General features: G+C 59.2%; 56 protein-coding genes and 1 other RNA gene (2 of these 57 running past the window's edge). 20 read left to right on the plus strand and 37 right to left on the minus strand.

Going from position 1 to position 57,357, the window contains the following annotated elements; translation table 11 throughout:
- Window positions 1–1,055, minus strand: the 5' portion of a protein-coding gene (gene argJ / locus KSP9073_RS15290) for a bifunctional glutamate N-acetyltransferase/amino-acid acetyltransferase ArgJ (protein WP_108843815.1). Its footprint begins 154 nt before the window's first position; only the first 1,055 of its 1,209 coding nucleotides appear in the window; its start codon is at window positions 1,053–1,055; its stop codon lies off the left edge, out of view.
- A 75-nt stretch (window positions 1,056–1,130) separates the two neighbouring features.
- Complete coding sequence (gene secA, locus KSP9073_RS15295; protein WP_108843816.1) at window positions 1,131–3,878, minus strand: preprotein translocase subunit SecA; 2,748 nt, start codon at window positions 3,876–3,878, stop codon at window positions 1,131–1,133.
- Between the two features lie 81 nt (window positions 3,879–3,959).
- On the opposite strand from secA, the gene KSP9073_RS17645 reads away from it, so the two are divergent.
- Window positions 3,960–4,340 (plus strand): hypothetical protein, encoded by a 381-nt coding sequence (locus tag KSP9073_RS17645; RefSeq protein ID WP_165814275.1) that lies wholly within the window; start codon window positions 3,960–3,962, stop codon window positions 4,338–4,340.
- Between the two features lie 19 nt (window positions 4,341–4,359).
- Entirely contained in the window at window positions 4,360–4,788 is a 429-nt protein-coding gene (locus tag KSP9073_RS15305) for a DUF721 domain-containing protein (protein WP_341476569.1), read from the plus strand.
- A gap of 100 nt (window positions 4,789–4,888) precedes the next feature.
- Here the strand turns inward: KSP9073_RS15305 and lpxC are convergent, their stop codons facing one another.
- The 16 genes from lpxC to rsmI form a co-directional block, all read right to left on the minus strand.
- Window positions 4,889–5,800, minus strand: a complete 912-nt coding sequence (lpxC, locus tag KSP9073_RS15310; RefSeq protein ID WP_108843819.1) for a UDP-3-O-acyl-N-acetylglucosamine deacetylase — start codon at window positions 5,798–5,800, stop codon at window positions 4,889–4,891.
- Window positions 5,801–5,952: 152 nt separating this feature from the next.
- Window positions 5,953–7,146, minus strand: coding sequence for a cell division protein FtsZ (gene ftsZ / locus KSP9073_RS15315; protein ID WP_108843820.1), 1,194 nt, complete (start codon window positions 7,144–7,146; stop codon window positions 5,953–5,955).
- A gap of 33 nt (window positions 7,147–7,179) precedes the next feature.
- Window positions 7,180–8,463: a cell division protein FtsA gene (gene ftsA / locus KSP9073_RS15320; RefSeq protein WP_108843821.1), complete on the minus strand. Its 1,284-nt coding sequence runs from the start codon at window positions 8,461–8,463 to the stop codon at window positions 7,180–7,182.
- Window positions 8,464–8,660: 197 nt separating this feature from the next.
- Window positions 8,661–9,386: a cell division protein FtsQ/DivIB gene (locus KSP9073_RS15325; RefSeq protein WP_108843822.1), complete on the minus strand. Its 726-nt coding sequence runs from the start codon at window positions 9,384–9,386 to the stop codon at window positions 8,661–8,663.
- Window positions 9,387–9,429: 43 nt separating this feature from the next.
- The gene (murC, locus tag KSP9073_RS15330) at window positions 9,430–10,851 is read right to left on the minus strand and encodes a UDP-N-acetylmuramate--L-alanine ligase (protein WP_243409267.1); all 1,422 of its coding nucleotides are present in this window, start codon (window positions 10,849–10,851) and stop codon (window positions 9,430–9,432) included.
- Between the two features lie 22 nt (window positions 10,852–10,873).
- Window positions 10,874–11,962: an undecaprenyldiphospho-muramoylpentapeptide beta-N-acetylglucosaminyltransferase gene (gene murG / locus KSP9073_RS15335; RefSeq protein WP_108843824.1), complete on the minus strand. Its 1,089-nt coding sequence runs from the start codon at window positions 11,960–11,962 to the stop codon at window positions 10,874–10,876.
- Window positions 11,959–13,137, minus strand: coding sequence for a putative lipid II flippase FtsW (ftsW, locus tag KSP9073_RS15340; RefSeq protein WP_108843825.1), 1,179 nt, complete (start codon window positions 13,135–13,137; stop codon window positions 11,959–11,961). The genes murG and ftsW overlap by 4 nt, the downstream gene beginning before the upstream one ends.
- Window positions 13,134–14,516 (minus strand): UDP-N-acetylmuramoyl-L-alanine--D-glutamate ligase, encoded by a 1,383-nt coding sequence (murD, locus tag KSP9073_RS15345; protein WP_108843826.1) that lies wholly within the window; start codon window positions 14,514–14,516, stop codon window positions 13,134–13,136. Before murD ends, ftsW begins: the two co-directional genes overlap by 4 nt.
- Before the next feature lies 1 nt (window position 14,517).
- Complete coding sequence (mraY, locus tag KSP9073_RS15350; RefSeq protein ID WP_108843827.1) at window positions 14,518–15,600, minus strand: phospho-N-acetylmuramoyl-pentapeptide-transferase; 1,083 nt, start codon at window positions 15,598–15,600, stop codon at window positions 14,518–14,520.
- Window positions 15,600–16,985 carry a UDP-N-acetylmuramoyl-tripeptide--D-alanyl-D-alanine ligase gene (locus KSP9073_RS15355; protein ID WP_108843828.1) on the minus strand — a complete coding sequence of 462 codons (1,386 nt, stop codon included), beginning with the start codon at window positions 16,983–16,985 and terminating at the stop codon, window positions 15,600–15,602. The genes mraY and KSP9073_RS15355 overlap by 1 nt, the downstream gene beginning before the upstream one ends.
- The gene (locus KSP9073_RS15360; RefSeq protein ID WP_243409268.1) at window positions 16,978–18,387 is read right to left on the minus strand and encodes a UDP-N-acetylmuramoyl-L-alanyl-D-glutamate--2,6-diaminopimelate ligase; all 1,410 of its coding nucleotides are present in this window, start codon (window positions 18,385–18,387) and stop codon (window positions 16,978–16,980) included. Before KSP9073_RS15360 ends, KSP9073_RS15355 begins: the two co-directional genes overlap by 8 nt.
- Before the next feature lie 55 nt (window positions 18,388–18,442).
- Window positions 18,443–20,188 (minus strand): peptidoglycan D,D-transpeptidase FtsI family protein, encoded by a 1,746-nt coding sequence (locus tag KSP9073_RS15365; RefSeq protein ID WP_108843830.1) that lies wholly within the window; start codon window positions 20,186–20,188, stop codon window positions 18,443–18,445.
- Window positions 20,185–20,517, minus strand: coding sequence for a cell division protein FtsL (ftsL, locus tag KSP9073_RS15370; protein WP_108843831.1), 333 nt, complete (start codon window positions 20,515–20,517; stop codon window positions 20,185–20,187). The genes KSP9073_RS15365 and ftsL overlap by 4 nt, the downstream gene beginning before the upstream one ends.
- Window positions 20,518–20,522: 5 nt before the next feature.
- Window positions 20,523–21,482, minus strand: coding sequence for a 16S rRNA (cytosine(1402)-N(4))-methyltransferase RsmH (gene rsmH / locus KSP9073_RS15375; RefSeq protein WP_108843832.1), 960 nt, complete (start codon window positions 21,480–21,482; stop codon window positions 20,523–20,525).
- Window positions 21,483–21,514: 32 nt separating this feature from the next.
- Window positions 21,515–21,880: RNase P RNA component class A (rnpB, locus tag KSP9073_RS15380), an RNA gene on the minus strand.
- A 128-nt stretch (window positions 21,881–22,008) separates the two neighbouring features.
- Entirely contained in the window at window positions 22,009–22,872 is an 864-nt protein-coding gene (gene rsmI / locus KSP9073_RS15385) for a 16S rRNA (cytidine(1402)-2'-O)-methyltransferase (protein ID WP_108843833.1), read from the minus strand.
- Between the two features lie 166 nt (window positions 22,873–23,038).
- On the opposite strand from rsmI, the gene KSP9073_RS15390 reads away from it, so the two are divergent.
- Genes KSP9073_RS15390 through KSP9073_RS15405 form a run of 4 tightly spaced genes read left to right on the plus strand, consistent with a single transcriptional unit; the run spans window position 23,039 to window position 26,356 of the window.
- Entirely contained in the window at window positions 23,039–24,769 is a 1,731-nt protein-coding gene (locus KSP9073_RS15390) for a penicillin-binding protein activator (protein WP_108843834.1), read from the plus strand.
- A gap of 6 nt (window positions 24,770–24,775) precedes the next feature.
- Window positions 24,776–25,150: a YraN family protein gene (locus tag KSP9073_RS15395; RefSeq protein ID WP_108843835.1), complete on the plus strand. Its 375-nt coding sequence runs from the start codon at window positions 24,776–24,778 to the stop codon at window positions 25,148–25,150.
- 53 nt (window positions 25,151–25,203) lie between these two features.
- Window positions 25,204–25,797 (plus strand): phosphoheptose isomerase, encoded by a 594-nt coding sequence (locus KSP9073_RS15400; protein WP_108843995.1) that lies wholly within the window; start codon window positions 25,204–25,206, stop codon window positions 25,795–25,797.
- Window positions 25,798–25,840: 43 nt separating this feature from the next.
- The gene (locus tag KSP9073_RS15405; protein WP_165814276.1) at window positions 25,841–26,356 is read left to right on the plus strand and encodes a BON domain-containing protein; all 516 of its coding nucleotides are present in this window, start codon (window positions 25,841–25,843) and stop codon (window positions 26,354–26,356) included.
- Window positions 26,357–26,460: 104 nt separating this feature from the next.
- Here the strand turns inward: KSP9073_RS15405 and KSP9073_RS15410 are convergent, their stop codons facing one another.
- The 5 genes from KSP9073_RS15410 to zapE all read right to left on the minus strand — a co-directional run bounded on the left by KSP9073_RS15410 (window position 26,461) and on the right by zapE (window position 29,975).
- Window positions 26,461–26,946: a ClpXP protease specificity-enhancing factor gene (locus KSP9073_RS15410; protein WP_108843837.1), complete on the minus strand. Its 486-nt coding sequence runs from the start codon at window positions 26,944–26,946 to the stop codon at window positions 26,461–26,463.
- Between the two features lie 96 nt (window positions 26,947–27,042).
- Window positions 27,043–27,672 (minus strand): stringent starvation protein SspA, encoded by a 630-nt coding sequence (gene sspA, locus KSP9073_RS15415; RefSeq protein ID WP_108843838.1) that lies wholly within the window; start codon window positions 27,670–27,672, stop codon window positions 27,043–27,045.
- 166 nt (window positions 27,673–27,838) lie between these two features.
- A complete protein-coding gene (gene rpsI, locus KSP9073_RS15420) occupies window positions 27,839–28,231 on the minus strand; it encodes a 30S ribosomal protein S9 (RefSeq protein ID WP_108843839.1) in 393 nt (130 codons plus the stop codon).
- Between the two features lie 12 nt (window positions 28,232–28,243).
- A complete protein-coding gene (gene rplM / locus KSP9073_RS15425; protein ID WP_108843840.1) occupies window positions 28,244–28,672 on the minus strand; it encodes a 50S ribosomal protein L13 in 429 nt (142 codons plus the stop codon).
- 151 nt (window positions 28,673–28,823) lie between these two features.
- Complete coding sequence (zapE, locus tag KSP9073_RS15430; protein WP_108843841.1) at window positions 28,824–29,975, minus strand: cell division protein ZapE; 1,152 nt, start codon at window positions 29,973–29,975, stop codon at window positions 28,824–28,826.
- A 209-nt stretch (window positions 29,976–30,184) separates the two neighbouring features.
- On the opposite strand from zapE, the gene KSP9073_RS15435 reads away from it, so the two are divergent.
- Entirely contained in the window at window positions 30,185–30,634 is a 450-nt protein-coding gene (locus KSP9073_RS15435; protein ID WP_165814277.1) for a Z-ring associated ZapG family protein, read from the plus strand.
- Between the two features lie 32 nt (window positions 30,635–30,666).
- Here KSP9073_RS15435 and KSP9073_RS15440 read toward each other — a convergent pair whose 3' ends face one another.
- Entirely contained in the window at window positions 30,667–31,422 is a 756-nt protein-coding gene (locus tag KSP9073_RS15440; RefSeq protein ID WP_108843843.1) for a Nif3-like dinuclear metal center hexameric protein, read from the minus strand.
- A gap of 197 nt (window positions 31,423–31,619) precedes the next feature.
- On the opposite strand from KSP9073_RS15440, the gene KSP9073_RS15445 reads away from it, so the two are divergent.
- Window positions 31,620–32,858, plus strand: coding sequence for a Do family serine endopeptidase (locus tag KSP9073_RS15445; RefSeq protein ID WP_108843844.1), 1,239 nt, complete (start codon window positions 31,620–31,622; stop codon window positions 32,856–32,858).
- A gap of 30 nt (window positions 32,859–32,888) precedes the next feature.
- On the opposite strand, the gene hisD is transcribed toward KSP9073_RS15445, so the two are convergent.
- From hisD to KSP9073_RS15490, 9 genes are all read right to left on the minus strand, one after another.
- Window positions 32,889–34,241: a histidinol dehydrogenase gene (gene hisD, locus KSP9073_RS15450; RefSeq protein WP_108843845.1), complete on the minus strand. Its 1,353-nt coding sequence runs from the start codon at window positions 34,239–34,241 to the stop codon at window positions 32,889–32,891.
- A gap of 105 nt (window positions 34,242–34,346) precedes the next feature.
- Window positions 34,347–35,003 carry an ATP phosphoribosyltransferase gene (gene hisG / locus KSP9073_RS15455; protein WP_108843846.1) on the minus strand — a complete coding sequence of 219 codons (657 nt, stop codon included), beginning with the start codon at window positions 35,001–35,003 and terminating at the stop codon, window positions 34,347–34,349.
- A gap of 56 nt (window positions 35,004–35,059) precedes the next feature.
- Window positions 35,060–36,319 carry a UDP-N-acetylglucosamine 1-carboxyvinyltransferase gene (gene murA / locus KSP9073_RS15460; protein WP_108843847.1) on the minus strand — a complete coding sequence of 420 codons (1,260 nt, stop codon included), beginning with the start codon at window positions 36,317–36,319 and terminating at the stop codon, window positions 35,060–35,062.
- Window positions 36,320–36,339: 20 nt separating this feature from the next.
- Complete coding sequence (locus KSP9073_RS15465) at window positions 36,340–36,597, minus strand: BolA family protein (RefSeq protein ID WP_108843848.1); 258 nt, start codon at window positions 36,595–36,597, stop codon at window positions 36,340–36,342.
- A gap of 128 nt (window positions 36,598–36,725) precedes the next feature.
- On the minus strand, window positions 36,726–37,079 hold the full coding sequence (locus KSP9073_RS15470; protein WP_108843849.1) for an STAS domain-containing protein: 354 nt from the start codon (window positions 37,077–37,079) through the stop codon (window positions 36,726–36,728).
- Entirely contained in the window at window positions 37,079–37,735 is a 657-nt protein-coding gene (locus KSP9073_RS15475; protein ID WP_108843850.1) for an MlaC/ttg2D family ABC transporter substrate-binding protein, read from the minus strand. Before KSP9073_RS15475 ends, KSP9073_RS15470 begins: the two co-directional genes overlap by 1 nt.
- Before the next feature lie 72 nt (window positions 37,736–37,807).
- Window positions 37,808–38,269: an outer membrane lipid asymmetry maintenance protein MlaD gene (mlaD, locus tag KSP9073_RS15480; protein WP_108843851.1), complete on the minus strand. Its 462-nt coding sequence runs from the start codon at window positions 38,267–38,269 to the stop codon at window positions 37,808–37,810.
- Window positions 38,269–39,045, minus strand: a complete 777-nt coding sequence (gene mlaE, locus KSP9073_RS15485) for a lipid asymmetry maintenance ABC transporter permease subunit MlaE (RefSeq protein WP_108843852.1) — start codon at window positions 39,043–39,045, stop codon at window positions 38,269–38,271. The genes mlaD and mlaE overlap by 1 nt, the downstream gene beginning before the upstream one ends.
- Entirely contained in the window at window positions 39,045–39,857 is an 813-nt protein-coding gene (locus tag KSP9073_RS15490; RefSeq protein ID WP_108843853.1) for an ABC transporter ATP-binding protein, read from the minus strand. The genes mlaE and KSP9073_RS15490 overlap by 1 nt, the downstream gene beginning before the upstream one ends.
- Before the next feature lie 219 nt (window positions 39,858–40,076).
- Here KSP9073_RS15490 and KSP9073_RS15495 point away from each other — a divergent pair, with 219 nt between their 5' ends.
- From KSP9073_RS15495 to mgtE, 11 genes are all read left to right on the plus strand, one after another.
- Window positions 40,077–41,060 carry a KpsF/GutQ family sugar-phosphate isomerase gene (locus tag KSP9073_RS15495; protein ID WP_108843854.1) on the plus strand — a complete coding sequence of 328 codons (984 nt, stop codon included), beginning with the start codon at window positions 40,077–40,079 and terminating at the stop codon, window positions 41,058–41,060.
- A gap of 101 nt (window positions 41,061–41,161) precedes the next feature.
- Window positions 41,162–41,731, plus strand: a complete 570-nt coding sequence (locus KSP9073_RS15500; RefSeq protein WP_207771498.1) for a KdsC family phosphatase — start codon at window positions 41,162–41,164, stop codon at window positions 41,729–41,731.
- Window positions 41,732–41,762: 31 nt separating this feature from the next.
- Window positions 41,763–42,353 carry an LPS export ABC transporter periplasmic protein LptC gene (gene lptC / locus KSP9073_RS15505; protein WP_108843997.1) on the plus strand — a complete coding sequence of 197 codons (591 nt, stop codon included), beginning with the start codon at window positions 41,763–41,765 and terminating at the stop codon, window positions 42,351–42,353.
- Window positions 42,354–42,412: 59 nt separating this feature from the next.
- Entirely contained in the window at window positions 42,413–42,970 is a 558-nt protein-coding gene (gene lptA, locus KSP9073_RS15510; RefSeq protein ID WP_108843855.1) for a lipopolysaccharide transport periplasmic protein LptA, read from the plus strand.
- Window positions 42,967–43,692, plus strand: coding sequence for an LPS export ABC transporter ATP-binding protein (gene lptB / locus KSP9073_RS15515; protein ID WP_108843856.1), 726 nt, complete (start codon window positions 42,967–42,969; stop codon window positions 43,690–43,692). The genes lptA and lptB overlap by 4 nt, the downstream gene beginning before the upstream one ends.
- Before the next feature lie 119 nt (window positions 43,693–43,811).
- Entirely contained in the window at window positions 43,812–45,230 is a 1,419-nt protein-coding gene (locus KSP9073_RS15520; RefSeq protein WP_108843857.1) for an RNA polymerase factor sigma-54, read from the plus strand.
- Window positions 45,231–45,397: 167 nt separating this feature from the next.
- Window positions 45,398–45,709, plus strand: a complete 312-nt coding sequence (hpf, locus tag KSP9073_RS15525) for a ribosome hibernation-promoting factor, HPF/YfiA family (RefSeq protein ID WP_090135316.1) — start codon at window positions 45,398–45,400, stop codon at window positions 45,707–45,709.
- 3 nt (window positions 45,710–45,712) lie between these two features.
- On the plus strand, window positions 45,713–46,186 hold the full coding sequence (gene ptsN / locus KSP9073_RS15530) for a PTS IIA-like nitrogen regulatory protein PtsN (RefSeq protein WP_086623137.1): 474 nt from the start codon (window positions 45,713–45,715) through the stop codon (window positions 46,184–46,186).
- A gap of 11 nt (window positions 46,187–46,197) precedes the next feature.
- The gene (gene rapZ / locus KSP9073_RS15535; protein ID WP_108843998.1) at window positions 46,198–47,094 is read left to right on the plus strand and encodes an RNase adapter RapZ; all 897 of its coding nucleotides are present in this window, start codon (window positions 46,198–46,200) and stop codon (window positions 47,092–47,094) included.
- Window positions 47,081–47,350, plus strand: a complete 270-nt coding sequence (locus KSP9073_RS15540) for an HPr family phosphocarrier protein (RefSeq protein ID WP_108843858.1) — start codon at window positions 47,081–47,083, stop codon at window positions 47,348–47,350. Before rapZ ends, KSP9073_RS15540 begins: the two co-directional genes overlap by 14 nt.
- A gap of 82 nt (window positions 47,351–47,432) precedes the next feature.
- The gene (gene mgtE / locus KSP9073_RS15545) at window positions 47,433–48,785 is read left to right on the plus strand and encodes a magnesium transporter (protein WP_108843859.1); all 1,353 of its coding nucleotides are present in this window, start codon (window positions 47,433–47,435) and stop codon (window positions 48,783–48,785) included.
- Between the two features lie 55 nt (window positions 48,786–48,840).
- Here mgtE and pmbA read toward each other — a convergent pair whose 3' ends face one another.
- Window positions 48,841–50,178 carry a metalloprotease PmbA gene (gene pmbA, locus KSP9073_RS15550; RefSeq protein WP_108843860.1) on the minus strand — a complete coding sequence of 446 codons (1,338 nt, stop codon included), beginning with the start codon at window positions 50,176–50,178 and terminating at the stop codon, window positions 48,841–48,843.
- Window positions 50,179–50,266: 88 nt separating this feature from the next.
- On the opposite strand from pmbA, the gene yjgA reads away from it, so the two are divergent.
- Window positions 50,267–50,833: a ribosome biogenesis factor YjgA gene (gene yjgA, locus KSP9073_RS15555; RefSeq protein ID WP_108843861.1), complete on the plus strand. Its 567-nt coding sequence runs from the start codon at window positions 50,267–50,269 to the stop codon at window positions 50,831–50,833.
- A 21-nt stretch (window positions 50,834–50,854) separates the two neighbouring features.
- Here yjgA and tldD read toward each other — a convergent pair whose 3' ends face one another.
- The 3 genes in view from tldD to rng are tightly spaced (at most 2 nt apart) and all read right to left on the minus strand, a layout consistent with a single transcriptional unit that may run on beyond the window.
- Window positions 50,855–52,318, minus strand: a complete 1,464-nt coding sequence (gene tldD / locus KSP9073_RS15560; protein WP_108843862.1) for a metalloprotease TldD — start codon at window positions 52,316–52,318, stop codon at window positions 50,855–50,857.
- Complete coding sequence (locus tag KSP9073_RS15565) at window positions 52,318–56,193, minus strand: YhdP family phospholipid transporter (protein ID WP_108843863.1); 3,876 nt, start codon at window positions 56,191–56,193, stop codon at window positions 52,318–52,320. The genes tldD and KSP9073_RS15565 overlap by 1 nt, the downstream gene beginning before the upstream one ends.
- Window positions 56,194–56,195: 2 nt before the next feature.
- Window positions 56,196–57,357 carry the 3' portion of a ribonuclease G gene (gene rng, locus KSP9073_RS15570; protein ID WP_108843864.1) on the minus strand. Its footprint extends 299 nt past the window's final position, so only the last 1,162 of its 1,461 coding nucleotides appear in the window; the start codon falls outside the window, past its right edge; it ends in the stop codon at window positions 56,196–56,198.

Consider the following 57,357-nt stretch of genomic DNA (forward strand, 5'->3'; position numbering starts at 1 on the left):
GCGCGGCCCCCCTGACGTGCAATGGTGACACCGTTAATCTCGATCGAGACCTGGCTGACATCAAAGTCCTCAATGGGCACCTTGCCGACCGCCATTAACAAACGCCCCCAGTTGGCATCGCTGGCATAGAGCGCGGTCTTGACCAGTGGCGAATGCGCCACGCTGAAAGCAACCGCCAGAGCCTCTTCGCCACCGGCCGCCTCTTCAATGGTGACCGTGACAAACTTGGTGGCGCCTTCGCCATCACGCACGATGGCCTGAGCCAGTGTCAGCAACACATCGTCAAGCGCATGGGCAAACTGCTCCAGCGCCTCATCGCCATCAATCGTCACCCCATGCCCCGTTGCGACCATGGTGCAGGCATCGTTGGTCGAGGTATCGGAGTCGATGGTGATGCGATTGAAGCTTTTATTGACGCTTTCGCGCAGCAGGGTCTGCAGCGTGTCGTGAGCAATGGCGGCATCGGTCGCCACAAAGGCCAGCATGGTGGCCATGTTGGGGCAGATCATGCCGGCCCCCTTGGAGATGCCGTTAATGGTGACCGGCTGCCCCTTGATCATGATCGTGCGCGTAGCCCCCTTGGGGCGCGTATCGGTGGTCATGATGCCTTCGGCCGCGGCCTGCCACTGCTCGGCATCCAGCGATGCCAGAGCGGCATCCAGACCATTGCAAATCCGCTCGACCGGCAACGGCTCTCCGATCACCCCTGTGGAAAAGGGCAGAACCTGTTCCGGCAGCTGACCGGTGCGCTCGGCGAGTGCAGCGCAGCAGGACAGCGCATCCTGCATGCCCGACTCGCCGGTGCCGGCATTGGCATTGCCGGTATTGATCAACAGATAACGCGGTGCACCGTCTGCCAGATGGCGCCGCGCCACATGTACCGGTGCCGCGCAAAAGGCGTTGCGTGTGAAGGTAGCGGCCACATGACTGCCTTCAGCCAGTTCAAAAATGACCAGATCACGACGATCTGCCTTCTTGATGCCGGCCCGGGCAGTGCCCAGTCGCAGCCCTTCGATGCGAGGCATATCGGGAAAATGCGCTTTACCTACGGCCATGACCACTCCCCTGTGCTGTTTTTGTGGCCTGCCCGGCACCTGTACGGCCGCCGGGCAGTGCGGGTACATCAATGATTATTGATCGAGGCTGCCGTGACAGTGCTTGTACTTCTTGCCGGATCCACACGGACAAAGGTCATTACGACCAACCTTCGGCTCGTCACGACGCACGGTCGGGTTTTGCACGGCTTCAGCCGCAGCAACCGCCTCTTCGCTGATCTCGGGCGCCGGCACATCCTCATGAGCGACATCGGTGCGTGTCATCTCGCTGGCCTGCTGTTCACGCTGTAGATGTTCACGGCGCTCATGCTCGAGCATTTCCGGATCCGCCTGCTGACGAATTTGAACATGGCTGAGGATGCGCACGACATCGGATTTGATGTTGTGCAAAAGCGTCTGGAACAGCTCGAAGGATTCGCGCTTGTACTCCTGCTTGGGGTTTTTCTGGGCGTAACCCCGCAGGTGAATGCCGCGACGAAGATGGTCCATCGACTGCAGATGTTCCTTCCAGCGGGTATCGAGCACCTGAAGCATGACCTGCTTTTCAAAGCGGCGCATGGTCTCGTCACCCACGGACGCTTCCTTCGCTTCCCAGGCTTGGCGAAGCTGCTCGTGCAGTCGCTCGCGCAGCATCTCTTCGTGGAAGCCTTCATCGTCATGCGCCCAGGCAACGACCGGGGCATCAAGATTGAATTCCTGACGCAGATGCTCTTCAAGTCCGGGCAGATCCCACTGCTCGGCCAGGCTCTGAGGTGGCACATAGCTTGAGATGGCGTAATCGAGCATCTCGACACGCAGGCCCTGAACGTTGTCGGAAACATCGTCGGAGGCCAGGATTTCGTCTCGCTGGTCATAGACAACGCGACGCTGGTCGTTGGCCACATCATCGTATTCCAGCAGCTGCTTTCGCATGTCGAAGTTGCGCCCTTCCACCTTGCGCTGAGCACGCTCGACGGCATTGCTGACCATCTTGTGCTCGATGGCCTCGCCCTTCTCGAGACCCAGAACGCCCATCATTTTCTGGACGCGCTCGGAGCCAAACAGACGCATCAGGTTATCTTCCAGCGACAGGAAAAACCGGGTTGAACCCGGGTCGCCCTGGCGGCCGGAACGCCCGCGCAGCTGATTATCGATACGGCGCGACTCGTGACGCTCGGTGCCGATGACATGCAGACCGCCGGCCTCGATAACCGCATCGTGGCGCTTTTTCCATTCCGCCTTGACCGCTTCGATGGCAGCATCGCTCGGGTTATCCAGCGCGGCGACCTCGGACTCCCAGTTACCGCCCAGCATGATGTCGGTACCGCGACCGGCCATGTTGGTGGCAATGGTGACCGCTGCCGGGCGCCCGGCCTGCGCAATGATTTCCGCTTCACGATCATGCTGCTTGGCATTGAGAACGTTGTGGGCAAGCTGCTGCTTGCGCATCATCTCGGAGAGCACTTCGGAGCTTTCGATCGATGCTGTACCGACCAGCACCGGCCGTCCTTCGGCCTGCTTCACCTTGATGTCTTCGATGATGGCCTCGAACTTCTCATGAGTCGTCATGAAGACCAGATCGTTGAGATCCTTTCGCGCCCTTGGTTTGTTGGTCGGTATCACCAGAACGTCGAGATCGTAAATCTCACGAAACTCGAAGGCTTCGGTATCGGCCGTGCCGGTCATCCCCGAAAGCTTGTCGTAGAGACGGAAATAGTTCTGAAAGGTGGTAGAGGCCAGGGTCTGGCTTTCCTTCTGGACTTCCACGTTCTCCTTGGCTTCAACCGCCTGATGTAGACCTTCCGACCAGCGACGACCATGCATGGTACGACCGGTATGCTCATCGACGATGATGACCTCACCCTTGGCCACCACGTAGTCCACATCGCGATGGAAAAGATGCTTGGCCCTCAGCGCGGCCCCTACGTGATGCAAAAGTCCCAGGTTGTGCGCGGCGTACAGGGAGTCTTCATCCGGCAGGAGACTGGCCTGGCGCAGAAGGTTTTCGATCTCGTTGTGCCCGCGCTCGGTCAGCTCGATCTGCTTTTGCTTTTCATCGATGACAAAATCGCCGGTTTCAGGATCTTCCGGATCCTCGCTGGGGACCAGCGGCGCGACCAGCTGATGGATGGTGCGATAGATATCGACGTCTTCGTCCACCGGGCCTGAAATGATCAGCGGTGTGCGTGCCTCATCGATCAGGATCGAATCCACTTCGTCGATAATGGCGTAATTGAGCCTGCGCTGGACCTTGTCAGCCTGAGAGAAGGCCATATTGTCGCGCAGGTAGTCAAAGCCGTATTCGTTATTGGTGCCGTAGGTAATATCGCAGGCATAGGCGTTGCGCTTGTCGCGCGGCTGCTGACCGGCATAAATGACGCCCACGGATAGCCCCAGAAATTCATACAGCGGGCGCATCCAGTCCGCATCACGGCGCGCCAGATAATCGTTGACCGTGACCACATGAACGCCAAGCCCCGGCAGCGCATTGAGGTAAACGGCAAGCGTTGCCACCAGCGTCTTGCCCTCGCCGGTTTTCATTTCGGCAATCCGGCCTTCATTGAGGGCCATGCCGCCAATCATCTGGACATCGAACTGACGCATGCCCATCACACGTTTAGTGGCCTCGCGAACGGTGGCAAAGGCTTCAGGCAACAGTTTTTCAAGCGTCTCGCCGTTGGCAAGCCGCTCGCGCAACACGATGGTCTGCTGCTGGAGCGCGCTGTCATCAAGGGCGCTGATGGACTCTTCCAGCGCATTGATCCGGGTAACGGCCTTGCGCAGGCGTCTGACTTCACGGTCGTTCTTGCTGCCGACCATTTTACGTAACAGCGTATTCAGCATCTCTTTATCCTGTGTCGTCGTGTCATGTCGTTAAAAAGGGCAATGACACGTCGAAGGCGGACCTCGTCGCGATAGCACATCATGGCCTGTCGGCATGCCAAGCCAGGGCCGCACAGGCAATACCGCACGCACAACATCAAACAGCGTTACCGGCAGACACCAGACGCGCAGCACCAGACGCCTGAGACGATAACGGCGACGCGACTCGGCGCGAATATGTTCTGGCGAATGGAAACAGATCCGGATCAGCTGGGCAGCCGTGCCATCAAGGCGAGCATCGGCCATACCGATCGGCAAAAGGCAGCCAATCAGAATGCCGGCCAGCCACCATCGAGTCCTGAAGCCCCGTGGCAGGCGGAATGTGCGAGCGGGATGGGTCATGCTGTCAATCTGAGGATCAGCCGTGATAAATTGGCGCTATCCTTAATGATCGCGCGGCAGGGCCATGAGTATAAAGGGTAAAGGAGTACGCGCCCAGCCCGTGGGGCAATTGTTACGCACCCGAGGCGCTCTGGCACCCCTGATTCATACTGCAGGCGTGCTTCTTGAAGCGCAGGAGCATCTGCTTGCAACGCTGCCCGACGAGCTGAAGGATCATGTCCGTGTTGGTGGCTATCATGATGGTCATCTGACACTGATGACAGATCGTGCCGTATGGCTGACCTGGCTGCGCTTTGAGCGCCAGCGTCTTTTAACCCTGTTGCGACAGCTTCCCGCCTTTCAAGAGCTTGAAGGCCTGACCTTCAAGGTGCGCCCCATTCGGCCCACCTATATGCCGCATGAAAGAGCCCGCGAGCTTCCTGAAGCTGCAGCCGATCAGCTTCGCGAATGCGCTCGTGACACTACCAGCCCTCGCCTTAAAAAATCACTGGAGCGACTGGCCTCGCATGCCGGTCACGACAGCAAATAGCGTTTACTGATTCAGTCATGGCACTGCCAACAAAAAAGGCACCGATCTATGATCGGTGCCTTTTTATACTGTTGATGTTCCTGCCGATGCACCTCGGAGGCTACATGGCCATCGCTGGCTCGGAGTAGGAAATTGGTGAGGCTTCACGATCTTCGAAGGTCACGATTTCAAAAGCTTCCTGATGCTGAAGCAGCGCGCGTACCAGCTGATTATTAAGCCCGTGCCCGGACTTGTAGCCGCGGAACTCGCCGATCAGGCTGTAGCCAAGCTGGTAAAGATCGCCGATGGCATCGAGCACCTTGTGACGCACGAACTCGTCTTCGTAACGCAGACCATCCTCGTTCAGGATACGGTACTCGTCGACGACGATCGCGTTATCGAGGCTGCCGCCCAGCGCCAGATTCTGTGAACGCAGGAACTCGATATCGCGCATGAAACCAAAGGTACGAGCGCGGCTGACTTCCTTCACAAACGACGTCGTGGAGAAATCAACGCTTGTCGTCTGCTTCTGATTGGCAAAAACAGGATGATCAAAATCAATGGCGAAGCTGACCTTGAAGCCGTCATGCGGCAGGAAGGTGGCATACTTGTCGCCGTCCTTGACCGTCAGCTCCTGCTTGATACGGATAAACTTCTTGGCCGCTTCCTGCTCGGCGATACCTGCCGATTGGATCAGGAAAACGAACGGGCCGGCGCTGCCATCCATGATGGGCACTTCCGGCTCGCTGAGATCAACAAAGGCATTGTCGATGCCCAGGCCTGCAAAGGCTGACATCAGGTGCTCGACCGTAGAGACACGCACATCGCCAACAGCGACGGCTGTGCACATGGTCGTAAAGTGGACATTTTCCGGGTGGGCCGGGATACGAACGACCGGGTCAAGATCGGTACGTACAAACACGATCCCGGTATTGGCCGGCGCCGGACGCAGTGTCAGGTAAACCTTTTTACCCGAATGCAGACCAACGCCTGTCGCGCGAATGGTGTTCTGTAGTGTTCTTTGACGGATCATAGTCTGGGCTACCAGGCAGGAAACATTCAAACAGTTGTTTATATGGTAACAGTTCCCTTGGGGCTCGACAACGAACAGTGTTCGATTAGTCGATTTTTATATTGTTATTACCATCATAAAATTCGGCGGCCCCGAAGGGCCGCCCAATCAAGTCAGTCTGCCTGGCGGCGCAAAAACGCCGGAATATCCAGATAGTCGTCCATTTCCTGCGACTTTTGACGACGCTCACGAGATTCACGAGACGCCTTTTGCTGTTCCTTTTCCTTCTCTTTTTCACGGGCAGACGCTGCCTGCTGGCGTGAAACGGCCGGCTGACGTGCCATGCGACGGTAGTCAGCCTGATCACTGCGAGACGTTTGCGTCTGACGCGGTGTTGCCTTTTCCACACGACCATCAAGGCCTGCTGCCACAACAGTCACGCGCAGGTCGTCGGTCATTTCCATATCGATGGCAGTACCTACCACAATGGTGGCGTCCTGGGAAGCAAACTCCTGGACCGTGGCACCGACATCGTTGAACTCACCAATGGAAAGATCCGGGCCAGCCGTAATATTGACCAGAATGCCGCGTGCGCCGTTGAGATCGATATCTTCCAGAAGCGGGCTGCGGATAGCCTTCTCGGCCGCTTCACGAGCACGATTTTCGCCCATCGCCGTGCCGGTACCCATCATGGCCATGCCCATTTCGGACATCACCGTGCGAACGTCTGCAAAGTCGACGTTGATGATACCGGGGCTGGTGATCAGCTCCGCGATGCCCTGTACGGCACCCAGAAGCACATCATTGGCAGCACTGAAGGCCGTCAGCAGGCTGGCATTCTTGCCCAGAACCGTCAGCAGCTTTTCGTTCGGAATGGTGATCAGGGAGTCGACATGCTCGGAAAGCTCTTTCATCCCCTCTTCGGCCGCACGCTGACGCTTGGGACCTTCGAACGGGAACGGGCGGGTGACCACGGCCACGGTCAGAATGCCCAGCTCCTTGGCCACCTGTGCCACGACTGGTGCACCGCCGGTGCCTGTACCACCACCCATACCGGCAGTGATGAACACCATGTCAGCACCCTGCAAAAGCTCGGCAATGCGCTCACGGTCTTCCATGGCGGCCTGACGACCGACTTCCGGGTTTGCCCCGGCACCCAATCCCTTGGTAATTTCACTGCCCAGTTGCAAAACGGTCTTGGCAGCAACTCTCTTTAGCGCCTGCGCATCGGTATTCGCGCAGATGAATTCAACGCCTTCGATATTGCTTTCGACCATGTGATTGACCGCGTTGCCGCCGCCACCACCTACGCCGATTACCTTGATTACCGCGCTGCTGGATGGCGCATTGTCTACAAGCTCAAACATAACCCCGTCTCCTGGACCGCCAAGGCAGTCCTGTCAGAAATTTCCTTTTAACCAGCCCTTGATCCGCGTAATGGTTGAGGAGAGCCGCTCGTTGTCCTGGCGCTCGGACTGGTAACGTCTTGGCTGCTCATCCCGGCGGGGTTGGGCCGTAGATCGCGAGTAGCGAGAATTCTTCATGCCGTAGAGTAACAAACCAACGCCGGTCGAATAAATTGGATTACGCACGACATCTGCCAGCCCTCGCACATTCTGCGGACAGGCAATGCGTACCGGCATATGGAATATTTCTTCTGCCAGCTCCCCCACCCCTTCCATTCTTGAGGTGCCGCCTGTCAATACGATACCGGCGGCCACCAGATCTTCATACCCACTGCGCCGAAGTTCCTCACGCACGAGGGTAAAAAGCTCTTCATAGCGAGGCTCTACCACCTCGGCCAGATGTTGTCTGGAAAGATCACGTGCCGGCCGATCGCCGACACTGGGCACCTTGATCATTTCGTCGCTGGATGCCAGCTGTGTCAGCGCGCAGGCATACTTGACCTTGATATCCTCGGCATACTGGGTCGGCGTACGCAGTGCCATGGCAATGTCATTGGTGACCTGATCGCCGGCAATGGGAATGACCGCAGTATGACGTATGGCGCCTTCGGTAAAGACGGCAATATCGGTCGTGCCGCCGCCGATATCCACCATGCAGACCCCCAGCTCACGCTCATCCTCGGTCAGGACGGCATAGCTTGAAGCCAGCTGTTCCAAAATGATGTCATCGACCTCCAGACCGCAGCGACGCACACACTTTTCGATATTCTGAACGGCGTTGAGTGCCGCTGTCACCAGATGGACCCGCGCTTCAAGACGCACTCCCGACATGCCCAGCGGCTCACGGATACCTTCCTGGGTATCGATGGCATATTCCTGCGGCAATACGTGCAGAATTCGCTGACCTTCGGAAATGGCACGTGCCCGGGCGGAATCAATGACACGATCGATATCGGACGGCGCCACTTCACGTTCCTTGATGGCCACAACCCCATCGGAATTCATGGAGCTGATATGGCTACCGGCAATACCGACATAGACAGAATGTATGTCACATCCTGCCATGAGTTCGGCTTCTTCCACAGCGCGTTGAATAGACTGCACCGTGGATTCAATATTAATGACCACCCCTTTTTTCATGCCATGCGAGGGGTGAGAGCCAATGCCGGCAATCTCTATGCCGCCGTCATCGGTGGGTTGCCCAACAATGGCCACAACCTTGGATGTTCCGATATCCAGCCCGACTACCATATTGGAAGCGTTGGTTTCTCCTGCCATAGGTCGGGCCTACTCCCTGATCAACCTGTTAATACGCACAATTATCTCAATCGCATTCAATTAAAAAAGAAACTGGCGTAATTACGCATTAATAATACTAAAAAGACTTACCGAGAATACGGTGATTTTAAAGCGAAAGAAATACCCATTTCCCCTCAGGAGCCGTGTTTTTACGCAACTTAACGAGAACGCTCCATTTATCCATCCGAATTATCATTTTCGGGGTCATTTTCGCCGTGCCATGCCACCGAAACCCCGTTTGGATAACGCAAATCAATATAACGAATATCGTCACGGCTTGCGGAAAGTCCACGCTGCCATGCGGTAATAAAACGCTCAAGTCGCATGTCCAGATCCGTTCGCCCGAGCATGATCCAGAAATTATTATCGAGCTGTACACGCCAGGCACCACGAGGTTCAAGTCGCAACTGGGTAATGGTCATGTTCAAACGCGCAAACTGCTTTTTCAGGGCATCATAGTAGGCAAGCACTTCGGGACCACTGCCCTGCGGGCCTGCCAGCCATGGTTTGGTGCCAACATTCTTGATGGGGCCGGCGGCAAAGGGCTCACCCTGGGCGTTGAGCAATGAACCATCGTTCCACCAGGCCACGGGGCGCTGTTCGTAGAGCTCAAACGTCAGCGCGTTCGGCCATCGCCTTGAAAGACGAACATCTTTGAGCCAGGGCACCTGTAGCGCTTCGTTGCGCAGCTGGCCGATATCCACGGACAGCCAGCTTTCTCCGGCAATCAATGGCGAGAGCTGGTCCTGCAGATAGGCGGCGTTGACATATTCCAGATCACCTCTGATGGACACATGCTCAATGGGCTTGTCCAGCCATATCCAGAGCGTGCGACCACCTGCCACCAGCAGCGCCACGATGAGAATCAGCCCCAGCAGGCGATTGGAAGTTGCCGTTGTCATTGCACGCCCTGCCCCAGATAACAGGCTTTGAAAACCCCGGTCATTACAGGGCAACTCCATCGAGTCTGAGTTCACTATGGGCCAGCGCAATGCTGATACCACCAATATCGCCGGCACCCTGCGTAATCAGAATGTCGTTGTCATCGAGCACGTTGCTCAATATGTCCGCGAGGGCTTCACGACTTTCGACAAAGAGCGGCGAGGTCTGCCCGCGCTGACGAATGGACCCTGCCAGCGCACGCGAGTCAGCTCCTGTAATGGGCGCTTCACCCGCACTGTAAACATCCAGAAGCAGAAGCTGATCGACCCCTGACAGCACCCGCACGAAATCCTCATAAAGGTCGTGGGTTCTGGAATAGCGATGCGGCTGATAGACCATGACCAGCCGTCGATCCGGCCAGCCTTCGCGAACTGCACGAATGACCATCTCCACTTCGCGCGGGTGATGGCCATAGTCGTCCACCAGCATGACCGGCAGGCCATTGTCACCACTGTCAGGCAGTCGGTAGTGGCCCTGAACCTGAAAGCGACGCCCGACGCCTGCAAACCCTGCCAGCGCCTGGACAATCGAGGCGTCGCTTACGCCGGCGTCCGTGGCAACTGCAATGGCGGCCATGGCATTAAGCGCATTATGCCGACCGGGCATGGCGAGTCGAACGTTGATGGCGTCATGTGGCGCAGGTCGACACGCTACAAAGGAGACGGTATCGCCCTTTTGAGAGAAATCGGTAATCCGGTAGTCGGCTTCCTCGTCGAAGCCGTAGGTGACGAACTGACGCTGAATTCTGGGCAACAGCTCACGCACGACCGGATCATCAAGGCAGACAATGGCCAGACCGTAAAAGGGCAGGTTATGCAGGAATTCGATAAAGGTATCCTGCAAACGCCCGAAGTCCCCTTCGTAGGTCGCCATGTGATCGGCATCAATATTGGTCACAATGGACGTCATGGGTTGAAGGTGCAGAAAGGAAGCATCGGACTCGTCCGCTTCGGCCACCAGATACTCGCCCTCCCCCAGTTTGGCGTTGCTGCCGGCACTAGTCAGGCGACCGCCGATCACGAATGTGGGATCAAGACCGCCTTCGGCCAGCAGTGTTGCCGTAAGACTGGTGGTGGTGGTCTTGCCATGAGTGCCTGCCACGGCAATGCCGTGACGAAAGCGCATCAGCTCGGCCAGCATCTCGGCGCGGCGCACCACCGGCACCCGATGTTCGCGCGCGGTCATGACTTCAGGGTTGGTCGGGTCCACGGCACTGGAGACCACCACCACGTCAGCGTCACGCACATTATCGCCATGATGGCCTATGGCCACGCGAATACCGCACTGGCGCAGATGCGCCACCACCTGTGACTCGCGCAGGTCACTGCCGCTGACGCAAAACCCCTGATTGGCCAGCACTTCGGCAATACCGCACATGCCGGAGCCGCCAATGCCCACAAAATGAATACAACGGATACGCCGCATACCGCTGCGTGCCTGCACCTGATTACTCAAAACCTGTCTCCATACAGCCCTGGGCCATGATGTCGGTCGCCTCCAGCTGCGCCACGCTTCTGGCACACCGCCCCATTTCCAGCAGCCGATGCGCATCCAGCAATTCGGCAAGCGTATCGCTCAATGTCTGCACGCTCATCTGCGTCTGGGGAATCAACTGCGCCGCACCGGCCTTGACCAGATAGTTTGCATTGATGGTCTGGTGATCATCCACGGCATGTGGAAACGGCACCAGAAGCGATGCCCTGCCCGCTGCGGCCAGCTCGGTCACCGTCAGCGCACCGCTGCGACAGACCACCAGATCCGCCCATTTATAGGCCTGTGCCATGTCACCAATAAAATCGGAAACGTTTGCCTCGACACCGGCCGCCTGGTAGGCAGCCACTGTCGCGACATCCTTGTTTTTCCCGGCCTGATGGCGCACCTCGGGTCGGGCCTCGGCTGCCATCAGGCCCAGCGCTGCGGGAACCCGCTCATTGAGCACCTGCGCCCCCAGTGACCCGCCAACGACCAGCAATCTGAGCGGACGTCCCGTCAGCATTTCTGCCTCACGAGGCGCCGCGCCGATATCGGCAATCTCCTGACGTACGGGATTGCCGATCACGATCGGATGGCGCGCCTCGTCAAAGGCGCCCGGAAAGGCGGCATAAACGCGACGAGCCAACCGGGCCAGCGCCTTGTTGGTCATCCCCGGCAGCGCATTCTGCTCGTGAATGACCAGCGGCCTTTTCATTAGCCAGGCGGCCAGCCCGCCAGGACCGCTTGCAAAACCGCCCAGCCCGACCACCAGCGAGACATCCAGTGATCTGATGATCCGACGCGCCTGGGCGACAGCCTTCCACAGTCGCCAGGGCGCCTTGAACCAGCCCAGCATCCCATTACCGCGCAGCCCGACGATCGACACATGATGCAGCGGGATACCGGCTTCGGGCACCAGCGTGTTTTCAATACCACGCGGTGTGCCCAGCCAATGTATCTCGACGCCTTGTGCCTGCAGCGCACGCGCCAGAGAGAGCGCGGGTACGACGTGACCGCCGGTGCCCCCGGCCATGATCAGTGCCCTTTTGGGCCGCGCGGTCATGCCGGCACCTCCGCAGCTTCACTGCGAGAACGCTTGCGGGCAGCGCGACGACGGCCCCGTGTTTCACCATCGACCCGCAACAGCACGCCGACCATGGCACCACTGACCATCAGACTCGAGCCACCATAGCTCAAAAGCGGCAGGGTCAAACCCTTGGTGGGCAAGAGTCCGGCATTGACCGCCACATTAATAAAGGACTGCGACGCAAAAATGATGCCTATTCCGTAGCAGACATAGGCCGCAAAAAGATGACCGCTTTCCTCGGCATTACGACCAATGCGAAAACAGCGATACACCAGAATGGCAAAAAGTGCGACCGCGCCCACGGCGCCCAGCATGCCCAGCTCTTCTGCCAGCACTGAAAATACGAAATCGGTATGCGCCTCGGGCAAATAAAAGAGTTTCTGGACGCTATTACCAAGCCCCAGCCCGCTCCAGCCACCGCGCCCGAAAGCGATCAGGGCCTGGGTCAGCTGATACCCCGACCCATACTGATTGGCCCATGGATCAAGAAAGCTGGAGATACGGGCAAGGCGATAGGGTTCCGAGATGGCGACAAAGGCGCCAAGGGTCACCACACCGCCAGCCAGCAGTATAAAACGCCAAAGCGATGCCCCTGCCAGCAGCAAAACACCCATGGTGGCTGCCAGCATCACGACCGCGGCACCATAGTCCGGCTCCAGAATCAGCAGGATGCTCAGTGAAAAGGTCAGCATCAGTGGGGCCATGAAGCCCCACCAGCTACGCCTCAACCGCGTCAGATGACGTTCGGTATAACCCGCGACATAGATAATCAGACAGAACTTGGCGACCTCCGAGGCCTGAAGGTTGATGGGGCCAAGATGAATCCAGCGGCGACTGCCGTTGACCTCTCGACCCACGATCAATACGGCAGCCAGCAGGATGGCTGCGATAAGCAACAGTGTGGGGCCATTGGCGCGCCACCACACCGACGGGATCCGCATGACCAGAAGCGCAATGCTCATGGAGGCCAGAACAAAAATTCCATGGCGAATACTGTAATACCAGGGGTTGCCGGTCTGGCTACTGGCGACTTCCGTTGATGCGGACGTCACCATGATCCAGCCAATAACCATCAGCGTAATGGCGGAAAGAACCAGCCAGCCATCGATGGCATGGCGCTCGGTGGAAAAACGTTCTGCCAGAGGTTTCATGAGTGAGGCTGCCACTGTTTAAGCCACGCACAGAAGACGTCTCCGCGCGCTTCGAAGTTATCGAACTGATCAAGACTGGCGCAGGCAGGAGACAACAGTACAGCGTCATCCGGCTGCGCCATGTCCATCGCATGTTGCATGGCCTGCTCGAGCGTGTCCACGACCACGACCGGCAACGTGCCTTCCAGAGCGCGCGCCAGCCGAGCCCGATCGCGCCCATACACCACGGCAGCCCGGCCGTAACGCCCAAGTGGCTCGGCCAGTGGCGTAAAGTCGGCGCCCTTCCCCACACCGCCAGCCAGCAGAATCAATTGCCCGGCCAGGGTCACGCCGATGCCCTCGATGGCCGCCAGTGTGGCCCCCACGTTGGTGCCCTTGGAATCGTTGATCCAGGTCACCCCATGAAGGTCGGCAACCCGCTGCGCCCGATGTGGCAGACCCGCAAAATGCGCCACGGTCTCGATCATGATGTCGCATGACCAGCCGGCTTCATGGCCGACCGCCAGCGCTGCCAGAACGTTAAGCAGGTTGTGCTGTCCGGGCATCATCACATCGTGCGCGGCCATGACCGCCTGCTCGCCTCTCATGAGCCAGACATCGTTATCGCGGCGCCCAAGCCCCCAGTCACTTTCGCGGCCTGGCAGATCACTACCAAAGGAAAGTGTGCGGCCGGGCCTGATCGTGTCACAAGGGGTGGTGGCGGGATCATCACGATTGACGATACCGGCGCCGGCACCCTTGAAGATCTGCTGTTTGGCGTGGGCATAGCCGGCCATACCGTCATGTCGGTCCAGATGATCACTGCTGAGATTAAGATGAACGGCAATATCAGCGCCCAGCTGCGGCGTCGTTTCCAGCTGAAAGGACGAAAGCTCCAGCACGAAGCATGCCGCCTCCGGCCGCTGCGCCAGAAGGGTCAGCGCCGGCGTCCCCAGATTACCGCCCACCGCCACATCAATACCGCAGGCGCGCGCCATGTCACCGACAAGTGTCGTGACCGTTGACTTGGCGTTGGAGCCGGTAATGGCAATCAGCATTGGCCGCTGCGCCCGCTCGCCCAACGCCTCTACAAAAAGAGCCGTCTCGCCCACGATCTCGGGGCCGGACCGTGGCAGACCGGGCGTACGGACATCCACTCCGGGGCTCAGGATGATTCTTCCGGCGTTTTGAAGTTCCAGCTCGCCAAGATCACCGCAGTGCACCTCGATGTCCGGATAAAGACGCTGAAACTCGACAAGTCCGGACGGTTGCGTACGGGTGTCCGCCATGACGAAGGGCTCGCCACGACGGGTCAGATGCTCTGCAATGGCAAGCCCCGAACGGCCCAGTCCGACAACAACGGTTTGGTGAGATCCGATCAACACGTCAGGCGCGGCCATGTCAGCGAATTTTCAGGGTGGCCAGGCCCAGCAGGACCAGCACCACGGTAATGATCCAGAAGCGGATGATGACGCGCGGCTCGGGCCACCCCTTCAATTCAAAATGGTGATGCAGCGGCGCCATGCGAAAGACACGTCGCCCGGTCAGCTTGAAGGAGGCCACCTGCACAATCACCGAGACGGTCTCCATGACAAAGACACCGCCCATGATGAACAGCACGATTTCCTGTCGAACAGCCACGGCCACCACGCCCAGAGCTGCCCCGAGCGCCAGTGCACCAACGTCCCCCATGAACACCTGAGCGGGATAGGTATTGAACCAGAGAAAGCCCAGCCCTGCGCCAATGATGGTGCCGCAAAATACGGCCATTTCACCGGCGCCGGGCACCGAGGGAATGTGAAGATACTCGGCAAACATGGCGTTACCACTGGCGTAGGCAAAAACGCCCAGCCCCATGGCCACCAGCACGGTCGGCATGATGGCCAGTCCATCCAGCCCATCGGTCAGGTTGACAGCATTGGAGCTGCCCACGATGACCAGATACGTCAGCAAAATAAAAAAGGGCCCCAGCTGAATCACGACACTCTTGAAAAAGGGCACGATCAGACTGGTTTCTACAGGAGACGCCGCCGTGGCATAGAGGGCCACGGCTACAGCCAGCCCGATCACCGACTGCCACAAATATTTCCATTTGGCCGGCAGCCCACGAGGGTTCTTTTCGACCACCTTGCGATAGTCATCGACCCAGCCGATCGCCCCGAAGCCCAGCGTTACCAGCAGCACCAGCCAGACATAGTGATTGCCCAGATCCGCCCACAGCAGCGTGGAGATGGCAATCGACAACAAGATCATGACGCCGCCCATGGTGGGCGTACCGGCCTTGGACAGATGCGATTGCGGACCGTCGTCACGAATGGCCTGACCGATCTGACCGGCGACCAGACGGCGAATGACCCAGGGGCCGATCATCAATGACAGCAGAAGTGCCGTCAGCGTGGCCAGAATCATTCGCAGGGTCAGATAACCAAAAACGCTGAAGCTGGTTTGAAAGGAAGACAGCAGTTCGGCAAGAAAAAGCAACATTATGAGTAATCACCTGAAGATTCTGATCGAAGTGCGTTGACCAGACGGTCCATCCCGGCACTGAGGGATCCCTTGATCAGCACGCTGGCATTTGCAGGCAGCGCGTGATGTGCAAACTCGATCAGTGATGCCCAGTCATCGAAATGGCGTCCGCGCTCACCAAAGGCCGTTGATATCGCTCTGGCAGGCTCGCCAATCGTGACCATATGATCAATATCGAGATTGCGGGCATACTGACCCAGCGCCTCATGGGCCTGCGCGCTGTAACGCCCCAGCTCGCCCATGGCACCCAGAAAGCACCACCTGGGTCCGGGCCGCTGCGCCAGAGTATCCAGTGAGGCGCGCATGGCACCGGGGTTGGCGTTGTAGCTGTCATCGATCAGCGTGGCACCGCGAATGCCTACGATCATCACCATTCGCCGGGCCACGCCCTCGGCTCCGTTCAGTCCTGCCAGTATGCACGCAGGCTCACAGTCCATGGCATGCGCCACGGCGGCGGCACCCAGCGCATTCATGACGTTATGTCGCCCCATCAGCGGCAGCGCTACTCGCCCCAGCGCATCGCCATCGATGGTGAGCGTAAACTGATAAAACCCTTCATCACTGACCATGTCGATGGCCTGAACGCGGGCGGGCACATCAATCCCGAAATCCAGAATGTCATGCTGAGAGGCCAGCGCCGCCCAGACGGTATAAAAACGATCGTTACGATTAAGGACCGCCACGCCCTCTGTCGATAGTCCTGACAGGATTTCCGCCTTGGCCTGAGCGATATGGCCGGCGCTGCCAAACTCACCGATATGGGCGTCAGTGACATTATTGATCAGCACCACATCCGGGCCTGCCAGCGCCGTCGTCCAGGCAATTTCGCCGGTATGGTTGGCACCGGCTTCGATGACTGCCTGCTGACATCGATCATCCAGCTGCAAAAGCGTCAGTGGCACCCCGATATCGTTATTGAGATTGCCGCGGGTGGCGTGGGTTGGCGCACTGCGCGACAGGATCGCTTCACACAGGGCGCGCACGGTGGTCTTGCCACTGTTGCCCGTAATGGCCGCCAGCCGGCCCTGCCACTGAAGACGGTGATGACGCGCCAGCAGTCCGAGTGCCAGCCGCGTGTCGGCAACGACCAGTTGCGCAATGCCGGTCGTGCCCGGCGCATCGACAATGACCGCAATGGCGCCCCGGTCCCGGGCCATTTCGAGAAAGTCATGACCATCGAAGCGCTCACCACGAAGGGCCAGAAACACATCCCCCGGTTGCAGGCTGCGGGTGTCGGTCACGATACGACAGGCATCTGCGCGCGCAAAATCGCCCCGCGGATCGATAACGGCATCGGCAGTCAAACGCAGTGCTTTAATGATGTTGGCCGGTGTATCACTCATGCCAGTGGGCCTCCAGTGCCAGAGACGCCACGTCCATATCGCTGAACGGATGGCGTACGCCCTGAATCTCCTGGTAATCCTCGTGCCCCTTGCCGGCCAGCAGGATAACGTCCTGCGCGCTCGCACTGGCCACGACATCGGCAATGGCTTGCGCCCGCCCGGCGACTTCGCGAACGTGCGCCCCTTGTGGCATCTCCGACATGATCATGCGGCGGATATCCTCGGGCGGTTCACTGCGCGGATTATCGTCGGTCACCACGACTTCATCGGCAAGCAGTGCTGCCACGCCCCCCATCAGGGGACGCTTGCCGCTGTCACGGTCACCGCCACACCCCAGCACACACCAGAGCCTGCCCGGCACATGCTCACGAAGGGCCAGCAGTGCGTTGCGAAGCGCATCCGGCGTGTGAGCGTAATCCACCACCACTGCTGGCGCCCTGGAACGCGCCAGCAGCTGCATGCGTCCCGGCACGGGGGTCAGTTGCCCGGCCGCCTTTAGTAGCGCCTCCAGCGGGCTGCCAAGGCCATACAGGGTCGCGATAGCCAGCAGCACATTATCCAGATTAAAGCGGCCCATCAACGGCAGCTGCACTGTCCGCTCACCTTCCGGTGTCATGACACTTGCCTCGAGACCGAGGCGTTTCGCCTGCCAGCGACGTACCTGAAAATCATGATCGTCCTGACTGCCGACCCTCAGCACTTTCGCCCTTTTGGGCACACCTGCCAGCATCAGTCGGGCCAGGGCATCGTCAGCGTTGACGACGGCGAGCTCGAGCTCGGACCGCTGAAAGAGGCGCGCCTTGGCAGCCGCATAGGCGGCCATGCCGGGGTGATAATCCAGGTGGTCACGACTCAGATTGGTAAAGACCGCCGCCCGGATATGACAGCCGCTCAGGCGATGCTGATCGAGCGCATGAGAGGACGCTTCAAGGGCTACACGTTCGGCACCGGCCAGCGCCAGTTCCCGCAGACGCTGCTGCAGGGAAATGGCATCCGGCGTGGTAAGCCCGGCATGGTTGAGCGCACCGGGGCGACCGCTGCCCAGCGTACCTACAAGCCCTGCAGGCGTTTCGAGTGCTTCACTGAGCGCCGCGATGTAATGCGTTACCGAACTCTTGCCGTTGGTCCCGGTTACGGCGATCTGCTCAAGCGAGGCCGGCACGCCCATGACCAGGGACGCCAGCTGACCCAGTCGTTCGGGCAGCGCCTCAAGCACGACGATATCCCTGGCCTCTTCCTGCCATGGCGGTGCTACCAGAGACAGCGCGGCACCTCGCTCGCGCGCCTGATCGATGTACTGACGCCCATCAACGCGCGTTCCCGGCAGGGCCACAAAAACATCACCGGGTTGAACATGACGTGAATCCAGCACCAGTCGGGCATCGTCTGACAGGGGCAACATGCCAATGTCGGGCCAGAGCGTGGCAATGGCATTGGCCAGCGTGCTGGTCGGCAAATCAGGCACCAGGCGACTCCTTGCTCTGATCGTCGGGAGGAACATCCAGAAGGCGCAGCGCGTTGCCGGCCACCCGGGCAAAGATGGGCGCAGCCACCAGGCCACCGTAATACTCCTTGCCCTTCGGATTATCGATTGAAATCACGGTCACGATCCGAGGATTGCTCGCCGGTGCAATGCCGACAAAGTTGGAGCGATAGGCCTCTTTCTGATAACCGGTATTGCCGATCTTTCTGACGGTACCGGTCTTGCCGGCCACCCGATAGCCTTCCAGTGCAGCGCGCGTGCCACCACCGCCCGGCTCCACCACCGTTTCCATCATGCGGATCAGCTCGTGGGACGTCTTGGACGACATCACCCGATGGCCTTCCGGCGGCTTGTTCAGCTTGAGCAGCGAAGGCGGCACCTGCTTGCCATCGTTGGTAATCGCCGTATAGGCACTGGCCAGCTGTACCGCATTGACCGACAGTCCATACCCATAAGAAAGCGTGGCCCGCTTGGCCTTTGACCAGCTAAACGGTGAGGGCAGGCTGCCGGTGGCTTCGCCGGGAAAACCAAGGCCCGTGGGATGGCCCAGCTTCATGCTGTCATAAACGTTCCAGATCGCATCATCGGGAAGCGCCAGCGCCATGTGGGTCATGCCGATATTGGAGGAGTGGGTGATGACCCCGGTCATGTCCAGCTTGCCGAAATTGCGGGTATCCTTGATGGTATAGCCATCCACCATCATCCAGCCGGGGCTGGTATCCATCGGCGTATCCGGCGTGAACTTGCCTGACTCAAGCCCTGCGCTCATGGCCAGCGGCTTCATGACAGAACCAGGTTCAAAGGCATCGGTCAGCGAACGATTGCGCAGTCCCGCCGGGTCTACACTGGTGCGGTTATTGGGGTTATAGGAGGGCAGACTGACCATGGCCAGCACTTCCCCCGTATGGGCATCCATCATCACAAGGGTGCCGCTATCAGCATTGTGCTCGTTGACAGCCGCCTTGAGCTCGCGATAGGCCAGATACTGCAAGCGAAGGTTGACCGACAGCGTCACGTCACCACCCGGATGCGCTTCCCGGATCATGTGCAAATCGCGTACCAGCTGTCCCTTGCGATCCTGCAGCACGCGTCGCTGCCCCGGCAGCCCTGACAGATAGCGGTCAAAGGCCAGCTCGAGCCCTTCCTGACCGTGATCATCAATGTTGGTCATGCCGACCAGCTGCGAAGTGACTTCGCCGGCCGGATAGTAGCGCTTGTACTCATGACGACCGTGCACGCCGGGAATATCGAGCGCCAGCACACGGCTGGCAGGCTCGGGCGTGACGCGACGCTTGAGGTACATGAATTCCTTGCCGCGGTAGTTTTTCACGCGCGCCATGAAATCAGAGGGTGACTCATCCAGTGCCTTGGCCAGACGGGTCAGCTGGACCGGATCCTCTGGAAGATCGCCGGGATTTGCCCAGAGGGTGACAACCGGCGTGGACACGGCCAGCGGTTCGCCATCGCGGTCGGTGATCATGCCGCGGTGAGCATCGATGTTCTGCACACGAATGGTTCTGGAGTCGCCCTGCCCCTGAAGGAACTGATGGTCAAACACCTGCAAATAAACAATGCGCCCTACCAGTACTGCCATGGCCACGAAAATGATGGCGAGTACGAACCGATAGCGCCAGATCGGCATGGCGGCCACATGGCTTGCCGCCGTATCGCCCCCATACATGCGTGCATTACGCCCGACACGGCGGTTTTGTTCACTCATGGCCGCATGACTCTGGTGTGGTGGACATCCGGCACGTGCATCTCAAGGCGATCGCGGGCCAGATTTTCGATACGTGAAGGGGTCGACCAGGTGCTTTCTTCCAGCAGCAGGCGGCTCCAGACCGTTTGAAGCTGGTCGTGCCGATGCTCCATGGTTTGAAGGCGCGCATACTGGGAGCGCGTATGGTAGGCCGTGCTGATGACGCCCAGCGCTGAAAGGATAACCAGCAGCAACAGCACCAGAATCACGCCATGCATGAAGGTCAGGCGAAGACGAAAGGGCCACTGCCATTGTCCGCGCGACGTTGAGCCCGGGGTGCGTTCCGCCATGATGACTAGCCCTCCTGCCCCAGCTTGCGCGCCACGCGCATGACCGCACTGCGGGCACGGACGTTGAGTCCGGTTTCCTGCTCATCCGGACGAATGGCCTTGCCTACAGGCGCCATGTCCCGCTGGATCTGATCCTCGCGCAGCGGCATATGGCGTGGCAGATGCTGATCGCCTCGAGACTTGTCACGAATAAAGCGTTTGACCAGGCGGTCTTCCAGCGAATGAAAGCTGATCACCACCAGACGCCCCCCCGGCGCCAGCGCCTCAAGCGCGGCATCCAGGGCACGCTCAAGCTGGCCCAGCTCATCATTGAGATGAATACGAATGGCCTGAAAGGCACGAGTGGCAGGATGACGCCCCTTTTCCCATGCCGGATGCGCCGTCTTTAAAAGCTCGGCAAGTTCTACGGTACGGGTAATGGGCGCTTCCTTGCGCTGCGTGACCACAGCGCGCGCCAGGCGTTTGGCAAAACGCTCCTCGCCCAGACGCTTGAAAACGTCGGCCATCTCGCGCTCGGGCGTTTCGGCAATCCACTGGGCGGCGCTGATGCCGGCATCGGGATCCATGCGCATATCGAGCGGGCCGTCGCGCATGAAGCTAAAGCCTCGACTGGCATCATCAAGCTGGGGAGAAGAGACACCCACATCCAGCAGGATGCCGGAGAGTCTGCCATGTACGCCCTGCTGGCGTGCCACGTCGCCCAGATCCGCGAAGGTGGCGCGTGCGATGCAAAATCGCGAATCCTCGATGGTGGCGGCTGCGGCCAGCGCCTCGGGGTCCCGGTCGATGGCGACAAGACGGCCCTGATCATCCAGACGATCAAGGATGGCGCGGGAATGCCCGCCACGCCCGAAGGTGCCGTCCAGATAGAGGCCGTCCGGCCGCTGAACGAGGGCATCGACGGCACCCTCAAGCAGGACGCTTTCATGCTTGTGGTCTTGCCGGATACCTGGGGTCTGATTCATGAGGACTCAAGGGATGTTTCAAGAAGAAAACAGGTGGGAGTCGGCCTGTAAGCCGGGTTCTGTCGAGAACAGTCATTCCTCTAGGGCGTTCGTCACCGAACGCCTCAAGCAACCTACCCGAACCCGACGCGGGCCACGCCAATGGGTTCCTATTCGGTCTTGCTCCGGATGGGGTTTACCATGCCACGACCTGTTGCCAGGCGTGCGGTGCGCTCTTACCGCACCCTTTCACCCTTGCCGTCGGTACCGAGAGTATCGGCACCGCTTGGGCGGTCTACTCTCTGCTGCACTTTCCGTCGGCTCGCGCCGCCCAGGCGTTACCTGGCATCCTGCCCTATGGAGCCCGGACTTTCCTCCCCCTGACCCGAAGGTCTGGCGGCGACTGTCCGGCCGACTCCCAAGCGCGCAAGAATATCAGTGCCGGCCCCCGGGTCCAAGCGCGTTAACCATTTTTATCCTTGTGCACAGCCATTGGTGACGCCCTGGCAACAATTACTTACGAAGTTCGCCTGTCAAGGGCATCCCTTCAAGAGGGTCTATCGTCCTTGAGCTGCTGCGCACGCTGATACCAGTCACTCTTGCGCCCGCCCAGGATGCGGGTTGCCACACTTGCCGACTGCTTGACCCCTACGCCCTCGTCCAGAAGCGACGACAACAGCTGATCGCCATCGACCTGACCAACGTCGGCGTGCGCCTTCTCCGGTGCCGGCGCCATCATGACCACGAACTCACCGCGCATCTGGTCGGCATCTTCTGCCATGCGCTCAAGGAGACTGCGCGCCGTGCCCTGTAAAAAGGTTTCAAAGGTTTTGGTCAGCTCTCGTGCGATCACCAGATGGCGCTCACCAAACACGGTCTCGATATCTTCCAGCAGCTGGCGAATCCGGTGCGGCGATTCATACAGCACCAGCGTCACCGGCAGTTCCACGACATCACTCAACCGCTGGCGTCGCCCGGCGCTTTTGGCCGGTAAAAAACCCTCAAACAGAAACCGTTCTGTCGGCAACCCTGCAGCACTCAGCGCCGTAATCAGCGCACTCGGCCCGGGAATGGGAATGACGGTGTAGTCGGCGTCTCGCAGCGCCTGCACCAGACGATAGCCGGGGTCTGAAATCAGCGGCGTGCCGGCATCACTGATCAGAGCAACCCGCTGCCCGTCATCGAGGGCCTGCTTGATACGCTCAATGCGCGAGGTTTCGTTGTGTTCGTGGAGGGACATCAGAGGCACCCGCACCCCGATATGATCGAGCAGGCGCACGCTGTGACGGGTATCTTCAGCCGCAACCAGATCGGCCTGTGCCAGGGTATCCATGGCACGTCTGGAGAGGTCATCAAGGTTACCAATCGGCGTGGCAACCACGTACAATGCGCCCTTGTTAAAACTATTCATGTCATCACACTACGCTGGTTCGGACGCGTTATTGCTTTCGGATTTGCCTGTGTCATGACCAAAAACGGTACAGGCTCGACTGGAGCTGCATGGTACGCCGTGCAGTTCGCTGACGCCACGCTGTGGCGCCATCATGGAGACCGGCAAGAAAAGGAAATGTCCAGGCATGCGAACATCACTTACCAGACTGGCCGGCGCGGCCATGGTGGCACTGACACTGGCAGGCTGTGCCGGCACATCAGGCATTGTCGATCGCTTTGGCGGTCTGTCCTCTGACGATCTTCTGAGCCAGGCCCAGCAGCAACAGGGCAGCGAAGCCGCTGCCACACGCCTTCAGGCCGCCGAGCTGCTACAGCGCCAGGGCGACAATGCTCGCGCACTGGAAGTGGCCAATGCGCTTGACCGCTCCGTACTGCCCAACGACCAGCAGATTCGCTGGGCCCTGCTGACATCGCGCGCCGCGCTGGAACTGCAGGACCCACAGACGGCGCTTGAGGCCACAGGTATCGTGGATAGCGCCATGGCGCTGCCGGACAATGAACGCAATATACTGCTTGAGCGCCGCGGCCTGGCCCAGGCCATGAATAATCAGCCGTTTGACGCAGCACAGACGCTGATCGCCCTGCAGCAGCGCACGGACGATACCCAGCTCAATGACACCATCTGGCGCCAGCTCAATCGCCTTGATCCGGGCCAGCTCGATCAACTGGCAGGCCAGGGCAGCGTTGCGGCCGGCTGGGTTGAACTTGCACAACTGCAGCGCCGACAGGGTGCCAACATCGGCGCCCTGACCGACGCCATCAGCCAGTGGCAGTCCAATAACGCTCGTCACCCCGCCTCGCGCCGTCTGCCTACTGACCTGGGTGCGCTGGACGAGATCCGTGATCAGGAAATTCGCAAGATTGCGGTGTTTTTACCTCAGAGCGGCCCGCTGGAATCCATTGCTACCGCGATTCGTGAAGGCATCGAAACCCGCGCCGACGACGTTCGAAGTCAGGGCGGCCAGATTCCCGAGCTGGTGTTTTACGACACTACCGGCCAGGACATCGAAAGCCTTTATGCACGCGCTACCATGGAAGGCGCCCAGGCCGTGATCGGCCCGCTAAGCAAGGAGCAGGTGTCACAGCTGGAAACCCGTGACGGGGTTGCGCTGCCGACGCTGGCGCTCAATTACGGTACGCACGACCACAACACCGCCCGCAATCTGTTCCAGTACGGTCTCTCGGCCGAGGATGAAGCACGCCAGGCCGCCCAGCGTGGCCAGCTAGACGGCCACCATAAGGCCGGCGTCATGGTCCCTGACAATGAATGGGGTAGCCGCGTGCTGGGCGCCTTCCAGAAGGAGTGGCAGCAGGAAGGCGGTGATCTGGTCAGCGTCCAGAATTACGATCCCTCCGCTTCTGCGACGTCCGCGGTCAAATCCGTCCTTAATGGCGGCCGCGGCCGGCCCGACATGCTTTTCCTGCTGGCCCTGCCCGGCTATGCTCGCCAGGTCCCCCCGACACTGGATTATTACAACGCCGCGAACCTGCCCATCTATGCGACATCTCACGCCTATGAAGGGGCACCCCAGCCCAGGCTGGATCACGACCTTGATGATGTGATGTTTGTGGACATTCCCTGGCTGATCCCCGAAGCCGCCGCGGGCGGCAGCGATGCTCTGCCCTTTGAATCGACCCGTGAGCGTCTGATCAAGGACGACCAGCCGGCACTGATCAAGCTTCACGCCATGGGCGTGGATGCCTTTGAGCTGGCACGCCGACTGCCGGTCATGAGCGCCATTGGCGGGTTTGAACTCTACGGCGCCACCGGCAGGCTCGCCCCCGGACAGGATGGTCGGATCGTGCGCACCCTGCCCTGGGCGATGTTTCGCAACGGTCAGCCGTCGCTGCCCTGATTTATCGTGGCATTTCGACCCTTCAGCAGTCGCCAGCGCGGTCACGACATCGAGTCGTTGACCGCGCAGTGGCTTGAGCAGCAGGGCCTGAGCATGATTGCCCGCAATCAGCAGATCCGCGGCGGCGAAACCGATCTCATCATGCGCGATGGTGACTATCTGGTCTTTATTGAAGTCCGCTATCGCGCCAGTGCCTCTCATGGCTCCCCGCTTGAAACCATTACACCTGCCAAGCAGCGCAGGCTGATCCGGGCGGCGCGTTTTTATCTGCTCGACAAGCGGTTATCATGCCCCTGCCGCTTTGATGCGGTAGGCGTTACGGGAGAACCTCCCGAGCGCCTGCACTTTGAATGGATCAAAAGTGCCTTTGACGCTTTCTGATGTCTGCCGTGCAGTCGCAGAAAGACAACGCCATCGACAATTTGAAGAGTGCCATGGACTTTCAATCACGCATCATCGATCACTTCAACGCCAGCATCGACGTCAAGACCTGGTCGAGCGAGGTCCTGCCACCATTCATCGAAGCGGCCAGTCAGACCATGGTCCAGAGCCTGATCAACGACGGCAAGATCCTGACGTGTGGCAATGGAGGCAGCGCGGGCGACGCCCAGCACTTCTCTTCTGAACTGCTCAATCGCTTTGAACGCGAACGTCCGAGTCTGCCGGCGCTGGCATTGACCACGGACTCTTCGACCATCACCTCGATTGCCAACGATTACAGCTACAACGACGTCTTCTCCAAACAGATTCGAGCGCTGGGCCAACCCGGCGATGTTCTGTTGGCCATTTCGACCAGCGGTAACTCCGCCAACGTCATCCAGGCCATTCAGGCCGCCCATGACCGTGACATGATCGTCGTCGCCCTGACCGGTCGTGACGGTGGCAACATGGCGTCTCTGCTGGGCCAGGAAGACTGCGAGATTCGGGTACCTGCAACCGTCACAGCCCGCATTCAGGAAGTGCACCTGCTGGTCATTCACTGTCTGTGCGATTTAATCGACCACCAACTCTTTGGCAGCAATGAATAAGCGCTCACTCTCCAGGTTCACAGGCGCCCTCCTGCTGGGCGTCATGCTTTCCGTTAGCGGCTGCAGCACCGTTACCGGTGGTAGCGGCTACGGCACCCGCACCAGCTACGCGATCGATCAGGACACCCGTATTGCCCGTACGCTATGGGACGCTATCCGTGCCAACGACAGCCTTGATGACACTCACATCAATGTCGACGTGTATAACGGCTTTGTGCTGCTGACAGGTCAGGTGGGCAGTGATGTCCTGAAGGAGCAGGCAGGTGAACTTGCCACGCACCCCGAAGGGGTTCGCCATGTTCGCAATGAGCTGAGCATTGGCCCCAACAGCTCGACGCAGCAGCGCCTGCAGGATACCTGGATCACCTCACGCGTGAAGGCACGCATTACTGCCAGCAATCGCATCAACAGTGACCGAATCAGGGTCCTGACTGAAAATGGCACGGTGTATCTGATGGGAATGGTGCGCGCCGGCGAGGCCGACTACCTTGTGCAGCTTGCATCACAGACCGGTGGTGTGGAGCGCATCGTCAAGGCCTTCGAGTATCTGGGCGTCTAGATCCCTCGGCACCCTGCCGGCCAATGAAACAAGAAATGACAACGCAAAAAAACGGACCCGCCTTCATGGCGGGTCCGCTGGTATAGCGACGCAGTATCAGATAATTACTTGATGACCTTCAAAGACGGACGTCCCTTGCGAGGACGGGAATCATCGTCGTCATCATCATTACCCTCACCACTTTCCTCATCCGTTCTCGCCACTGCCCCCAGATGCGAGTCTCGCTCGTCGAGCTCATCACTACCCGACTCGGCAGCATCCGAGGCGTCGTCCGGCATGACAGGCTCCTGACCAAAGACCATGCCCACGCCGTTTTCGCGTGCATAGATGGCGACGATGGCATCGATGGGCAATTCAACTGTCATTGGCTGGCCACTAAAACGAGCATTGAAGGCCACCATGTCATTTTCCATGAAAAGCTCTCGAACAGCCCCGGGGCCGATATTGAGCACAATCTGGCCGTTTTGAACAAACTGCTCTGGTACTACCACACCCGTGCGCTCGGCATCGACAACGACATAGGGTGTACAGTCGTTGTCCAGCAGCCACTGATACAACGCACGAATCAGATAGGGACGGCTGGAATGCATGTTTTCACCTCACTGAAGAATGCATCAAATGAAAGGCCCTGCGCATCAATCAGTCTGTTGACTGCAGGCCATCCGGCACCTGCAGCGATAATCCGATCAGCTGCGAAGCTCGCGCTCCGACTCCAGAAGCGATGCCCGGAAGGCATCCCGCGCAAACAGCCTTTCCATATAGCCCATCAGCGGCTTGACCTGCTGTTCGGGCAGATCAACACCCAGTGCCGGCAAACGCCAGAGGATAGGCGCCAGACAGCAGTCCACCAGCGAAAATTCTTCGCTCATGAAAAACGGGATATCTTCAAAAATCGGGCTGATACCGATCAGGCTCTCGCGCAATTCCTTGCGCGCCTGCTCGACTTCCTTTTTGGAACCCGGTGACAGGATACGCTCCACCATGGGGCACCACTCACGCTCGATACGGTGCATCCACAGTCGACTTTGAGCACGCGCCACCGGGTAAACCGGCAAAAGTGGCGGATGCGGAAAACGCTCATCCAGGTATTCCATCATGACCTTGGATTCATAAAGAACCAGATCACGATCAATCAGTGTCGGCACACTATTATAAGGGTTGAGGTCGGCCAGCTCCGCCGGACGATGCTCATCGTTGACCTCAATGATGTCAACGGAAATCCCCTTTTCGGCCAGCACGATCCTGACACGATGGCTGTAATGGTCGTCACTGCCTGTATAGAACGTCATTGACGATCGTTTGGCCACAACACCCATAGAAAGTCCTCACTTTGATGACGAGCTGGATAATAACACGAGAGCACGCCTTTCGGGTTGCCGGATTGGCAACCACAGCGTTTCAACAGAGATGCAAAAAACTGTCCTGCAGACACAAAAACGCCCGGGGAAAACACCCGGGCGTCCTGTGACATGACGTCGAAGCTTAACGCTTGGAGAACTGGGGACGACGACGTGCCTTGCGCAGACCGACCTTCTTACGCTCGACCATACGCGCATCACGCGTCACATAGCCGGCGCTGCGCAGCGGAGCGCGCAATTCTTCATTGTATTCCATCAGGGCACGAGTAATGCCGTGACGAATGGCGCCTGCCTGCGCAGAACCGCCGCCACCCTGAACGGTGACAAAAATGTCGAACTGGTTGGTCAGTTCGGTCAACTCAAGCGGCTGACGCACGACCATCTGAGCGGTCACGCGGCCGAAATATTCGTTGAGTTCACGCTTGTTGACCGTGATCTTGCCATTGCCCGGACGCAGAAAAACGCGTGCGGTAGAGGTCTTGCGGCGGCCTGTGCCGTAGTACTGCTGCTGTGCCATGAAAATGTTCCTTTAGAGATTCAGTGCCTGAGGTTGCTGCGCCGCATGAGGATGCTCACCACCGGCATAAACCTTGAGCTTGGAATACATGGCGCGACCCAGCGGGCCCTTGGGCAGCATTCCCTTGACAGCGATTTCGATAACACGCTCCGGAGCATGATCGATCATCTGCTCGAAGTTCATCGAACGCAGGCCGCCCGGATAACCGGTATGGCGGTAATACTGTTTGGCAAAGGCTTTCTTGCCGGTCACACGGACCTTCTCGGCGTTGACGATGACGATGTAATCGCCGGTATCAACGTGAGGTGTATATTCGGGCTTGTGCTTGCCACGCAGGCGGCGAGCGATCTCGGTAGCCAGTCGACCCAGAGTCTTGTCTGCAGCGTCGATGACATACCAGTCGCGCTGCACGGACTGCGGTTTGGCGCTGAACGTCTTCATGTATGAATCACCATGGTTGTGGCGAGAGCGTTGCTACTGCCCTGCCAATCCCTATTTTTCTTGGTTGTTGCCCCTGCAGGCAGACACAACAACGATAAGCGAGCGCGCATTGTACAGAGCCCGGCGCCGGCGAACAAGGGGTTAATCACAGTCAGGGCTTGTGAGTCAACGCCAGATAATCGCTTGATTGCATCTCCTGCAGACGCGAGACCGTACGTTCAAACTCGAAGGCCAGCTCGCCACCGCTATACAGGGATTCCGGCTCGGCATCCGCGGACATCACCAGTTTGACGGCGCGGTCGTAAAACTCATCCACCAGGTTGATAAAACGTCGCGCCTGATCCTCGATTGCGGCCCCCATGACCGGCACATTGGAGATCAATACGCTATGGTACTGGCGCGAGAGCTCGATATAGTCATTCTGGCTGCGTGGACCGTCACACAGTGTTTTGAAGTCAAACCAGACCACGCCCTCATGACAGCGACGAGCCTTCAGCGCTCGTCCGTTGATCCGCAGCGTATCTTCCTGCCCTGATTCACCGGCCAGATGTACAAAGCTCTCCTGCAAGGCGGCGTCAGCGCTGTCATCAGCCGGCGTATGAAAGATTTCCTCGCGCGTCAGGGTGCGCATTCGATAATCGATACCGGCATCGACATTGACCACGTCACAGTGACGATTGAGCAATTCGATGGCAGGCAGGAACCGGTCACGCTGCAGACCGTTTTTATAAAGTTCATCCGGCACGATATTGGAGGTTGTCACCAGCACCACGCCCTGGGCGAACAGGGCATCCAGCAGGTTGCCCAGAATCATGGCATCGGTAATGTCCTTCACGAAAAATTCGTCAAGGCAGATGACTCTGGCCTCTCCGGCAAGCTTTGCCGCCACAAGGGTCAGAGGATTCTTTTGCCCCTTGTGAACGTCCAGCTCCTTGTGCACACGCTGCATGAAGCGATGAAAGTGCGTACGCATCTTGTCATCAAAGGGCAGGCTGTCATGAAAGGTATCCACCAGCCATGTCTTGCCTCGACCTACCCCACCCCAGAAATAAAGCCCCTTGATCTCCGGCTCGGCGGGCGCCGTGGGCGCTGACGGAGCGCTTTTCTTGCCAAAAAATCCCGACATTTTTGACTTGAGCCCACTATCGGCCACGGCCGTCGAAGGTTTGGGTCGTGGTCTGCTGGTCAGTGCCTCATAAAGGCGCTGCAGGTGCTCAACCGCCTTCTCCTGAGAGCTGTCATGCTGAAAGCCTTCACGTTCAAGATCCTGCCGGTACTGTTCTCGCGGGGAAAGTCTGGACATGTTATCTGGTGCCTTGCGGAAGATCGGATACCCATGATTGTACAGCGTGACACGTGCTGATTCGCCCTGCGCAAGGGTGATTTCTCAGCGCTGATGGGCACGATTATGTCGTGAGTGAATTGACCCGGACAACATGACGCCTTCTATAATGGCCTATCGCATGGTCACGCCGGTCGTGCGTGCAATCAGCATTGAAGAGGGGAATATTGGTGAACGAAGGCAATATCGATTGGGTAGTCGCCATTGTGGCACTGCTGGCAGGCATCGCGATCGGCGTGTTGATTCGCCATTTCTCGGGCAGCCAGAGAAACACCAGCCAGAAACTCAAGCAGCGGCTGGCCGAAACCGAGCTTGAGCTCAAAAAACTGCGCGAGAGCGTGAATACGCATTTTGCCGATGTCACGACGCTTGCACGCAACATCACCCGTCAGAGCGAAGAGCTCCAGGCCCGACTCGATACCGATGCAGGCACCATGGCCAGCGACCCGGCGCTCAAGCGCAAACGCCAGGTAATCGCACCGGAAGACAGTGAAGAGGAGACAAACGCCCTTCACGTACCGCGTGACTACGCCGACAGCAATGGCACGCTCGATGAGAGTTACGGGCTGCGCCAGAAGCAGGAAGGTGACAGCACGGACCCGCAACCGCCGCGATACTGATCGATCAGCGGTCACCGGACCTCCGGTGGCCGTTACACCGGGTTGTCGATATCGACAAAGCGGTGCTCGATGTCATGGCGCTGCGCCAGCCACTCTCCGAGAGCACGAATGCCATCGCGCTCGGTGGCATGATGGCCGGCCGCATAGTAGGTAATCCCCATTTCCCGCGCCAGGTGCGTGGTCCGCTCTGAAATCTCCCCGGAAACGAAGGCATCCATACCGGCCTCTGCAGCGTCAATGATCATGTCCTGTGCACCACCGGTGCACCAGGCCAGACGCTCGATGGGCCGATCATGGCCTGAAATCATCAATGGTTTGCGATCAAGACGCTGATGGAGCCGCTCGGCCAGCGCCTGTTGTGAGCACGACGTCATGGCGCCATGATACAAAAGCCCCTGCCCCATCTCGCCGTCAAGTACGCCCTGCACCTGCCAGTCCATGCGATGGGCCAGCAGAACGTTATTGCCAAGCGTTGCATGAGCGTCCAGCGGGAGATGCCACGCCACCAGATTAATGCCATGCGCCAACAGTGTGGCAATACGGCGCTGCTTCATGCCGGTAATGGCCACCGGCTCGTTTTTCCAGAAATAGCCATGGTGTACCAGCACCATATCGGCCTGCCAGGCCACCGCCTCATCGAGCAGGTCCTGACTGGCCGTCACACCACTCATGATACGGGTCACCCGATCTTGACCCTCAACCTGCAGGCCGTTGACGGTAAAATCCTTGAAGCGCTCTGGAACAAGCAGCGTCTTCATGTCTTTTAGTAACTCGCTGCGCTCGATCATTTGCTTTCTCCCCGCCATCGATGTTTGAAAGTGCCCGCCAGCATCAGACATTGCTGACGCCCGGGTGATAAACTCGCTCAACTTTTATACGACATTGTGGCCGGCATGCGGTAAGGCAACGCCTTAGACCCGGATGTCGGATCCGAACAACCTGCAAGTCTGCAGCTCCGGGCTGCCTGTTTCAAAAGGATGTTGTCATGCGCCGATTTCTGGTGCCCCTGATCTGGCCGGTCGTCTGTGGCGTTCTACTGGCGCTGGTACTGCTGGATCACATGCCGCAAATCGTTGACAGTGGCGACCGCCCTGCCGTCGATGGCCGGCAGGGTCAGGCCGCTACCGCTCCGACCACTACGCCGGCTCCCACACCGCCCGTGCAGCGCATGCCGCCCGTGACGCGAAACGCAGCGCCCCTGCAGCGTGGGTCCGGCACGGCAAGCTACTCCGACGCCGTACAGCATGCTGCCCCCGCTGTGGTCAATGTCTACTCATCACGACTGGTGGAGCGCGACCATCACCCGTTGATGTCTGACCCGTTTTTTGAACAGTTCTTTGGCAACAGCAAGTCCGGGCGCCAACGCATGCTGTCAAGCCTTGGCTCCGGCGTCATCGTCAGTGATGAGGGCTATATCCTGACCAACAACCACGTCATCAGCGGTGCCGATGAAGTTCAGGTCGCCCTGCGAGATGGGCGCGAGACACTGGCTACCGTCATCGGCACCGACCCGGAGACGGATCTGGCCGTACTCAAGATCGACCTGGACAACCTCCCGGTCATTGATCTTGCCGATGCGACCAACACCCGTGTCGGCGATATTGCCCTGGCCATCGGCAACCCTTTCGGCGTGGGACAGACCGTGACCATGGGGATCATCAGTGCCACCGGCCGCAACCACCTGGGACTGAATGCCTATGAGGACTTCATTCAGACAGACGCGGCCATCAACCCGGGCAACTCGGGCGGCGCACTGGTGAATGCCGAAGGCGCCCTTGTCGGCATCAACACGGCCATCTTTTCCCGTACCGGCGGCTCACAGGGCATCGGGTTCGCCATTCCCACCAATCTGGCACACGGCATTCTCAACGATCTTGTCACTCGCGGGCGCGTGGTCAGGGGATGGCTGGGCATCGAGGCCAGAGAGGTCAGTTCAAGCCTTGCGTCATCACTGGACATCAACGCCCCGCGCGGGGTGGTGGTATCAGATGTCGTGGACGGTGGCCCCGCCGCACAGGCTGGCATCAAGGTAGGCGACCTGATCCTGTCGATGGCCGGCAAGCCGCTGCTGGATGCCCAGACGGCCATGGTGGATATTGCAGAGGTGGAGCCCGGCAAGCAGCTCCCGGTAGAACTTTACCGTAATGGCAAGCGTTTCAAGGTGACTGTCAGCGTGGGCGAACGCCCGAGCAGGCCGGTAACGCCGGTTCAGCCCGAAAGCTGACCGGCGGTCGATGGCTGAAAAAGGTCTGGATCAGTGCCTGTCGCTCTCGACACGACTGTTGTTCTCAGCACGAGAGTGTCCATCGATACGATTTTCAGCCGAGCGGGCGTGTGCCGTGAGCGACTCGCCTCTTGCCAGCACTGATGCCGTCTGACCAAGTGTTGAAGCGCCCTGCGGCGAACACTGAATCAGCGATGAGCGCTTCTGAAAGTCATAGACGCCCAGCGGTGAGGAAAATCGTGCCGTCCCCGAGGTCGGAAGAACATGGTTGGGGCCGGCACAGTAATCACCCAGCGCCTCGGCCGTGTAACGCCCCATGAAGATGGCACCGGCATGGCGAACCTGCTCGGCCAGCCTTTGCGGTTCTTCGACCGAAAGCTCCAGGTGTTCCGGGGCAATGCGGTTGACCAGTGACAGCGCCTGCGCCTCGTCCTCCACCAAAATCAGGGCGCCGCGACGGGACAGCGATGCCCGAATAATCTCGGCGCGCTCGAGTGTGGGCAATAACCGCTCGATGCTTTCTGCCACCGCATCCAGATGCTGTTGATCCCAGCTGATCAGAATGGCCTGGGCATCTTCATCGTGCTCGGCCTGTGAGAAAAGATCCATGGCCAGCCAGTCTGGATCGGTGCCCCCATCGGAGACCACCAGAATTTCCGACGGCCCGGCAATCATGTCGATGCCGACCTGACCGAATACGGCACGCTTGGCCGTGGCCACAAAAATATTGCCCGGCCCCACAATCTTGTCGACCTTCGGAATCGTTTCAGTGCCGTAGGCCAGTGCTGCCACGGCCTGAGCACCACCGATGGTGAACACCTGACCCACGCCAGCCACATGGGCCGCAGCCAGCACCAGCTCATTGAGCACGCCATCCGGGGTCGGCACGACCATGACGATGTCCTTCACGCCGGCCACATGCGCCGGAATGACATTCATCAGCACCGATGAGGGATAGGCTGCCTTGCCACCGGGCACATAGACACCGGCCCGGTCCAGCGGCGTCACCTTCTGGCCCAGCAGGGTGCCGTCGGCCTCCTGATAGGACCAGGATTCAGGCTTTTGCTGCTCGTGATAGGCGCGAATACGATCGCCTGCCACCGCCAGCGCCTGACGCTGCTCTTCCGGTAGCCCTTGCCACGCCTGCTCCAGTCGCTCGGCGCCCAGAGTCAGTGCCGACATGTCCTGAACATCAAGACGATCGAACTGGCGGGTCAAATCGATGATGGCTGCATCACCGCGACTGCGAACGTCCGCAATGATGCGATCGACGCTTTGCTGTATGTCAGCGCTTGAAACGCTTTCCCAGTCCAGCAGCGTATCCAGTCGGGACACGAAATCCGGCTGGCCTGTCGAAAGTCGATGTATGCTCTGCTTGTCCATTACGCCTGAATGACTCCTTGCCTTCCGGCCATTGCCGGAGAGTAACGTGTCGCGCCGGTGACGTGACCCCCTAGTGCAACCTGATCGTTGAAAGCCGATCAGGATTCAGGATGTCAGGCTGTCCTGGCGACGTTCTGCCACCGCCTGCCCCAGACGCTCGATCAATGGCCCCAGACGCGCATGCTCTACGGTCATGGACGCCTTGTTGACCACCAGCCGCGTACTGATATCGGCAATCAGCTCGCGCGGCGCCATGCCGTTGGCGCGTAGGGTATTACCGGTATCCACGATATCGACAATCTCGTCGGCAAGATTCATGAGCGGTGCCAGCTCCATCGCCCCGTAAAGCTTGATGACTTCGGCCTGAATGCCCAGGTCCGAATAATAGCGTCGGGCGATATTGACGAACTTGGTCGCCACACGACGCCGGGCGCGCCCGGGCGTGACGCCTTCAATACCCGCAGTCATCAAACGACAGCGGGATATCTCCAGATCCAGCGGCTCATAAAGCCCCTGAGCTCCATGCTCAAGCAGCACATCCTTGCCGGCCACGCCCACATCGGCTGCGCCCATCTGTACATAGGTCGGCACATCAACAGCGCGCAGGATCACCAGCTTGACGTTCTCGAGACTGGTGTCGAACAGGAGCTTGCGGCTCTTGTCGAGTGGCTCCAGCGGCTCAATGCCGGCAGCAGCCAGCAACGGCAGCGTTTCCTTGAGAATTCGCCCCTTGGAGAGCGCCAGTATCAGCGGTTTACTCATGTGATCTTCAATGGCTGCAAAAATGAATCGGCATGGCGTGTCCCCCCGACGGCCCGTTAACGCGGCACGCGGCGAATACGCGCCCCCATCAGTTGAAGCTTTTCCTCGATGCACTCATAGCCACGATCGATATGGTAGATACGATCCACCACGGTCTCGCCTTCGGCGACCAGAGCAGCAATGACCAGACTGGCCGAGGCACGAAGGTCAGTTGCCATGACCGGAGCACCACTCAAGTGCTCGACGCCGTTCACCAGTGCCGTATTGCCTTCCAGTGAAATGTCCGCCCCCATGCGGTTGATTTCCTGAACATGCATGAAACGATTTTCAAAAATGGTTTCCACCACACGGCCGCTGCCTTCGGCGACGGCATTGAGCGCCACGAACTGGGCCTGCATATCGGTCGGAAAGGCGGGATACGGGGCCGTGCGGATGTTGACAGCCTTCGGCCTGCGACCATGCATGTCCAGTGAGATCCAGCCGTCACCGGTTTCGATCTCGGCGCCGGCCTCTTCAAGCTTGAGCAGCACCGCTTCCATGGTATCGGCGCGGGCATTGCGCACCCGAACCCTGCCACGGGTAGCCGCCGCCGCGACCAGAAAGGTACCGGTTTCGATGCGGTCAGGCATGACATCGTAGCGACAGCCATGCAGACGCTTGACGCCATCAATAACGATAGTGCTGCTGCCATGGCCGCTGATGTTCGCCCCCATGGCAATCAGGCACTCGGCCAGATCCACGATTTCCGGTTCACGAGCGGCGTTTTCCAGGACGGTACGGCCATGAGCCAGGGTGGCGGCCATCAGAAGATTTTCCGTGCCCGTGACCGTGACCGTATCCAGCACGATATGCGCGCCTTTCAGACCGCCGGGCGCTCTGGCACGAATATAGCCGGCTTCTACCCGAATATCGGCGCCCATGGCCTGCAGGCCACGAATGTGAAGATCGACCGGACGCGAACCGATGGCGCAGCCACCCGGCAGCGAGACATCGGCAGTGCCAAAATGCGCCAGCAACGGGCCCAGCACCAGAATCGAGGCCCGCATCTTCTTGACCAGATCATAGGGGGCGTGACAGTCCTTGACGCGACCATCCAGCTGGATGCTCATCTTCTCGCCCATGATGGGCTCTACCCCCATGCGCCCGAGCAGCTCAAGCGTGGTGGTAATGTCCTGCAGATGCGGCAAGTTGCCAATGATAACCGGCTCATCGGCCAGCAATGTGGCGGCCAGAATGGGCAGGGCCGAATTCTTAGCCCCCGAGGTCCAGACTTCGCCAGACAGCGGTCGACCACCGCTGATAATCAGTTTATCCATTCACCAGACTTCCAAGGCAATCAGGCACGATCTGAATCAGGAGACGCAGCGGCCCGCTGAGCCGGCGTCATGGTCCTGATGCTAATGGCATGCAGCGCGCCGCTGGCAATCTCTTCGGAAAGCGCGGCGTAAATGAGCTGCTGACGCTTGACAGGTGTCATGCCTTCAAAGACATCACCAATGGCGGTGACCTGAAAGTTGCACCCTTCTCCCTGAACCTCAAACTCACATGATTCGATGCGCGCCTCAAGCAGACGCTTGACCTCATCAGGCTGCATGATGACTCCTTTACTGGTTTGTTGGTCGCCAATGGTAAATGAAAAGCACGACCCCGCGCGAATGGACATAAAAAAAAGCGGCGTCAATGACGCCGCTTTTCAATAACAGAACCCGCAGGCTCAGCACCTCATGTCTCATCCGCCGCGGCAAATGAGGTTTCATGGGCCGGAAACACATCGCCGAGTTCGGCCATTTCGATCAGCTCGCGCATGCTGTCGGAAAGTGTAATGCGATCGACTTCCAGCTTTTTGGCCTGCGCAGCGCGCAGCCACTCAAGCAGCACCGAAATGGTCGCGCTGCTGGTTCGGCTGACACCACACAGATTAAAGGAGACCTGAGTACCATCGTATCCCTTCAGCCAGTCGATACCGGCGGTCGCCAGATCCGATGCATTGTCAAAGCCCGGTGCGCCTTTCAGATAAAGGGCGGCATCACGGGCTTCAAGCGTGACGACGTCATCACCGTAGAGCCTTTCGCTCATCAGTCCTTAGCCTTTTGATTGTCCCCGTCGCCGTCTTCAAGGTCGACATCGGGCGACCAGCCATTAATGACAGCATCAAAGTCACGATTGTTGGCACGCATGGCCTGATCGAACTGGTTGCGGAAGGTCAGGCCCAGATTGATGCCATTGACCACCACATTGATCACTTTCCAGCTGCCGTCGCGGTCGCGCAGGGTATAGGAGACCGGATAGCGTTCGCCGTTGGCCGCGATCACTTCCATATCGACACTGGCCTGATTCTCGTAGCGCTGGTTCTGGTTATTATCCAGAACACGCACGTCCTTATAGTCAAACGTCACCAGCCCCTGCGCATAGGTATCGATCAATGTCTGCTTGAATACGCGGGCAAACTGACTGCGCTGCTCGGGGCTGGCTGCCTGAAAATACTTGCCCATGACACTGGCCGAGGCATAACGCCAGTCAACGATGGGATCGATATTCTGCTCGACCACGCTTTTCAGCTCATCAGGATGATTGCGATAGCGGTCCTGATTGTTGTCGAGCTTTGACATCAGCTTGTCAACGCTTTGACTGACCACCTCGTGCGGAGACTGATTGGCAGCCTGAGCAGACAGAACGCCCAAACCGAGCATGGCGGCTACCAGCACGCCAACGTAGCGGGAGACCCTTTTCATCAACTGCACCTCCTGATTATACAAATTGCACCAGCGCCGCCTTCACCTCTCGGCGCCTGTCATTCATTCGGGTTATTTGGACATGTTCGAGACAAACTGCTGAATCAGCTCTTCAAGTACCAGGGCCGACTGCGTATCGCGAATGGTGCCGCCATCCTTGATCATTTCCGGCGCGCCACCGGTCGAGAGGCCGATGTATTTCTCGCCCAGAAGTCCCGCTGTCAGGATAGACGCCGTGGAGTCTTCCGACAGTTTTTCACCAACATCACTGTCGATCTCCATGGTCACACGCCCTTCAAGCCACTTCGGGTCCAGCTCGATATTGGTGATACGGCCAACCGTTACCCCCGCCATCGTGACCCGAGAGCGCTCCTTCAAACCACCGATGTTGCTGAAGCTCGCATACACCGTGAAATTCTGTTCAGCCTGCCCTGGAGCAAACCCACTTACCTGTAGACCCAGAAAAACGAGTCCCAGAAATCCGGCCAGTACAAAGGCACCGACACCGGCTTCAAGCCACTTAGAGCGCTTCATTAGAATTCTCCAAACATCAGCGCAGTCAAAATGAAATCCAGCCCCAGTACGGCCAGCGAACCAAACACGACAGTGCGAGTCGTGGCGCGCGAAATCCCCTCGGAGGTCGGTACGAGATCGTAACCCTGAAAGACAGCAATCCATGTCACGACGACGCCAAAGACCACGCTTTTCAACATGCCATTCACGACATCATCCATAAAGATCACGCTGCCCTGCATGTTGCCCCAGAACGAGCCCTGATCGACACCCAGCCAGTCCACACCTACCAGGTAGCCACCCGCGATGCCGATCACACTGAAAAACACGGTCAGTATCGGCATGGACAGGAATCCGGCCCATAGTCGCGGTGAAATGACCCGGCGCAGAGGATCGACGCCGATCATCTCCATGCTGGACAGCTGCTCGGTAGCCTTCATGAGGCCAATTTCAGCCGTCAGGGCCGAACCGGCACGCCCGGCAAACAAAAGCGCCGTCACGACCGGCGCAAGCTCTCGCAGCAGCGACAGTGCCACCATCTGACCCAGCGCTTCATCAGCCCCAAATCCGGACAGCACCAGATAGCCCTGCAGTGCAATGACCATCCCGATGAAAAGGCCCGAAACGGCGATGATGGGCAGGGACATGACGCCGACAAAGTACATCTGTCGAAGCCAGAGTCTGGCGCCTTCGAGTCGAGGCAGATGACACAGGGCCTGCGCCAGGAAGATGGCACTGCGCCCGAGCGACTCAAGCGTATTCAGGGTCTTGCGGCCCAGAAATATCAACGGTGACATCAAGACACCTCCGAGGGCGCAAGAATATCCTCATAAAAATTTTTCGAAGGATAATGAAAGGGCACCGGACCATCGGGTTTGCCCTGTATGAACTGGCTGACCCTGGGGTCCTGAGCCTCGCGCAGGGACGCCGGAGATCCACTGGCCATCACACGACCATCGGCAATGACATAGACATGATCGGCAATCGACAGCGTCTCCTTGATATCATGGGAGACCACGATGGCGGTCATGTTGAAGGCACTGTTGAGTCGGCGAATCAGCGTGACCAGCACCCCCATCGAGATGGGATCCTGACCGACAAAGGGCTCATCGTACATGATTAGATCCGGGTCCAGCGCAATGGCACGTGCCAGCGCCACACGCCTTGTCATACCGCCTGAAAGCTCGGCGGGCATCAAATCACGGGCGCCACGAAGGCCCACGGCCTGCAGCTTGATCAGCACCAGATCACGGATCATGTGCTCGGGCAGGTCAGTGTGGACCCGTATCGGAAAGGCCACATTTTCAAACACGCTCAGATCCGAAAACAGCGCCCCGCTTTGAAACAGCATGCCCATGCGACGCCGCATTCGAAACAGTGCCTGACGGGACAGTCGATGCACATTGTCCTCACCGACATGCACACTGCCCGAATCAGGCGTGAGCTGTCCGGCGATCAGCTTGAGCAGGGTTGTCTTGCCAGTGCCACTGGGTCCCATGATGGCCGTAATGCGCCCTTTTGGGATCTCCAGATCAACGCCCGAAAAAATGGGTCTGCCAGCTCGCGAGAAATGCAGGTTCTCGACGCTGACCAATGTTGAGTCGGACATACAACTCCTGAATGAACACAAAAGGATATGGAGTTAGCGAACATCGTATCCGAATCAGGCCCGCTCCCACCAGCCTCAGTTAAGGGCAACTGCCATAAAGGCATAAAAATCGGATCGCACCAGGACCCGCCCGCGGCCCTTTCTCAAGCCTCGATTATCCTGGTCTGTCCACACGGTTGCGCTTGTGCCCCGCGACATCCGGCGTCAGAATTCACGGCCATGACAACACCTGATATCGATCACGACTTTCTGGCCAGTGCACGTCGCACGCTTTTACTAGAGCAGAACGCTCTGAGAGATTTGTGCGAACGCCTTGATGCGCCCTTTACCCACGCCTGTCAGCACATGCTGGCATGTCGCGGGCGAGTGGTGGTCACAGGCGTTGGTAAATCGGGCCATGTGGGACGCAAGATAGCGGCAACGCTTGCCAGCACCGGCACGCCCTCGTTTTTCGTGCATGCCGGTGAAGCCAGCCACGGCGACCTGGGAATGCTGGTGCGCGACGATCTTGTTCTGGCCCTGTCCAATTCAGGGGAAACGGCCGAACTGACCGCCCTGCTGCCCCTTTTCAAGCGCCTGGGCACCACCATGATCGCCATGACCGGCAACACGTCCTCGAGTCTTGCCAGACACGCCGATGTCCATCTTGATGTCAGTGTGGCTCAGGAAGCCTGCCCGCTGAATCTGGCCCCCACTTCCTCGACCACGGCGGCGCTGGCGCTCGGTGACGCCCTGGCGATCGCCTTGCTGGAAGCGCGACGCTTTAGCCCCGAGGATTTTGCACTGTCACACCCTGGCGGCACCCTGGGCAAGCGCTTGCTGCTGCGAGTAGAGGATCTGATGCACACCGGCGACGAGCTTCCGGTCATTCGACAGGATGCACGTCTGAGCGAGGCACTGGTCGAAATGACGCGCAAGGGGCACGGCTTTACGTGTATCACCGATAATACCGGCCGCCTCGTGGGCATCTATACCGATGGGGATCTACGCCGCACAATCGATCGCCATGGCGATGTCCGACAGCTGATCATTTGGGACATCATGACGCCCGGCGGCCGCACCATCGGGGCGCAGACCCTTGCGGCTGAAGCCGTCAGGGTCATGGAGGATCATCGTATTACGGCGCTGGTCGTCGTCGATGATCGACATCGGCCCATCGGACTTCTCAAGATGCATGACCTGCTCAGAAGCGGCATTGTCTAGTATCGCCCTGATGCCTACTCGCCTACAAGACGACATGGCCACTACTGCCCGATCGAACCCGGGTCGCTGGTCGCCATGCCGGAGAACTGACACAAAACGCCATGACACGATCTGATGACACAATCTCTGCACTGACAATCCCTGCACTGGACGAACGCGCCCGCCCCATCCGTCTTTTGGCGCTGGACGTTGACGGCGTTTTAACGGATGGCCGGCTTCGCTACGCCTCACAGCCCGAGGATGATGGCGACAAGGTGTTTCATGTTCGTGACGGGCTCGGCCTGAAGCTGCTTATGCAGGCAGGCATCGATATTGCCCTGATCACGGGCAGGGTCTCGCCTGCCGTTGACCGACGCGCGCAGGAACTGGGTATTGCCCATGTCATCCAAGGGCGTGACGACAAGCGCGTCGTACTCGGGGCACTGATGGCAGAGCTGAATCTCGAGCCCGCAGAAGTGTGCTACTGCGGCGACGATCTGCCCGACCTCGGCGCCATTTTGCATGCAGGCCTGGGCGTGACGGTAGCGGATGCACCGGACTATATTCGTCAGCGTGCCGACCTGGTGACCAAAACGCCCGGCGGGCACGGCGCAGTACGTGAACTCTGTGAATGGCTCCTTAACGCGAAAGGCCTCTGGCAGGATATCATTGCTGCTCATGAGCGGCCCTGAGGCTGCACCGCTTACCCGACAGGACGTGCATATGGCTTTTCGAGACAGACTTCCTTCCGGACGGACACGGGCACGTCTTGGCATTTTGATTCTGGTACTGGCTCTGGGGGGCGTGCTGACACTGATCGATCAACGCAATGCCCTGATGGCACCGGGCCCTGCTCCGGACAGCTCCCAGGGCGCCCCCGATTATTATCTCGAAGGCGTGACCTATACCCGCTTTGATGAGCAGGGCCAAAGGGCCCAGACCATGGAAAGCCCGCGCGTGTCTCACACGCCTGAAGATGATGTGACCCGCGCCGTCACCCCGCACTTCACCCTGCTGGGCGATGACGGCAATCAATGGACAGCCTATGGTGCGCGCGCCGTGCTCGGGCCCGATGCCAACACGTTCGTGCTGGCCGGCAAGGCCGTACTGCGTCAACCGGCGGATGGGTGGCAACTTGAAACGGATGTGCTGCATTATGATCTACCGTCGAAGCACGCCTGGAGCGACAGTGACGCTGTGTTCACTCAAAACGAGCAGCGTACCCGCGGTGACCGCTTTAACGGCTGGGTCGATGAAGATCGCATGACGCTTGAGGGCAATGTGCAGGGATTTCATCCGCCCATTCGCCAGTAATCGCGGCCTTTTCACCCATGGCCGCCTTTTTCACACATGAATGACGACAAGGATCTCCCATGACGCGCCCTCTGCTGCTGTGTACCTCTGCCCTGCTGCTGGCAATGCTCGGCCAGCAGGCGATGGCTCTGGAAAGCGATCGCCAGAAACCCATCAATATCGGCGCCGATGAACTCAACATCGATAACCGCGCCGGCACCGCCGTGTATACCGGCACGGTCGAAGTCGATCAGGGCACCATGAAGCTGCGCTCCAGTCGGGTCGAGCTCAAGCGCGCCCAGAGCGGTGCCCTCTCGAGTTTGACCGCCAGGGGCGGCAGTGATGGGCGCGCCTACATTGAACAGCAGCCGGCGCCCAGCGACCCGCTGGCCAAGGGCTGGGGCAACACCATCATCTATCATGCCGGAGAGCGGCGCGTTGAGCTGATCGGCAACGCCGAGCTGCATCAAAATGGCGACACCTTTAACGGCGGCTACGTGGAGTATTTCCTCGACTCCCGTCAGGTCAACGCCCGTGGCGGCCAGAGCGCTCAGCACAAGAGCACTTCCGGCAACTCCGACGGCCGTGTGCGCATGCAGCTTACTCCCGAAGATCAACAGGGTGGCAGCAACCAATGAAAACCCTTCACGCAGCCCATCTAGCCAAAAGCTTCAAGGGGCGCCGTGTCGTTCAGGACATCAGCCTGTCGATCAGGCAAGGGGAGATCGTGGGGCTGCTCGGCCCCAACGGGGCCGGCAAGACCACCTCGTTTTACATGATCGTTGGGCTGATTCAGGCCGATGCCGGCCACGTGGCCATTGATGATCTCGACCTGAGCCGTCGTCCGATGCACCAGCGCGCCCATGCCGGCATCAGCTATCTGCCTCAGGAAGCGTCCATCTTTCGCAAGCTTTCCGTGGCCGACAACATCATGGCCATTCTTGAAACCCGCAAGGACATGGACCGTCACCAGCGTCGCGAACGGCTGGACCAGCTGCTTGAAGAGTTCAGCATCAGCCATATTCGGGACAACATGGGCATGAGTCTTTCGGGTGGTGAACGACGCCGCGTCGAGATCGCCCGGGCGCTGGCCATCGAACCGGCCTTTATTCTGCTCGACGAACCCTTTGCCGGCGTCGATCCCATTTCGGTCGGCGAGATCAAGGGCATTATCCGCCAGCTGCGTACCCGCGGTATCGGTGTATTGATAACCGACCACAACGTGCGTGAGACGCTGGATATCTGTGATAACGCCTATATCGTCGGCAGCGGCCTGATCATTGCAGAAGGAGATGCCAACGCTGTCCTGAACAACCAGCATGTGCGCGACGTCTATCTGGGTCACGAATTTCGCCTTTGACCCCGATGGGTTATTAGCAAATGGCATGATAATTGCAGATTTCAGTGCCTTCAGCACTTGCAAGGTCGTCGCGGACTGGATAGCGTGACATCAAACGTTGGCGACCGGGCCTTGCGAACATGATGAAACCCGCCTTACAGCTGCGCACTGGCACGCATCTAACCATGACGCCTCAACTGCAGCAGGCCATCCACCTGCTGCAGCTGTCCACGCTTGATTTACAGCAGGAACTCCAGATGGCGCTGGAGAGCAACCCGCTGCTGGACACCGAGGAAGAGCACACCGTTGAGCAGCCGGAAACGCCGCTGTCTCAGGACGAATGGTCCAACGATATTCCCGAAGAATTGCCGCTGGATGTCCGCTGGGAGGATCTCTACACCAACGGCAGCAGCGCTGCTGGTATCGGTAGCGATGACAGCTTCAACATCGAGCACAACGCCCTGGCCGTCGATCTGACATCACATCTTCGTGCACAGATTCTGCTGATGGACATGGACCCGCGCGAACACCTGATCACCGATACCCTGCTGGATGCCCTCGAACCCAGCGGCTATCTGGGATCAGGACTTGAGGACCTGGGCAAGGGCCTTCGCCAGCAGGGCCTGGGTGACCTGCGCCAGGCCGAGATGGAACGCATGTTGTCGCGACTTCAGCAGTGTGAACCGACCGGTGTCTTTGCGCGCGACCTGCGCGAATGCCTGCTGTTGCAGCTTGATCAGCTGCCGGAGGATATTCCCTGGCTTGCCCAGACACGCCGCATGATCCGTCAGTTTCTCGAACCGCTGGGGCAAAACGACCGACGCCTTCTCAAGCGACGTCTGAGCCTTGATGATGAAGCGCTTGATCAGGTCATTCACACCATTCGCTCGCTTAACCCGCGGCCGGGCCAGGCGTTTGAATCAGTAGATCAGCACCTTGTCACTCCGGATCTGGTGCTGCGCTATCACGGGCGACAGGGCTGGCAGGTCGAGCTCAATCAGGAGTCCCTGCCAAGGCTTCGCATCCAGCCCGACTATGCGGCACTGGTGCGCCGTGCCGACAAGAGCGAGGAAAACACCTTTCTCAAGCAGCACCTTCAGGAAGCACGCTGGCTGCTCAAGAGCCTGTCGAGTCGCAATGACACCCTCTTGCGGGTAGGACAGGAGATCATGACACGCCAGGCAGGCTTCATCGAGCACGGGGACGAGGCGCTCAAGCCCATGATTCTGGCCGATATTGCTCAGGCCGTGGACATGCATGAATCCACCATTTCCCGGGTTACCACACGCAAGTATATCCATACGCCTCGTGGCATCGTGGAGCTCAAGTATTTCTTCTCAAGCCACGTCGGCCAGGAAGGCGACGCCCATGCCAGCACGGCCATTCGCGCCCGAATCCGCAAGTTCATCGGCGATGAAGCGCCGCGACGCCCGCTCTCGGATGCCCGGTTGGTGCAGCTTCTGGCCGACAACGGCATCATGGTGGCCAGGCGCACCGTGGCAAAGTATCGTGAAGCCATGGGCATTCCCTCTTCCAGCGAGCGCAAACGTCTGGCATGAGCCATTGTGATACCAGGCCGCCGGAAAGCATTCGTGAAACATAACAACATGATTCAGGGTTTGCGCTGACGGGAAAAGCGTTACAATCTGAGAGTAGCCGGAGAGGCTTGCAGGTCCGGCAGTCCATACGGACTACCGGTTATCCGTTTCGATCCAGGGAGCATGCCATGCAGGTAAACATTACCGGGCACCACGTCGAACTGACCGATGCACTGCGCGAGCACGTCAATCAAAAGCTTGCCAAGCTGGAACGTCACTATGACAACATCACCAATGTTCAGGTGACGCTGTCCGTCGAAAAGGAGCGCCAGCAGGCCGCGGCCACGCTACATGCCGCAGGTGCCGAACTTCATGCTCAGGCCGAGCAGGAAGACCTTTATGTTGCCATCGATGCCTTGACCGAGAAGCTTGATCGACAGCTGCTCAAGCACAAGGAGAAAATACAGGCCCGCTCCCAGGGCAACGGCAAATACCTGTAACCCATGACACTTGACCAGATACTCCCCTCCGATCGAATCCTGTTTGATGTGGAAGGAGGCAGCAAGAAGCGCGTGCTGGAATTTTTCAGCGGGTTCATCTCACAAAACATTCCCAGTCTCGACAGCCAGGAAGTCTTTTCCCGTCTGATCAGCAGGGAGCGTCTGGGGAGTACCGGTGTGGGGAATGGCGTGGCCATTCCCCATGCTCGCAATTCGCACTGCCGCCAGCCATTGGCGGGATTCATGCGTCTTCAACAGGCCGTGGATTTCGATGCCATCGATGGCGAACCCGTCGATCTGCTTTTTGTGCTACTGGTGCCTGAAGCTGCCGAAGACACGCATCTTTCCCTGCTGGCGCAGATCGCCGAAGTCATGAACGCCGCCGAAACCCGGCATGCCCTGCGCAACGCCCATGATGAGCAGGAACTTCATGACATCCTGATGCAGGCCATCAGCCAACTTTCCACGCGAGTATAAGCAGCATGGCCATGGAACTTGTTATCGTCAGTGGACGCTCCGGTTCCGGTAAATCCATTGCGCTGCAGGCACTGGAAGATCAGGGCTTTTATGCCATCGACAATCTTCCGGCAATGCTTTTGTCTGCCCTGATCGACGAACTCGAAGCCGGTAGCCCGCATCGTAACCGCGTCGCGGTCAGCATCGATGCCCGTAACCTGCCCAGTGAGCTGGAGCGCTTCCCGGAACATCTGGAAGCGTTGTCTACCCGAGGCATCCATTGCCGGGTGGTCTATCTCACTGCAGACTCCCGCGTTTTGCTGGAACGCTACGCCGGTACCAGGCGGCGCCATCCGCTGACGCGCGAAACCCAGATGACGCTGGCCGAGGCCATTGAAGCCGAACATGTGTTTCTCTCGCCCATTCGTAATACCGCCGATCTGGTCATTGACACCTCCAGTCAGTCGGTACATGACCTGCGCCGTCGCATCGCCGAGCAGGTTGCCCGTCATGCCGTCAACGAACTGACGCTGACCTTTGAGTCCTTTGGCTTCAAGCGCGGCGTGCCGCTGGACGCCGATATGGTGTTCGATGTCCGCTGTCTGCCCAATCCCTACTGGGACCCGCGCTATCGTACCCAGACCGGACAGGACAGTGACGTGATCGCCTTTCTGGAAGCCCATGATGAAGTCAAGGCGATGTTTGATGATATCTGTCAGTGGCTGGAGCGCTGGATGCCGTCCTATCTGGCCAGCCACCGCAGCTATCTGACGGTCGCCATTGGCTGTACCGGTGGCCAGCATCGATCGGTTTATCTGACCGAGCAGCTTGGTGAGCATTTCGCCGGCCAGTTCCCGGCGGTGCGCATTCGCCACCGCGAACTGACCATTCAGCGCGCTGTCAGTGAGGCGGGTGATGCTTCAGCGTGAACTGACCCTGACCAATCGTCGCGGCCTGCATGCGCGGGCCGCAACACGTCTTGTACAGTGCTGTCAGCCCTTTGCCTCAAGCGTCACGATTTATCACGGGGACCGAAGTGCGGACGCGGCCAATATCATGTCGCTTTTGATGCTGGCCGCTCCCTGTACCAGCGTGGTGCAGGTGCAGGTAGAAGGCGAGGATGCCGAAGAAGCGCTGAACGCCATCGTGGCGCTTTTCGAGGCACGCTTTGACGAAGATCAGTAGATCCGTCAGGCATTCACAAACATTGTTCGACACTTTGCTAGAATACGGCTCTTGAATGGGCTGACACAGGAATGTCGCGACAATGAGCAATGACCATAAAGGACGTCAGCCTCGTCTGGAGCGACTTGAAAACGCCCTGGCGCAGCGGGAAATGGATCAGGTACGCCGCCTGCTCCGCCGCGGCCTGCCCCCTGCCGACATTGCCCAGCTGCTGGAATCCACGCCGCCACGCGAGCGCGACATTCTCTGGGAGCAGGTCGACAGTCACGCCAAGGGCGAGATTCTTCAATATCTCAATGATGACATTCAGACCGAGTTTCTAACCCGGATGGATGCGTCACAGCTGTTGATGGCCACCCAGCAGCTCGACAACGACGACGCCGCTGACCTGCTTCAGCGCCTGCCCCACGCTACGCTTGAAGACATCCTGTCGATGATGACGCCCTCCCGTCGGGCGCGCATCGAGGCGGTACTGTCCTATCCCGAGGATACGGCCGGCGGTCTGATGGACACCAACACCATCACGATTCGCCCGGACGTCACCCTGGATGTGGTTTTGCGCTATCTACGTCGACACCGGCGCCTGCCTGAATCCACCGATAACCTGCTGGTCGTGACGCGGCACAATGAGCTGATTGGCGTTTTGCCCATCAATCGGATTCTGGTCAGTGCCCCCGGCATCAGCGTACGTGAAATCATGGATACCGACGTGGTCACCCTTACCGCACTGATGCATGAAGATGAAGTGGCCAGCATCTTTGAGCGGCGGGATTTGATCTCGGCACCGGTAATCAGTGCCGACAATCGGCTGCTGGGCCGCATTACCATTGATGACGTGGTCGATGTCATTCGTGAAAACTCGGCGCGCACCATGATGAGCATGGCGGGTCTTGAGGATGAAGAGGACACCTTCGCCCCTGTATTGCGGACCAGTCGCCGGCGCGCCGTCTGGCTGGGCATCAATCTGATCGCTGCCACCATCGTCTCGATTGCCATCGGCTTTTTCGAGGATACCATTCAGCAGATTGCCGCCCTGGCCGTCCTGATGCCCATTGTTTCCAGCATGGGCGGGATCGCCGGCTCGCAGACCCTGACCGTCTTGATTCGCGGTCTGGCGCTGGGGCACGTCTCGGGTGCCAATGTTCGCTGGCTTGTCGTGCGTGAGCTGATGTCCGGCTCGCTTAACGGGGTGCTCTGGGCCGCGGTCGTGGCCGTCATGGCCGTGGCCCGTTTCCATGACATGACGCTGGGCATCATCATTGCCATGGCGATGGTCATCAACCTGCTGGTGGCCGCGCTGGCCGGCACCCTGATTCCGGTCATTCTGAAAAGGCTGTCGATCGACCCGGCCCTGTCCGGCGGTGTGCTGCTGACCACCATTACCGATGTCGTGGGCTTTGTGGCCTTTCTGGGTCTGGCCACGGCCATGTACTGACAAAACGACAGGGCCTTCAGGACATTACGGTACCCTGAAGGCCCTGGCTGTCTGATTATCCGGCAACCATCATGTCATCGATCAGCCAGCTGCCGGTATGCACGCTGCTGCGTCGGTCGATGTCATCACCCAGCCCCACGAGATTGCTGAACATGTCGCGAAGGTTGCCGGCAATGGTGAACTCTTCCACGGGCGCCACAATTTCACCCTTTTCAATGAGGAAACCGGCTGCCCCGCGGGAGTAGTCTCCGGTGACCGTATTGACGCCCTGTCCCATCAACTCGGTCACCATGACACCACGCTCGACGCTGCCCAGAAGCGCTTTTTCAGGCGTAAGCGCGGCCTGAAGGCGCACGTTGCGCGCCCCACCAGCGTTGCCGGTGGTGACCAGCCCCAGCCGCCGGGCGCTATAGCTCGAGAGCATCCAGCTGGCCAGCCGCCCGTCCACAATGAAGTCATTGTCACGGGTATAGACCCCCTCATCGTCATAGGCACTGCTGGCCATGGCACCATACTCGCGCGGACGCTCCCCAAGGCTCAGCCACTCGGGAAACAGGGACTCTCCCATCGCGTCGCACAAAAAGGAGGATTCGCGAAAAATGGCCCCCCCGGCAATGGCGTTGAGCAGATGTCCGATCAGCGAGCGCGCCATGTTCGGCGTAAAGATCACCGGCATTCTGCCGGTATCCATCGGTCTAGCACCCAGGCGCGCCATGGCCTGCTCGGCAGCGACGTGGCCTACCGTCTCGGGCTCTCGAAGACGAGTGGCATCGCAGTTGACGGTGTAGTCATGATCGCGTTGCATCCCGGCACCATCGCGGGCAATCATCATGCAAGACAGGGAGTGGTGGCTGGCGCGCGTCACCCCCATGAATCCATGACTGTTACCGTAGACGCTGACCCCTTCACTGGTTGAAAGCGATGCACCATCACTGCTGTCGATGCCTGGCACCGACAAACCACCCTGCTCACAGCGCCTGGCAAGCTCAATCGCGTCATCAGGTTCCAGCGCCCAGGGGTGATGAACCCCCATGTCAGGCAGATCCTGCGCCAGAAGCTCCGGGTCGGCCAGCCCGGCGGCCGGGTCCTCTGCCGTATAGCGGGCAATATCGATCGCACGCTTGATGGCGTCTGTCAGAGAGGCCTGTGAGGCGTCGCTGCTAGAGACACTGGCCCGGCGCCGGCCAAGATACAGCGTGACGCCGATGCCCTGATCACGTGCCATCTCCAGCGTCTCGACGCTGCCCTTTCGTACGTTGATTTCCATGCCCTGCTGGACACTGGCACCAATTTCACAGGCATCGGCGCCGGCGTTACGGGCGTACGCCAGTGCCTGCGTCACGGCTGCTTCCAGTGTCGCCTGCTGATCATCAATATCGAGTGTGCTCGCCATGGCGCTCTCCTGTCTGCCCTGGAGGGGGAACGAGCCTGATATACTCGTTCACCTTATTCATTTGTCCTTCGCTCGCCGGAGCCCTTGCATGTCGCCACGAAAAAATTCACGCGCCCCCTCGGTTGAGGAGACGTCGTCTGACACCGATAGCCAGCATGATGCGCTTCATCATGACAATGGCAGACCCAACAAGACCCGCCTGAAGCAGGAAGCGCAGGAGCTCAAGGAACTGGGCGAACAGATTATCGCCATGTCCGAGACAGAGCGTGCTCGCCTGCCGCTGTCCGATGATCTGCTGGCCGCCATTGATGAGACTCGTCGCATTACCTCACGTGAAGCGCGACGCCGTCACATGCAGTATGTCGGCAAGATCATGCGTCATGAATATCTCGACGAGATTCGTGCCGAATTCGACACCATGTCTCGCGAAAAGCGTCAGCGCGAGCTCGGCTTTCACCACCTTGAGCAGTGGCGCGACCGCCTGATCGAAGGCGACAACGACACCATCACGGCCTTTGTCAGCGAATACCCGGAGGTGGATCGCCAGACACTGGGACAACTGGTACGCAACGCCCGGGCAGAAAACGCCGCCGAGAAGCCACCGGCCAGTGCCCGCAAGCTCTTCCGCCTGATTCGCGATACTGCCGGGCTCTAGCGCCCGATCCGGTCGGCGGCTTTAACCGGCAGTGCCGCCGATCGTCATGGCATCAAGTTTCAGGGTGGGCTGTCCAACGCCTACCGGCACGGACTGCCCTTCCTTGCCGCACACCCCGACTCCGGTATCCAGCGCCAGATCATTGCCGATCATCGAGATACGCCCCATGGATTCCGGGCCGTTACCGATCAGCGTGGCGCCACGTACCGGGGTGGTAATCCTGCCCTTTTCGATCAAATAGGCCTCACTTGCCGAGAAAACAAAACGGCCCGAGGTAATATCGACCTGCCCGCCGCCAAAGCTTGCGGCGTAGATGCCGTGATCCACCGAGGCAACGATCTCTTCAGGATCATACGCGCCGGCGAGCATATAGGTATTGGTCATGCGAGGCATGGGTAGATGCGCGTAGGACTCGCGTCGTCCGTTGCCGGTCGGCGCCATGCCCATCAGCCGCGCATTGAGCCGGTCCTGCATGTAACCGGTCAGGATACCGTCTTCAATCAGCGGCGTGTACTGGCCGGGCGTGCCTTCATCGTCCACGCTCAGCGACCCACGGCCGTCTTCACAGGTGGCATCATCCACTACGGTCACGCCGCGGGCGGCCACCTGTTCTCCAATACGGCCGCTGAAGGCCGAGCTGCCGCGTCGATTGAAATCGCCCTCAAGGCCATGTCCTACCGCTTCATGCAGCAGCACGCCTGGCCAGCCGTTGCCCAGTACCACCGGCAGTTGTCCGGCCGGCGCATCGATGGCTTCCAGATTGACCAGCGCCTGACGAACGGCCTCTTTGGCATACTGCTCGGCGACGTCATCACGCACAAACCGTGTCAACGAGAAACGACCACCGCCACCGGCGCTGCCCCGTTCACGCCGACCATCGCGAGCAGCAATGACCGACACGTTAAAACGTACCAGCGGGCGCAGATCCACCGCCTGAGTGCCGTCACTGTTTTGCACCATGACGGCGTCATAGGAGGCGCTCAATGAGACGCTGACCCGGACCACGGCCGGGTCCGCTGCGCGTGCAATCCGGTCAGCGTGCTTGAGCATGGTCACCTTGTCGTCGGCGCCCAGCGAATCGAGCGGGTTATCACTGCCATAGCGCGGCACCACCGACACCGATGCATTGACGGCGACCGGCGGCGTGCGCTGACCGGCACGCACGATCAGTGACGCGGTTCGCGCCGTACTGGCGATGGCTTCACGGCTCAGCTGATTGGAGTAGGCAAAGCCGGTCTGCTCATGGTGCTGCGCACGAATGCCCAGCCCGCTGTCGATGCTGTAGGCAACATCCTTGACCTCACCATCTTCCAGCGCCCAGGACTCGCGCCAGCTGCGCTGTAAAAAGATATCGGCAAAATCGATACCCGGCCCCATGGCCTTTTCAAGCCCTTCATGAAGAGCAGCATCATCAAGCCCGTGTGCTTCAAGCAGTAGAGCACGGGCATCGTTCGATCGAGTGTCCGAAAGGGATGGCGTTGTCATCAGCGCGTATGCTCCAGCTTGACCTGTGGCGTCTCCCAGGGACCCGCCACGTGATAATGAACCTGCGACACCCGGTCGAACCAGGGCTCGAACAGCTTGTGTAATAAATAAAGCACACCGCCCACCTGAGGCGCGCCCACCAGTACGGCGGCCAGCGGCAGATTCTGGGTCACCGGCACGGTCACGCCCAGGTGGGCATCGAGCGTACGTGCCGGTATATCGACCTGTCCAGCCACTGAAAAATGGGTGGCAGAGCCGTCAAAGAGAACGGGCTCAACCGTGCGGACCACGCCATCATGCAGCGTTGTGCGAGCATTGACCGACTTGAAGGCAACCCCCGAGCGGGTCACATCCGAGAAATTGAGCTGAAGCCGTCGCACCAGGTTATCGAGGTTCAAAAGAGATACCAGATTCGCCCAGCGCGACTGTACGAAGGTCAATCGCCCGCTGCCCAGATCGGCATTGACGCTGCCATTGGCTTTTTCGACATCGAACTGCCAGGGCGCACCCGGCCAGGCCAGCTGCGTATCAAGTCTGCCGCTATCGGTCTGTAGTACGTTTTCAACTCCAAGCGATGCCATGGTCTTGCCCAGATCACCGGCTTTGGCTTCAAGGCGCAGGCGACTAAGGCTTGGAAGGCTGCCGGCCCGCTCCCATACCAGCTCTCCATTGGCATCCAGATCACTCATGCGAACCTGCAGGGGCGATATATCAATGCGCTTGTCATCGGAGTGCCAACGACCCGACAGCCCCCCCAGTGTCCGCCCATCGAGTCGGACCTGATCAATATCGAACTCGCCATCGCCGAGACTTGCCAGCCCTTCCGGATAGGCCGTCAGTGATTTGTCTGCAGCGCTCCCATCGGCCGTCTCGCTGCTGCGCTTGACCTCTGTCATCAGTGGCGTCAGATCCAGCCAGTCAATATGCACAATGACCGGCAGGTCAGGATTGTCGCGCCAGTCGGCGGTACCGTTCAAAAAGGAGCTGTCCACGCTGGCATGCCAGTCGTTACCACGAACCTGTCCCAGCCCGCGAGCGTCGCCCAGGCAGGTGACGCCAAACAGGACGCAGTCAGTATCCACCGAGATGCGCTCAATGGGCGAGATTTTCTGCGACGGCGCATCCGGGCGCCGACGGCGGCTGTTGTCATCGGCCGTGTCAGACAGCTGCGAAATCGCCAACTGCCAGGCCACCAGATCCAGCCGATCCGCATGCCAGTTGACCTGCCAGTGTTCCTGGTCGGGCCAGCCAATATTCTCGGGCGGCATCTGTTCGAGCCAGACCTGCCCCTGATGACTGTTATGACGCCAGCGAGCGCGCACCAGATCTCCGGCTCGCATCTCCCCGGCGCCGCTGCCGACATCAACGTCCAGCGTCAGCGGCAGGGTCGTTTCGGGTGATTTCTGAAACGGCTGAGGCAATTGCAGCGAGAGCCCCTTTAACGGGGTCTGAACGTGGATCTGCGCCCCGCCGTCGCCCAGCGCGATCTGCGCCGTATAGTCGATCGGGCCATGAACAATGGGAATAATGTTTTCAAGACCCAGCCAGCCGGCCACCCCTTCTGCGTAGCCATGACCGGAGATATCGATGCCGCCGTCCATCAGGTGTAGCTGGGCCCGAACCGGCCCTTCAAAGACCCGCGCATCCAGCGTGCCGGTAATGCTGCTTTGCTGACGTCGATAACCGTAATGGGCCTTGCCCTTCACATCGGTGACGGTCAGATCCGACTCTTTTGAGTACAGCGTGCCGCTGTCCAGTAGCGCATCACCGTTAATTGTGACCGCCTCCGGATCCGTGGTGGGCAGGGACACATTGACCGAACCGATCAGACTACCGCTCGTGCGCCAGGTATTAAGCGTCTCGCTCAGGGAGGGATCCTCGAGCGGCGCCTTTTGCAAAAGTGACAGCAGATTGCCGGCATCACCGGTCACCAGCGCCGAAAGCGTAAACTTCTGATCGTGAAGCGCCGCCTTTGCACCGCGTGAGACCATCCCCATTAGATTGGCATGGGTAATGTCGGCATCAAAATTGTTGCCGGCCATCGTGAAACGACCATCGAGCCCCGTGACCGGCGGCCAGCCTTTTTGCCAGGTCATGCTGACATTGCGCGCCTCGACCGACAGCTTGACCTTGTCTTCATCGGGTGCCCGGGGCTGGTCATCATTGAACAACAGCCGCAGCGCCACGTTGCCTTCGGGGATGTCGGCGCGATGAATGCGCTTGTCCAGCCAGATGCGCACTTCGGGGTCGTCGATGGCGTTGACGGGCAGCCACTCACGGGGGGTTTCGGTGGAAACATCGTTGAAGGCGACATTCATGTCAAAGCGTTCCGGCTTGCCCGGCGGCGCCGTCAAAGCAAAGTCACCCTGAGCATGGGCACCGCGATGTTCCAGTTTGATGTCGCGGCCACCAAAGTGAATCTCGCCATCATCGCCGACTTTAAAGGAAAGCTGTCCGCTGACATTTTCAAGCGCCCAGGGCGTTAAAAAGACTTTTGGCAGGTTCAACACGGTATGCGCCGCGCCAAACTGCATCCGAGCGTCCAGCCCTTGCGCCGTCAGCCAGCCATCGACCGGACCGAACCCGGGAATCTGCTGCACCGGCTGACCCGAAACGTCTCGAAGTGATACGCGTGTTTCAATGGGACCACCTGCCGTGCGGCGAATGGAAGCCCCTTCCACACGCCCTTTGAGCGCCATCCCGGAAAGCATCCGGCGACTTTCGCCATCCGGCAGCGGCACGAGATCCGAGATGGTCGTCACATCGTCAAGCATAAAAGGGGTGGTTATGACGCTGAAGTCGGAAAAGTTTTCCGAGGCCTCAAGACTGGCCGCCCTGGGCAGCAGGGTCAGCGCCTGACCGTCACGCGAGAGTCCGAGTTGTTCGATGCTGCCGTGCCAGCGCTTGTTCGCACCCTGTTCAAGGTTGGCTTCCAGCGTCATGTTATCAAGGGTAAAGGGCGCCCCATGATGACTGCCGGAGAGCTCCGCCACCCCCAGCGACAGCCGGGCCGAGGTCATGTCGCCCTTGTGCCAGCCCGCCCAGAGAGAGGCCTGCCCACGAGCGCTTTCGAAAGCGTAATTCGGCCAGAGTCCACGCCATAGATGAACCAGACGACGGGTCTGCTCGGCATCGGCCTTGAGCTGGAGTTCTCCGTTGAGAGACGAGAGGTCATCAAACCGGCCCGCCAGACCAAAGCCTTCCTTGTCAGCGTCTTCCCAGCGGGCCGAGGCTGCCAGCGTGTGCGAGCCATAGTTGGCGCCGCCAATGGCGAGCCGGTCAATCAAAAGCGAGGGATGCCTGGTGGGAATGCTGTCAGTGGGTGGATCACCTGCAGGGCGCTCGGGCTCAAGGGTATGGAAATTGATGCGACCGCCTTCAAGGTCAGCCGACTGGCGCACCAGTGTCTCGACCCAGCTCGTAAGACGTTCAGGCGTAATATCGATGGGCCCATCATCGTTATCTTCCGCTGAAGGTCCCCACCCCCATTGGCCCGGCGCGGTCTCATACAGATCGACCGTGGCGTTATCGGCATGAAGAGAGGACAGCGTCAGCGTCTGTCCGGCCAGCAGATCGAGCACATCAAGGTGCGCCTCGAGCGAACCCAGTGACACCAGTGAGCGCGTGCCCTTGTCACCGTTCAGGGCAAGATTGTTCAGCGCCACGACCAGATCGCGACCTTCCAGCTCGACACGCATGTCCTGCCAGCGCACATGATACTGCGCCGGCAGGTCCAGCCATTCGAGCACCTGCTGCTGAAGGGCCGGCTGATTGAGCACGCCCAGTCGTAGCGACGTGGTCACTACTGCCAGTAGCAGCATCATGATGGCCACCAGAGTCAGCAGCCAGCGCATCAGGATTCGCAGCGAAGACATGATCACATCAGTACGATGTCGTACTGCTCCTGACAATAGTGCTGTTCCACCTGAAAGCGGATGGCCTTGCCGATAAAGCTTTCCAGGTCCGCCACCGCCGTTGATTCCTCTTCATGCAGTCTGTCTACCACGCTCTGAGCGGCCATGACCAGATAGGTTTCCGGTGAATAGGCTCGCTCCTCGCGCATGATTTCGCGAAAGATCTCATAGCAGACCGTCTCCGGTGTCTTGAGGGTGCCGCGCCCCTTGCAGACGGGGCACGCCTCGCAGAGCACATGCTCCAGACTCTCCCGGGTGCGCTTGCGCGTCATCTGAACGAGCCCCAGTTCGGTTACCCCTGAAAGCCGGGTACGGGCATAATCGCGCTCGAGCGCCTTTTCCAGCACTCTGAGCACCTGACGCTGATGGTCACTGTCGAGCATATCGATGAAATCGATAATGATGATGCCGCCCAGGTTGCGCAGCCGAAGCTGTCGGGCAATCGCTGTGGCCGCCTCCAGATTGGTCTTGAAAATGGTCTCTTCAAGATTGCGATGCCCCACAAAAGCGCCGGTATTAACGTCAATGGTGGTCATGGCCTCGGTCTGATCAATGATCAGATACCCGCCGGACTTGAGATCGGCACGCCGCTCCAGTGCGCGCTGCAGCTCATCCTCGACCGAAAAGAGATCAAAAATGGGCCGCTCGCCCGGGTAATATTCGATGTGTGATTCCAGCGCTGGCATCAGCTCCCGGGCGAAATCACACAGGCGATCATGGTTTTCCCGCGAGTCGATCCGGATCCGCTCGATACCCTCGCGCATGACATCGCGAAGCGTGCGGGTCGGCAGCGCCAGGTCCTCATAGAGCACCGCCGGCGCCTTCGTTTCGCGTCGCGCCACTTCAATCTTGCGCCACAGCCTGAGCAGAAACTGCATGTCGGCGGCCAGCGATTGCTCATCGACCCCTTCAGCTGCCGTGCGAATGATAAAGCCGCCGACCAGCCCGTCGCGGATGCCGGCCTGGGCATTGACCATATCCCGAAGGCGCCCGCGCTCTGTCTCATCCTCGATGCGCTGTGAGACGCCGGTATACGCGGCCCCCGGCATATACACCAGATAACGCGAAGGGATGGAAAGCTGGGTGGTCAGCCGAGCACCCTTGGTCCCCATGGGGTCCTTGATG

It is taken from the genome of Kushneria phyllosphaerae (assembly GCF_900312995.1).
GTDB classification, from domain to species: domain Bacteria; phylum Pseudomonadota; class Gammaproteobacteria; order Pseudomonadales; family Halomonadaceae; genus Kushneria; species Kushneria phyllosphaerae.

Coding starts and splice junctions, on each gene's coding strand:
- hisG (WP_108843846.1), bottom strand. CDS start 35,003: ATGAGTAAACCGCTGATACTGGCGCTCTCCAAGGGGCGAATTCTCAAG.
- KSP9073_RS15400 (WP_108843995.1), top strand. CDS start 25,204: ATGGACTTTCAATCACGCATCATCGATCACTTCAACGCCAGCATCGAC.
- KSP9073_RS15520 (WP_108843857.1), top strand. CDS start 43,812: ATGATGAAACCCGCCTTACAGCTGCGCACTGGCACGCATCTAACCATG.
- murG (WP_108843824.1), bottom strand. CDS start 11,962: ATGACCGCGCGGCCCAAAAGGGCACTGATCATGGCCGGGGGCACCGGC.
- mraY (WP_108843827.1), bottom strand. CDS start 15,600: ATGTTGCTTTTTCTTGCCGAACTGCTGTCTTCCTTTCAAACCAGCTTC.
- rpsI (WP_108843839.1), bottom strand. CDS start 28,231: ATGGCACAGCAGCAGTACTACGGCACAGGCCGCCGCAAGACCTCTACC.
- KSP9073_RS15565 (WP_108843863.1), bottom strand. CDS start 56,193: ATGTCTTCGCTGCGAATCCTGATGCGCTGGCTGCTGACTCTGGTGGCC.
- secA (WP_108843816.1), bottom strand. CDS start 3,878: ATGCTGAATACGCTGTTACGTAAAATGGTCGGCAGCAAGAACGACCGT.
- KSP9073_RS15495 (WP_108843854.1), top strand. CDS start 40,077: ATGACAACACCTGATATCGATCACGACTTTCTGGCCAGTGCACGTCGC.
- zapE (WP_108843841.1), bottom strand. CDS start 29,975: ATGTCCAGACTTTCCCCGCGAGAACAGTACCGGCAGGATCTTGAACGT.
- murC (WP_243409267.1), bottom strand. CDS start 10,851: ATGCGGCGTATCCGTTGTATTCATTTTGTGGGCATTGGCGGCTCCGGC.
- ptsN (WP_086623137.1), top strand. CDS start 45,713: ATGACACTTGACCAGATACTCCCCTCCGATCGAATCCTGTTTGATGTG.
- KSP9073_RS15540 (WP_108843858.1), top strand. CDS start 47,081: ATGCTTCAGCGTGAACTGACCCTGACCAATCGTCGCGGCCTGCATGCG.
- KSP9073_RS15325 (WP_108843822.1), bottom strand. CDS start 9,386: ATGACAACGGCAACTTCCAATCGCCTGCTGGGGCTGATTCTCATCGTG.
- murD (WP_108843826.1), bottom strand. CDS start 14,516: ATGGCCGCGCCTGACGTGTTGATCGGATCTCACCAAACCGTTGTTGTC.
- KSP9073_RS15405 (WP_165814276.1), top strand. CDS start 25,841: ATGCTTTCCGTTAGCGGCTGCAGCACCGTTACCGGTGGTAGCGGCTAC.
- KSP9073_RS17645 (WP_165814275.1), top strand. CDS start 3,960: ATGGCCTGTCGGCATGCCAAGCCAGGGCCGCACAGGCAATACCGCACG.
- mlaD (WP_108843851.1), bottom strand. CDS start 38,269: ATGAAGCGCTCTAAGTGGCTTGAAGCCGGTGTCGGTGCCTTTGTACTG.
- hpf (WP_090135316.1), top strand. CDS start 45,398: ATGCAGGTAAACATTACCGGGCACCACGTCGAACTGACCGATGCACTG.
- KSP9073_RS15390 (WP_108843834.1), top strand. CDS start 23,039: ATGCGAACATCACTTACCAGACTGGCCGGCGCGGCCATGGTGGCACTG.
- lptA (WP_108843855.1), top strand. CDS start 42,413: ATGACGCGCCCTCTGCTGCTGTGTACCTCTGCCCTGCTGCTGGCAATG.
- KSP9073_RS15410 (WP_108843837.1), bottom strand. CDS start 26,946: ATGCATTCCAGCCGTCCCTATCTGATTCGTGCGTTGTATCAGTGGCTG.
- ftsZ (WP_108843820.1), bottom strand. CDS start 7,146: ATGTTTGAGCTTGTAGACAATGCGCCATCCAGCAGCGCGGTAATCAAG.
- KSP9073_RS15465 (WP_108843848.1), bottom strand. CDS start 36,597: ATGCAGCCTGATGAGGTCAAGCGTCTGCTTGAGGCGCGCATCGAATCA.
- ftsW (WP_108843825.1), bottom strand. CDS start 13,137: ATGAAACCTCTGGCAGAACGTTTTTCCACCGAGCGCCATGCCATCGAT.
- KSP9073_RS15360 (WP_243409268.1), bottom strand. CDS start 18,387: ATGTTGCCCCTGTCAGACGATGCCCGACTGGTGCTGGATTCACGTCAT.
- KSP9073_RS15440 (WP_108843843.1), bottom strand. CDS start 31,422: ATGATCGAGCGCAGCGAGTTACTAAAAGACATGAAGACGCTGCTTGTT.
- mlaE (WP_108843852.1), bottom strand. CDS start 39,045: ATGTCACCGTTGATATTTCTGGGCCGCAAGACCCTGAATACGCTTGAG.
- KSP9073_RS15355 (WP_108843828.1), bottom strand. CDS start 16,985: ATGAGTGATACACCGGCCAACATCATTAAAGCACTGCGTTTGACTGCC.
- hisD (WP_108843845.1), bottom strand. CDS start 34,241: ATGGACAAGCAGAGCATACATCGACTTTCGACAGGCCAGCCGGATTTC.
- rplM (WP_108843840.1), bottom strand. CDS start 28,672: ATGAAGACGTTCAGCGCCAAACCGCAGTCCGTGCAGCGCGACTGGTAT.
- lptB (WP_108843856.1), top strand. CDS start 42,967: ATGAAAACCCTTCACGCAGCCCATCTAGCCAAAAGCTTCAAGGGGCGC.
- murA (WP_108843847.1), bottom strand. CDS start 36,319: ATGGATAAACTGATTATCAGCGGTGGTCGACCGCTGTCTGGCGAAGTC.
- sspA (WP_108843838.1), bottom strand. CDS start 27,672: ATGGGTGTTGTGGCCAAACGATCGTCAATGACGTTCTATACAGGCAGT.
- tldD (WP_108843862.1), bottom strand. CDS start 52,318: ATGACAACGCCATCCCTTTCGGACACTCGATCGAACGATGCCCGTGCT.
- rsmI (WP_108843833.1), bottom strand. CDS start 22,872: ATGAATAGTTTTAACAAGGGCGCATTGTACGTGGTTGCCACGCCGATT.
- KSP9073_RS15365 (WP_108843830.1), bottom strand. CDS start 20,188: ATGAGTGAACAAAACCGCCGTGTCGGGCGTAATGCACGCATGTATGGG.
- ftsA (WP_108843821.1), bottom strand. CDS start 8,463: ATGGCAGGAGAAACCAACGCTTCCAATATGGTAGTCGGGCTGGATATC.
- KSP9073_RS15500 (WP_207771498.1), top strand. CDS start 41,162: ATGACACGATCTGATGACACAATCTCTGCACTGACAATCCCTGCACTG.
- mgtE (WP_108843859.1), top strand. CDS start 47,433: ATGAGCAATGACCATAAAGGACGTCAGCCTCGTCTGGAGCGACTTGAA.
- KSP9073_RS15475 (WP_108843850.1), bottom strand. CDS start 37,735: ATGAAAAGGGTCTCCCGCTACGTTGGCGTGCTGGTAGCCGCCATGCTC.
- rapZ (WP_108843998.1), top strand. CDS start 46,198: ATGGAACTTGTTATCGTCAGTGGACGCTCCGGTTCCGGTAAATCCATT.
- ftsL (WP_108843831.1), bottom strand. CDS start 20,517: ATGGCGGAACGCACCCCGGGCTCAACGTCGCGCGGACAATGGCAGTGG.
- KSP9073_RS15445 (WP_108843844.1), top strand. CDS start 31,620: ATGCGCCGATTTCTGGTGCCCCTGATCTGGCCGGTCGTCTGTGGCGTT.
- KSP9073_RS15470 (WP_108843849.1), bottom strand. CDS start 37,079: ATGAGCGAAAGGCTCTACGGTGATGACGTCGTCACGCTTGAAGCCCGT.
- KSP9073_RS15490 (WP_108843853.1), bottom strand. CDS start 39,857: ATGTCCGACTCAACATTGGTCAGCGTCGAGAACCTGCATTTCTCGCGA.
- rsmH (WP_108843832.1), bottom strand. CDS start 21,482: ATGAATCAGACCCCAGGTATCCGGCAAGACCACAAGCATGAAAGCGTC.
- pmbA (WP_108843860.1), bottom strand. CDS start 50,178: ATGGCGAGCACACTCGATATTGATGATCAGCAGGCGACACTGGAAGCA.
- lpxC (WP_108843819.1), bottom strand. CDS start 5,800: ATGATCCGTCAAAGAACACTACAGAACACCATTCGCGCGACAGGCGTT.
- lptC (WP_108843997.1), top strand. CDS start 41,763: ATGGCTTTTCGAGACAGACTTCCTTCCGGACGGACACGGGCACGTCTT.
- yjgA (WP_108843861.1), top strand. CDS start 50,267: ATGTCGCCACGAAAAAATTCACGCGCCCCCTCGGTTGAGGAGACGTCG.